At 71.6% G+C, this 56,198-nt stretch carries 55 protein-coding genes and 1 riboswitch (2 of these 56 cut by a window edge); of the genes, 41 read left to right on the top strand and 14 right to left on the bottom strand.

Annotated features, from left to right (window positions below):
• Both BZB76_RS34795 and BZB76_RS15570 read left to right on the top strand, forming a co-directional pair.
• On the top strand, positions 1–220 hold the final stretch of the coding sequence (locus tag BZB76_RS34795; protein WP_170180642.1) for a DsbA family protein. Its footprint begins 680 nt before the window's first position; 220 of the gene's 900 nt are visible here — the last part of the coding sequence; its start codon lies off the left edge, out of view; the stop codon is at positions 218–220.
• A 98-nt stretch (positions 221–318) separates the two neighbouring features.
• A complete protein-coding gene (locus BZB76_RS15570) occupies positions 319–525 on the top strand; it encodes a hypothetical protein (protein WP_121435080.1) in 207 nt (68 codons plus the stop codon).
• Positions 526–622: 97 nt separating this feature from the next.
• Here BZB76_RS15570 and BZB76_RS15565 read toward each other — a convergent pair whose 3' ends face one another.
• Positions 623–1,624, bottom strand: coding sequence for an aldo/keto reductase family protein (locus tag BZB76_RS15565; RefSeq protein WP_121435079.1), 1,002 nt, complete (start codon positions 1,622–1,624; stop codon positions 623–625).
• Between the two features lie 64 nt (positions 1,625–1,688).
• Positions 1,689–2,264 (bottom strand): DUF3043 domain-containing protein, encoded by a 576-nt coding sequence (locus BZB76_RS15560; protein WP_121435078.1) that lies wholly within the window; start codon positions 2,262–2,264, stop codon positions 1,689–1,691.
• A gap of 132 nt (positions 2,265–2,396) precedes the next feature.
• Between BZB76_RS15560 and BZB76_RS15555 the strand changes: the two genes are divergently transcribed.
• The 4 genes from BZB76_RS15555 (at position 2,397) to pspAB (ending at position 5,048) form a co-directional block, all read left to right on the top strand.
• Entirely contained in the window at positions 2,397–3,200 is an 804-nt protein-coding gene (locus BZB76_RS15555) for a PspA/IM30 family protein (protein WP_211343020.1), read from the top strand.
• Positions 3,197–3,475 carry a PspA-associated protein PspAA gene (pspAA, locus tag BZB76_RS15550; RefSeq protein ID WP_121435077.1) on the top strand — a complete coding sequence of 93 codons (279 nt, stop codon included), beginning with the start codon at positions 3,197–3,199 and terminating at the stop codon, positions 3,473–3,475. The genes BZB76_RS15555 and pspAA overlap by 4 nt, the downstream gene beginning before the upstream one ends.
• Before the next feature lie 86 nt (positions 3,476–3,561).
• On the top strand, positions 3,562–4,479 hold the full coding sequence (gene htpX, locus BZB76_RS15545; RefSeq protein WP_121435076.1) for a zinc metalloprotease HtpX: 918 nt from the start codon (positions 3,562–3,564) through the stop codon (positions 4,477–4,479).
• A gap of 2 nt (positions 4,480–4,481) precedes the next feature.
• Positions 4,482–5,048, top strand: a complete 567-nt coding sequence (gene pspAB, locus BZB76_RS15540) for a PspA-associated protein PspAB (RefSeq protein ID WP_121435075.1) — start codon at positions 4,482–4,484, stop codon at positions 5,046–5,048.
• A gap of 372 nt (positions 5,049–5,420) precedes the next feature.
• On the opposite strand, the gene nadA is transcribed toward pspAB, so the two are convergent.
• Entirely contained in the window at positions 5,421–6,575 is a 1,155-nt protein-coding gene (gene nadA / locus BZB76_RS15535) for a quinolinate synthase NadA (protein ID WP_121435074.1), read from the bottom strand.
• 222 nt (positions 6,576–6,797) lie between these two features.
• Here nadA and BZB76_RS15530 point away from each other — a divergent pair, with 222 nt between their 5' ends.
• Both BZB76_RS15530 and BZB76_RS15525 read left to right on the top strand, forming a co-directional pair.
• Positions 6,798–7,160 carry a HesB/IscA family protein gene (locus tag BZB76_RS15530; protein ID WP_075019814.1) on the top strand — a complete coding sequence of 121 codons (363 nt, stop codon included), beginning with the start codon at positions 6,798–6,800 and terminating at the stop codon, positions 7,158–7,160.
• A gap of 136 nt (positions 7,161–7,296) precedes the next feature.
• Positions 7,297–8,283, top strand: a complete 987-nt coding sequence (locus BZB76_RS15525) for a carbohydrate kinase family protein (RefSeq protein ID WP_121435073.1) — start codon at positions 7,297–7,299, stop codon at positions 8,281–8,283.
• 44 nt (positions 8,284–8,327) lie between these two features.
• Here BZB76_RS15525 and BZB76_RS15520 read toward each other — a convergent pair whose 3' ends face one another.
• Both BZB76_RS15520 and BZB76_RS15515 read right to left on the bottom strand, forming a co-directional pair.
• A complete protein-coding gene (locus tag BZB76_RS15520) occupies positions 8,328–8,642 on the bottom strand; it encodes a sulfurtransferase TusA family protein (protein WP_121435072.1) in 315 nt (104 codons plus the stop codon).
• A complete protein-coding gene (locus BZB76_RS15515; protein WP_121435071.1) occupies positions 8,639–9,817 on the bottom strand; it encodes a cysteine desulfurase family protein in 1,179 nt (392 codons plus the stop codon). Before BZB76_RS15515 ends, BZB76_RS15520 begins: the two co-directional genes overlap by 4 nt.
• Before the next feature lie 164 nt (positions 9,818–9,981).
• Between BZB76_RS15515 and ctaC the strand changes: the two genes are divergently transcribed.
• The 4 genes from ctaC to BZB76_RS15495 all read left to right on the top strand — a co-directional run bounded on the left by ctaC (position 9,982) and on the right by BZB76_RS15495 (position 14,267).
• Positions 9,982–10,773, top strand: a complete 792-nt coding sequence (gene ctaC / locus BZB76_RS15510) for an aa3-type cytochrome oxidase subunit II (RefSeq protein WP_117399301.1) — start codon at positions 9,982–9,984, stop codon at positions 10,771–10,773.
• 74 nt (positions 10,774–10,847) lie between these two features.
• Positions 10,848–12,437: an aa3-type cytochrome oxidase subunit I gene (gene ctaD, locus BZB76_RS15505; RefSeq protein WP_211343051.1), complete on the top strand. Its 1,590-nt coding sequence runs from the start codon at positions 10,848–10,850 to the stop codon at positions 12,435–12,437.
• A 3-nt stretch (positions 12,438–12,440) separates the two neighbouring features.
• Complete coding sequence (locus BZB76_RS15500) at positions 12,441–12,851, top strand: cytochrome c oxidase subunit 4 (protein WP_121435069.1); 411 nt, start codon at positions 12,441–12,443, stop codon at positions 12,849–12,851.
• Positions 12,852–12,986: 135 nt separating this feature from the next.
• The gene (locus BZB76_RS15495) at positions 12,987–14,267 is read left to right on the top strand and encodes a L,D-transpeptidase (protein WP_121435068.1); all 1,281 of its coding nucleotides are present in this window, start codon (positions 12,987–12,989) and stop codon (positions 14,265–14,267) included.
• A gap of 23 nt (positions 14,268–14,290) precedes the next feature.
• Here BZB76_RS15495 and BZB76_RS15490 read toward each other — a convergent pair whose 3' ends face one another.
• The 4 genes from BZB76_RS15490 to BZB76_RS15475 form a co-directional block, all read right to left on the bottom strand.
• Positions 14,291–15,652 carry a M48 family metallopeptidase gene (locus tag BZB76_RS15490; protein ID WP_246006966.1) on the bottom strand — a complete coding sequence of 454 codons (1,362 nt, stop codon included), beginning with the start codon at positions 15,650–15,652 and terminating at the stop codon, positions 14,291–14,293.
• A gap of 156 nt (positions 15,653–15,808) precedes the next feature.
• Complete coding sequence (locus tag BZB76_RS15485; protein WP_121435066.1) at positions 15,809–17,077, bottom strand: hypothetical protein; 1,269 nt, start codon at positions 17,075–17,077, stop codon at positions 15,809–15,811.
• Positions 17,078–17,193: 116 nt separating this feature from the next.
• Positions 17,194–17,391: riboswitch (cyclic di-AMP (ydaO/yuaA leader) on the bottom strand.
• A gap of 343 nt (positions 17,392–17,734) precedes the next feature.
• Positions 17,735–18,691, bottom strand: a complete 957-nt coding sequence (locus BZB76_RS15480) for a C40 family peptidase (protein WP_246006965.1) — start codon at positions 18,689–18,691, stop codon at positions 17,735–17,737.
• Positions 18,692–18,981: 290 nt separating this feature from the next.
• Positions 18,982–20,436: an NYN domain-containing protein gene (locus tag BZB76_RS15475; protein ID WP_246006964.1), complete on the bottom strand. Its 1,455-nt coding sequence runs from the start codon at positions 20,434–20,436 to the stop codon at positions 18,982–18,984.
• Positions 20,437–20,583: 147 nt separating this feature from the next.
• On the opposite strand from BZB76_RS15475, the gene BZB76_RS15470 reads away from it, so the two are divergent.
• The 3 genes from BZB76_RS15470 to BZB76_RS15460 are packed head-to-tail and all read left to right on the top strand — an operon-like array spanning position 20,584 to position 23,514.
• Entirely contained in the window at positions 20,584–22,419 is a 1,836-nt protein-coding gene (locus BZB76_RS15470; RefSeq protein WP_121435064.1) for a DEDD exonuclease domain-containing protein, read from the top strand.
• Positions 22,420–22,423: 4 nt separating this feature from the next.
• The gene (locus tag BZB76_RS15465) at positions 22,424–23,173 is read left to right on the top strand and encodes a rhomboid family intramembrane serine protease (RefSeq protein ID WP_121435063.1); all 750 of its coding nucleotides are present in this window, start codon (positions 22,424–22,426) and stop codon (positions 23,171–23,173) included.
• Positions 23,174–23,226: 53 nt separating this feature from the next.
• Positions 23,227–23,514, top strand: a complete 288-nt coding sequence (locus tag BZB76_RS15460) for an Lrp/AsnC family transcriptional regulator (protein WP_121435062.1) — start codon at positions 23,227–23,229, stop codon at positions 23,512–23,514.
• Between the two features lie 192 nt (positions 23,515–23,706).
• On the opposite strand, the gene trpD is transcribed toward BZB76_RS15460, so the two are convergent.
• Positions 23,707–24,750, bottom strand: coding sequence for an anthranilate phosphoribosyltransferase (trpD, locus tag BZB76_RS15455; protein ID WP_121435061.1), 1,044 nt, complete (start codon positions 24,748–24,750; stop codon positions 23,707–23,709).
• 32 nt (positions 24,751–24,782) lie between these two features.
• Positions 24,783–25,205 (bottom strand): response regulator transcription factor, encoded by a 423-nt coding sequence (locus BZB76_RS15450; protein ID WP_121435060.1) that lies wholly within the window; start codon positions 25,203–25,205, stop codon positions 24,783–24,785.
• 63 nt (positions 25,206–25,268) lie between these two features.
• Here BZB76_RS15450 and ctaE point away from each other — a divergent pair, with 63 nt between their 5' ends.
• From ctaE to BZB76_RS15390, 12 genes are all read left to right on the top strand, one after another.
• Entirely contained in the window at positions 25,269–25,955 is a 687-nt protein-coding gene (gene ctaE / locus BZB76_RS15445; RefSeq protein ID WP_475647899.1) for an aa3-type cytochrome oxidase subunit III, read from the top strand.
• A 54-nt stretch (positions 25,956–26,009) separates the two neighbouring features.
• Positions 26,010–26,921, top strand: a complete 912-nt coding sequence (gene qcrC, locus BZB76_RS15440) for a cytochrome bc1 complex diheme cytochrome c subunit (protein ID WP_121435059.1) — start codon at positions 26,010–26,012, stop codon at positions 26,919–26,921.
• On the top strand, positions 26,918–28,048 hold the full coding sequence (gene qcrA, locus BZB76_RS15435) for a cytochrome bc1 complex Rieske iron-sulfur subunit (protein WP_121435058.1): 1,131 nt from the start codon (positions 26,918–26,920) through the stop codon (positions 28,046–28,048). Before qcrC ends, qcrA begins: the two co-directional genes overlap by 4 nt.
• On the top strand, positions 28,045–29,670 hold the full coding sequence (qcrB, locus tag BZB76_RS15430) for a cytochrome bc1 complex cytochrome b subunit (RefSeq protein WP_121435057.1): 1,626 nt from the start codon (positions 28,045–28,047) through the stop codon (positions 29,668–29,670). The genes qcrA and qcrB overlap by 4 nt, the downstream gene beginning before the upstream one ends.
• A 70-nt stretch (positions 29,671–29,740) precedes the next feature.
• A complete protein-coding gene (locus tag BZB76_RS15425) occupies positions 29,741–30,865 on the top strand; it encodes a glycosyltransferase family 4 protein (protein ID WP_121435056.1) in 1,125 nt (374 codons plus the stop codon).
• A gap of 133 nt (positions 30,866–30,998) precedes the next feature.
• Positions 30,999–32,540 (top strand): penicillin-binding transpeptidase domain-containing protein, encoded by a 1,542-nt coding sequence (locus BZB76_RS15420; protein ID WP_147449439.1) that lies wholly within the window; start codon positions 30,999–31,001, stop codon positions 32,538–32,540.
• Between the two features lie 789 nt (positions 32,541–33,329).
• Positions 33,330–34,829, top strand: coding sequence for a hypothetical protein (locus tag BZB76_RS15415; RefSeq protein ID WP_121435054.1), 1,500 nt, complete (start codon positions 33,330–33,332; stop codon positions 34,827–34,829).
• Complete coding sequence (locus BZB76_RS15410; protein ID WP_147449438.1) at positions 34,826–35,623, top strand: ferric reductase-like transmembrane domain-containing protein; 798 nt, start codon at positions 34,826–34,828, stop codon at positions 35,621–35,623. The genes BZB76_RS15415 and BZB76_RS15410 overlap by 4 nt, the downstream gene beginning before the upstream one ends.
• Complete coding sequence (locus tag BZB76_RS15405; RefSeq protein ID WP_121435052.1) at positions 35,620–37,131, top strand: NADH-quinone oxidoreductase subunit NuoF family protein; 1,512 nt, start codon at positions 35,620–35,622, stop codon at positions 37,129–37,131. The genes BZB76_RS15410 and BZB76_RS15405 overlap by 4 nt, the downstream gene beginning before the upstream one ends.
• A gap of 128 nt (positions 37,132–37,259) precedes the next feature.
• Positions 37,260–37,892 (top strand): DUF4142 domain-containing protein, encoded by a 633-nt coding sequence (locus BZB76_RS15400; protein WP_246006963.1) that lies wholly within the window; start codon positions 37,260–37,262, stop codon positions 37,890–37,892.
• Between the two features lie 45 nt (positions 37,893–37,937).
• Positions 37,938–39,191, top strand: a complete 1,254-nt coding sequence (locus BZB76_RS15395) for a DUF1996 domain-containing protein (protein WP_121435051.1) — start codon at positions 37,938–37,940, stop codon at positions 39,189–39,191.
• 233 nt (positions 39,192–39,424) lie between these two features.
• Positions 39,425–40,105, top strand: a complete 681-nt coding sequence (locus BZB76_RS15390) for an SDR family oxidoreductase (protein WP_121435050.1) — start codon at positions 39,425–39,427, stop codon at positions 40,103–40,105.
• A gap of 15 nt (positions 40,106–40,120) precedes the next feature.
• Here BZB76_RS15390 and BZB76_RS15385 read toward each other — a convergent pair whose 3' ends face one another.
• Positions 40,121–41,929, bottom strand: coding sequence for an AMP-dependent synthetase/ligase (locus BZB76_RS15385; protein WP_121435049.1), 1,809 nt, complete (start codon positions 41,927–41,929; stop codon positions 40,121–40,123).
• A 247-nt stretch (positions 41,930–42,176) separates the two neighbouring features.
• On the opposite strand from BZB76_RS15385, the gene BZB76_RS15380 reads away from it, so the two are divergent.
• The 6 genes from BZB76_RS15380 (at position 42,177) to BZB76_RS15355 (ending at position 46,558) form a co-directional block, all read left to right on the top strand.
• On the top strand, positions 42,177–42,872 hold the full coding sequence (locus tag BZB76_RS15380; protein ID WP_121435048.1) for a copper homeostasis protein CutC: 696 nt from the start codon (positions 42,177–42,179) through the stop codon (positions 42,870–42,872).
• 87 nt (positions 42,873–42,959) lie between these two features.
• Complete coding sequence (locus tag BZB76_RS15375) at positions 42,960–43,727, top strand: metallophosphoesterase family protein (protein WP_121435047.1); 768 nt, start codon at positions 42,960–42,962, stop codon at positions 43,725–43,727.
• A gap of 59 nt (positions 43,728–43,786) precedes the next feature.
• Complete coding sequence (locus BZB76_RS15370) at positions 43,787–44,221, top strand: SRPBCC family protein (protein ID WP_121435046.1); 435 nt, start codon at positions 43,787–43,789, stop codon at positions 44,219–44,221.
• Positions 44,222–44,275: 54 nt separating this feature from the next.
• The gene (locus BZB76_RS15365) at positions 44,276–44,824 is read left to right on the top strand and encodes a hypothetical protein (protein ID WP_121435045.1); all 549 of its coding nucleotides are present in this window, start codon (positions 44,276–44,278) and stop codon (positions 44,822–44,824) included.
• A 46-nt stretch (positions 44,825–44,870) separates the two neighbouring features.
• On the top strand, positions 44,871–45,839 hold the full coding sequence (locus tag BZB76_RS15360) for an ROK family glucokinase (RefSeq protein ID WP_121435044.1): 969 nt from the start codon (positions 44,871–44,873) through the stop codon (positions 45,837–45,839).
• A gap of 2 nt (positions 45,840–45,841) precedes the next feature.
• Positions 45,842–46,558, top strand: a complete 717-nt coding sequence (locus BZB76_RS15355) for an endonuclease/exonuclease/phosphatase family protein (RefSeq protein ID WP_121435043.1) — start codon at positions 45,842–45,844, stop codon at positions 46,556–46,558.
• Here the strand turns inward: BZB76_RS15355 and BZB76_RS15350 are convergent.
• Positions 46,555–47,475 carry a hypothetical protein gene (locus tag BZB76_RS15350; protein WP_121435042.1) on the bottom strand — a complete coding sequence of 307 codons (921 nt, stop codon included), beginning with the start codon at positions 47,473–47,475 and terminating at the stop codon, positions 46,555–46,557. The two genes, BZB76_RS15355 and BZB76_RS15350, sit on opposite strands and share 4 nt — an antisense overlap.
• A gap of 237 nt (positions 47,476–47,712) precedes the next feature.
• Between BZB76_RS15350 and BZB76_RS15345 the strand changes: the two genes are divergently transcribed.
• The 8 genes from BZB76_RS15345 (at position 47,713) to thiI (ending at position 55,180) form a co-directional block, all read left to right on the top strand.
• Positions 47,713–48,447 carry a lysophospholipid acyltransferase family protein gene (locus BZB76_RS15345; protein WP_121435497.1) on the top strand — a complete coding sequence of 245 codons (735 nt, stop codon included), beginning with the start codon at positions 47,713–47,715 and terminating at the stop codon, positions 48,445–48,447.
• 7 nt (positions 48,448–48,454) lie between these two features.
• The gene (macS, locus tag BZB76_RS15340; protein WP_246006962.1) at positions 48,455–49,588 is read left to right on the top strand and encodes a MacS family sensor histidine kinase; all 1,134 of its coding nucleotides are present in this window, start codon (positions 48,455–48,457) and stop codon (positions 49,586–49,588) included.
• A gap of 50 nt (positions 49,589–49,638) precedes the next feature.
• Positions 49,639–50,334, top strand: coding sequence for a response regulator (locus BZB76_RS15335; protein ID WP_121435041.1), 696 nt, complete (start codon positions 49,639–49,641; stop codon positions 50,332–50,334).
• 46 nt (positions 50,335–50,380) lie between these two features.
• Positions 50,381–51,379: a TIGR04222 domain-containing membrane protein gene (locus tag BZB76_RS15330; RefSeq protein WP_121435040.1), complete on the top strand. Its 999-nt coding sequence runs from the start codon at positions 50,381–50,383 to the stop codon at positions 51,377–51,379.
• Entirely contained in the window at positions 51,369–52,199 is an 831-nt protein-coding gene (locus BZB76_RS15325) for an MbnB/TglH/ChrH family RiPP precursor modification enzyme (protein WP_121435039.1), read from the top strand. The genes BZB76_RS15330 and BZB76_RS15325 overlap by 11 nt, the downstream gene beginning before the upstream one ends.
• Entirely contained in the window at positions 52,196–52,681 is a 486-nt protein-coding gene (locus BZB76_RS15320; protein WP_121435038.1) for an SCO6045 C-terminal-like domain-containing protein, read from the top strand. The genes BZB76_RS15325 and BZB76_RS15320 overlap by 4 nt, the downstream gene beginning before the upstream one ends.
• Before the next feature lie 102 nt (positions 52,682–52,783).
• Positions 52,784–53,809 (top strand): 6-phosphofructokinase, encoded by a 1,026-nt coding sequence (locus tag BZB76_RS15315; RefSeq protein ID WP_121435037.1) that lies wholly within the window; start codon positions 52,784–52,786, stop codon positions 53,807–53,809.
• Positions 53,810–53,932: 123 nt separating this feature from the next.
• Positions 53,933–55,180 (top strand): tRNA uracil 4-sulfurtransferase ThiI, encoded by a 1,248-nt coding sequence (gene thiI / locus BZB76_RS15310; protein ID WP_121435036.1) that lies wholly within the window; start codon positions 53,933–53,935, stop codon positions 55,178–55,180.
• 716 nt (positions 55,181–55,896) lie between these two features.
• On the opposite strand, the gene BZB76_RS15305 is transcribed toward thiI, so the two are convergent.
• A protein-coding gene (locus BZB76_RS15305; RefSeq protein WP_121435035.1) for a DUF5954 family protein crosses the window boundary here: on the bottom strand, positions 55,897–56,198 show its 3' end. 586 nt of this gene lie beyond the right edge of the window; only the last 302 of its 888 coding nucleotides appear in the window; its start codon lies beyond the right edge, outside the window; its stop codon occupies positions 55,897–55,899.

The raw sequence follows: 56,198 nt of genomic DNA, 5'->3' as shown, positions 1-56,198 counted from the left end.
GGCCGACCTTCTCTCCTACGCCGCACCGCTCGGGCTCACCGACGACGGTTTCAGGAAGTGCGTCGAGTCACAGCGCTACGCCGCAAGTGTGAAGACCGTCAGCCAGGGCTACATATCGTCCGGTGTCCAAGGCACGCCCAGTGTGTGGGTGAACGGCCGCCCGCTCAGCGTGTCCGACATGGAGAACCCGGAGGCCATGCGCCGGGCGATCGGCGCATGACGCCGGGTTGACCATGGATGGGGACCGATGGACGGCGATGGAGACGACGTCCCACGGCCAAGGGACTAGTCTCACCGCGACGAGGGAGGTCGAGCGCGATGGCGTGGAGCTGGCGCCTGGAGAAGGCGGACGGGCGCACGGTGGGCATGTCCGAGGAGACCTTTCCCAGCCAGGCGGACGCGGAGAGCTGGCTGGGCGAGAACTGGCGTGGGCTGCGCACCGACGCGGTCGACGCCGTGACGCTCCTTGACGGCGAGACGGTCGTGTACGAGATGAGCCTGCACGAACCGAGCGAATCCGGCTGACCGGGCGGGCGGGAAGGCACCCGCGAACGCCGGGACGAGTACCGCCGGGAGGGGCGCCTGCGGCTGAGGCGCCCCTCGTCGAGCCCGTCGGCGCCGGTCAGGGACGGTGGGGCGGGCTCACCGTCAACGCGGGATCACGGATGACGACCGGGCCGAGAACGTCGTCGATCCGCTTCAGCACGTCGGCGTCCAGCTTCACCCCGGCGGCCTTGGCGTTGTCGGCGACCTGCTCCGGACGGGACGCGCCCACGATCGCCGCCGACACGTTCGGGTTCTGCAACGTCCAGGCGATCGCGAGCTGCGCCATCGACAGGCCGAGATCGTCCGCGATCGGCTTCAGTTCCTGCACGCGGGTCAGCAGGTCGTCGTCCATGTAACGGCTGATCATGTCGGCGCCGCCCTTGTCGTCGGTGGCGCGCGACCCCTCCGGCAGGGGCTGCCCCGGCCGGTACTTGCCGGTCAGCACGCCCTGCGCGATCGGCGACCAGACGATCTGGCCGACGCCCTCGCTCTCGCACAGCGGGACGATCTCCTCCTCGATGACCCGCCACAGCATGGAGTACTGCGGCTGGTTGGAGACGATCCGGTCCAGGCCCATCTCGTCGGCGATCTTCAGGGCGCGTTCGATCTCCTCGGCCCGCCACTCCGAAACGCCCACGTACAGGACCTTGCCCTGCCGGACGAGGTCGTCGAACGCCCGCAGCGTCTCCTCCAGCGGCGTCTCGTGGTCGAACCGGTGGGCCTGGTACAGGTCCACGTAGTCGGTGCCCAGACGGCGGAGGGAACCGTTGATCGACTCGACGATGTGCTTGCGGGACAACCCCCGGTCGTTCATGCCGGGCCCGGTGGGCCAGAAGACCTTCGTGAAGATCTCCAGCCCCTCGCGGCGCTGCCCCTTGAGCGCGCGTCCGAGGACCTCCTCCGCGCGCGTGTGCGCGTAGACGTCCGCGGTGTCGAAGGTGGTGATGCCCTGGTCCAGGGCGGCGTGCACACAGGCGTGCGCGGCGTCCTCCTCGACGCTCCAGGCATGGGTGAGCCAGTTGCCGTACGCGATCTCGCTGATCTTCAGACCGCTCCGGCCAAGGTTTCGGAACTCCATGCCCCGACCCTAGTGGTGTGTCGTTCGAGGCCTTACGAGCGGACCGGCCCGGCGAGGCCGCCGGTCAGACCTTCTCCTTCTCGCCGATCCGCACCTGCGGGTTCGGGACGCGGAGCCGGCGGATCTGCATGGCGCGCATCGCCGCGTACAGCCCGACGCCCTTGGCGTCCTCGTCCGGGTAACGCTCCGCGGCCAGCCTCTTGACCCCGCGGCTGAGCATCAGACCCTCGCCGAACACCACCAGAAGCAGCAGAGGCGGCGCGAACAGCACCAGCAGCCGGGCCACCGGGATGGGGAACATGCTCAGCAGCACGACCGCGAACATGGCGTACATCAGGTACGAGCCGACGGTGCGGCGCGCATCCACATAGTCGCGGGCGAGTCGCCTGACCGGGCCCTTGTCGCGCTTGAGCAGGTGCCTCTCGTCGCCCTTCGCCATGCCCTCGCGGGCCTTGGCGCGCTCGGCCGCCTGCCGCTCCCTGACCTTCCGGTAGGCCTCCTTACGGTTGGCCGGCGCGGTGATCGGCTGACGGCGCCGCTTCTCGGCCTCCCTGCGCTTGGGCGTGGGACGACCCTTGCCTCCCGGCTTTACTACCTGAGGAGGATTCGGCGGGGCCTCTTGGGTACGACGCTTGAACACGGGATCAGACTACCGGCTGCGAACATCGTGGCTGCCTCGCGCGTTAACGCGTAGGGTGATAAGAACCCCAGCAGTGGTCATTGAGCCCAGTTCACGACTGAGGCGACAGCACGAAGGGACCGGCGCCGCGCGATGAGCGTGATGAAGCGAATGTCGATGATCTTCAAGTCCAAGGCGAACAGGGCCCTGGACCGCATGGAGGATCCCCGCGAGACCCTCGATTACTCCTACCAGCGCCAGCTGGAGATGCTGCAGAAGGTCCGTCGGGGGGTCGCCGACGTCGCCACCTCGCGCAAGCGTCTCGAGCTGCAGATCAACCAGCTCGAGCAGCAGCAGACCAAGCTGACCGACCAGGGGAAGAAGGCCCTGCAGGTCGGCCGGGAGGACCTCGCCCGCGAGGCGCTGACCCGCCGCGCCGGGCTGGAGAGCCAGCTGAACGACCTGCGCGGCCAGTACCAGCAGTTGCAGGGCGAGGAGGAGAAGCTCACGCTCGCCTCCCAGCGCCTGCAGGCCAAGGTCGACTCCTTCCGCACCCGCAAGGAGACGATCAAGGCGACCTACACCGCCGCCGAGGCGCAGACCAAGATCAACGAGGCGTTCTCCGGCATCTCCGAGGAGATGGGCGACGTCGGCCTCGCGATCCAGCGCGCCGAGGAGAAGACCGACACCATGAAGGCCCGCGCCGGAGCGATCGACGAGCTGCTGGCCTCCGGCGCCCTGGAGGACTTCTCCGGCCCGAAGGACGACATCCAGGCCGAACTCGACCGGATGGGCTCGGGCCCCGGCGTCGACCTCGAGCTGGAACGTCTCAAGGCCGAGCTCGGTCAGGGCCCCGCGCCCAAGGAGCTGAACCAGGGCTCGCCGACCGCGCAGCCGCAGCAGCAGGACACCCCCCAGCAGGCGCAGTGGCCGCAGAACCCCGGGGGTGCCCAGTGATCGTCCGCCTGATGGGCGAAGGCCAGCTGGACGTGGCCGACGAGGATCTGTCGTCTTTGAACACGCTCGACGACGAGTTGGAGTCGGCGATCGAGTCGGGTGACGAGACGGCGTTCCGCTCCGCGCTCCACGCGCTGCTGGAGAACGTCCGCAAGGTGGGCAGGCCGCTGCCGCCGGACAGCCTCGCGCCGTCCGAACTGATCCTCCCCCCGGCCGACGCGCACATCGACGAGGTGCGCTCCATGCTCGGTGACGAAGGACTGATTCCCGACTGAGCCGAACCGGACGGTCAGGCACAAAAGCCGGGTCCCGGGCGTTAACCCAAGTGAACACCGCAACGGGAAGCACAGGGGGTGCCCGCATGGCCAGAACGCGCTACGCCTCCGACCGGGGCCTGACCTCACGGATGCTCGTGACGATGTTCCTGCTGGGGCTGGTCTACGTCGTCGCCGTCGGAGCCTTCTTCGTGTTCCTGCCCGAGTGGGCGTTCGTCGCGCTGACCGTGGCCGCCCTGTTCCTGCTCGCCCAGTACTTCTTCTCCGACAAGATGACGCTGTTCGCGATGCACGGCCGGGTCGTCACCCCGGACGAGGCACCCGAACTCCACGGTGTCATCGACCGGATCTGCGCCCTGTCGGACGCCCCGAAACCCCGGGTCGCGATCGCCGACACCGACGTGCCGAACGCGTTCGCCACGGGACGCAACCAGAAGAAGGCCGTCGTCTGCGTCACCACCGGCCTGCTGCGCCGCCTCGACCCCGTCGAACTGGAAGGCGTGCTCGCGCACGAGATGGCGCACGTCGCGCACAAGGACGTCGCGGTCATGACGATCGCCTCGTTCCTCGGCATCTGCGCCGGCCTCATCACCCGGTTCGGCCTCCACGTCGGCCTGTGGGGCGGATTCGGCCGCCGTGACAACGACCAGAACACCGGCCTGATCCTGCTGGCCGTGGTCGCCGCCAGCGCCCTCGCCTACGCCGTCAGCTTCATGCTCACCCGCGCGCTGTCGCGCTACCGCGAACTGTCCGCCGACCGCGCCGCCGCGCTGCTCACCGGCCGTCCCTCGGCCTTGGCCAGCGCGCTGACCAAGGTCAACGGGGAGATCGCCCGGATCCCGACGAAGGACCTACGGGCCGCCCAGGCGTTCAACGCGTTCTTCTTCACCCCCGCGTTCGGCAGGGGCTTCAGCGTCTCCTCGCTGTTCTCCACGCACCCGACCCTGGACAAGCGCCTCGCCCAGCTCTCCAAGATCTCCGCGCAACTCAGCCGGGGAGCCTGACCATGGGATTCCTCGACACCCTGCTCGGCCGCTCCAAACCCGCCAAACCCGACCTCGACCGCCTCTTCGGCCTGTCCACGGCCGCCATCACGCTGGAGGCGGCCGCGGGCTTCGTCCCCACCGGCCTCGGCTCGGTGTGCTTCCGCGCCGCGGAGGGCGGCGCGTTCGCCCGACTGCAACGCGACATCCAGGACCTCCTCGACGCCGACGAGGGCCCCAAGGTCGAGATCACCGAGGACGCCTACGGCTACACCTGGCTCCTCGCCACCCACCGCCCCGACGAACTCCCCGACCTCGTCACCGACCTGCACGCCGTCAACGCCACCCTGGAATCCAACGGCTTCGGCCCGCACCTGCTGTGCTCCCTGGTCGGCTTCCGCGGCCCCGACGGCCAACGCCTCGCACTCGTCTACCTCTACAAACGAGGCACCTTCTACCCCTTCGCCCCCCTCCCAGGCGACAAACGCGACAACGCCCTGGAACTCCAAATCCGCGGCGCCATAGGCGCCGACCTCCCCTTCGAGGAAGACCTGGGCCGCTGGTTCCCCGTCTGGGGAGCTGTATTTTAGGTATTTCTCTCCTCCTTCGGCCCTGGCGGGCCTCCATCGTCGAGAAACACGTGCGATCGCTGGCATCGCTTCGGCTCGCCTGGCGGCTCGCTGCGCGATCAGGTTCTCGCAGGCTCGAACCTGCCTTCGGACGCGATCGCAAGTGTTGAGGTCGTCGCGGGGTTGCGGAGGCGGGCTGAGGTCGTCTCGTCCGGATGGTCGGGGTGTTGCGTTGCAGTGCACTCCTGTTTCGGGCGCTGCGCGCCCTTCATCGTCGTGAACTGCGGGCGGTCGCGTTCGGATGGTTGCGGTGTTTATGGGCAGAGCACCCTCCCACGGCCCTGGCGGGCCTCCAGGGTCGTGGACCGCGGTGTGATGGTTGCGGGTGGTTGGTCAGGGGAGGGCGAGCATTTGGTTCAGGGCCTTTTTGGCGTAGTGGGTGGTTTCCTCGTCGACCGTGATGACGTTCTCGACTCTGCCGGCCGCCAGGGACTCCAGGGAGAGGACCAGGTGAGGGAGGTCGATGCGGTTCATGGTCGAGCAGTAGCAGACGGTCTTGTCGAGGAACATGATGTTCTTGTCGGGGTGGGTGTTCGCGAGGCGGCGGACGAGGTTGAGTTCGGTGCCGACGGCCCAGGAGGAGCCGGGCTCCGCGGCGGCGATGGTCTTGATGATGTACTCGGTGGAGCCGATCTGGTCGGCGGCGGTGACGACCTCGTGCCGGCATTCGGGGTGGACGAGGACGTTCACGCCGGGGACGCGGGCGCGGACGTCGTCCACCGACTCCTTCGTGAAGCGGCCGTGCACGGAGCAGTGGCCGCGCCAGAGGATCATCTTGGCGTCGCGGAGCTGGGCCGGGGTGAGGCCGCCCTCGCGGCGGTGCGGGCTGTAGACGACGCAGTCGTCCAGCGAGAAGCCCATCTCCAGGACGGCGGTGTTGCGGCCGAGGTGCTGGTCGGGCAGGAACAGGACCTTCTTGCCCTTGGAGTAGGCCCAGTCAAGGGCGCGCCTGGCGTTGGAGGAGGTGCACACGACGCCGCCGTGGCGGCCGACGAAGCCCTTGATGTCGGCGGAGGAGTTCATGTAGGTGACGGGGACGACGTCGTCCGCGACGCCCGCGTCCTCCAGGACGTCCCAGCATTCCTCGACCTGGTCGAACGTCGCCATGTCGGCCATCGAGCAGCCCGCGCCGAGGTCGGGGAGGATCACCCGCTGGTGGTCGGCGGTCAGGATGTCGGCGGACTCCGCCATGAAGTGGACGCCGCAGAACACGACGTACGGCGCCTCCGGGCGGGCCGCCGCCTGCTGGGCCAGCTTGAACGAGTCGCCGGTCACGTCGGCGAACTGGATGACCTCGTCCCGCTGGTAGTGGTGGCCGAGCACGAACACCTCGTCGCCGAGCGCGGCCTTCGCGGCGCGGGCGCGTTCGACGAGGGCGGGGTCGGAGGCCGGCGGCAGTTCCCCGGGACAGTCCACTCCCCGCTCGCTGGCGGGGTCGGCGCCGTCGCCGAGCAGGAGCAACGGAAGGTCGCGCAGTGGGGTCGTCACGGCGTCTCTCCTTTCGCGACGGGACTTATCGTCGCTTTGACGACTAATGATTGCACATCCGGACGCGGGGGAGGATGTGACGTAGACCGCACGGCGCCGAGACGTTAGACATGGGCCATGGGCGGAATGGGCCCGTGGCGAGGTACGTTGTCCTACGGGAAGAGGCGTACAAGCGACAGTCCGCCGCCGCGCGCGGCGCAGCGAGACCCGGGAGCTGAACACATGACGGTTTCAGGCGAGACCACGCAGGAGACCACGCAGCAGGGCGTCATTCTCACCGACGCCGCCGCCGAGAAGGCCAGGGGCCTGCTCGAGCAGGAGGGCCGCGACGACCTTGCGCTGCGTGTCGCCGTGCAGCCGGGCGGCTGCTCCGGCCTGATCTACCAGCTGTTCTTCGACGAGCGGGAGATGGACGGAGACCAGATCCAGGACTTCGGCGGTCTGGCCGTGCGCGTCGACCGGATGAGCGCGCCGTACCTCACGGGCGCCACCATCGACTTCGTCGACTCGATCGAGAAGCAGGGCTTCACGATCGACAACCCGAACGCGTCGGGTTCCTGCGCCTGCGGCGACTCCTTCAACTGACGAGATCCCGGGGGCGGCCGGTCAGGTGTCCCGGTCGCCCCTTGTCGGGCGCCGATCTAGGGTGCGATGGGTAAGTACTCTTTCCGGGTTCGACACAGCCGGCGAAAAGCCGGACGACCACGAGGAGAGCGACGCCGTGCGCATCGCCGTGACCGGTTCCATCGCGACCGACCATCTGATGACCTTTCCAGGGAGATTCACCGACCAGTTCCTTCCCGACCAGCTCGATCGGGTGTCGCTGTCCTTCCTGGTGGATGAACTGGACATCCGGCGCGGCGGGATCGGCGCCAACATCTGCTTCGGCATGGGCAGCCTCGGCAACTCCTCGATCCTCGTCGGCGCCGTCGGCGACGACTTCGCGGACTACCGCTCCTGGCTCGAACGGCACTCGGTCGACACCGCGTCCGTGCACGTGTCCGAGGTGCACCGCACCGCCCGGTTCCTGTGCACCACCGACCAGGACCAGAACCAGATCGCCACGTTCTACGCCGGGGCGATGAGCGAGGCGCGCTCCATCGAGCTCCAGCCGGTCGCCGACCGCGTCGGCGGCCTCGACCTGGTCGTCATCAGCCCGAACGACCCCGAGGCGATGCTGCGGCACACCGACGAGTGCCGCACCCGCGGCATCCGGTTCGTCGCCGACCCGTCCCAGCAGCTCGCCCGCATGGACGGCGCCGACGTCCGCCGCCTCATCGACGGCGCCGAGTACCTGTTCAGCAACGAGTACGAGAAGGCCCTCGCCGAGGAGAAGACCGGCTGGTCCAACGAGGAGATCCTGTCCCGCGTCGGCACCCGGATCACCACCCTCGGCGCCAAGGGCGTGGTGATCGACCGCAAGGACGGGGAGGGCGTCCACGTCCCCGCCCTTCCCGTCGAGAAGGTCGTCGACCCGACCGGGGTCGGTGACGCGTTCCGCGCGGGATTCCTGTCGGGGCTTTCCTGGAACCTGCCCGTCGAACGCGCCGCGCAGGTCGGCCACACCATCGCCGCGCACGCGCTCGAATCCGCGGGCCCGCAGGAGTACACCCTGTCCCGCCAGGCGTTCCTCGACCGTTTCACCGGCGCCTACGGCGAGGCTGCCGCTGCCGAGATCGCCGACCATCTCAACTGCCCCAACCCGTGACGGACGTGGGGCCGCGTCACGGCGCGGCCCCCACGCCGGGTGGGTCAGTACGTTCTGCGGATGTGGAAGCCCCAGCCGCCCTGCTGGAGGGTCTCCTCCCAGACGAAGTCCTGCGACTTCATCCGGCACCAGGCGGGGACGTCGGTGCGCGCGGCGGCGTCGTCGGCGAGGACCGCGACGATCTGCCCGACCGGCACCTCCCGGATCCGCTCGGCCAGCATGATGATCGGGATGGGGCATTTGCGGCCGAGCGCGTCGATGACCAGGACCGGTGGCGGGACCGCCGGCGCGGCGGTCGCGTCGGGAGCCGCAGCGGCGTCCGGAGACGTCCCACCCTTGGCGCGGCCTCGGAACCTCATGGGCGCGACCGCCTCCCTGTATCGACGTCGTTCAGCGTCGTCCGGCGCAGCCGGTCGACCGCGTCGGGCAACACGGCCAGGAACCGGTCGACGTCCGCCGAAACGACGCCACGCGGCAGCGATACCCGCACGTTCCCGTGGGTAATCACTCCCATCGCCTCCAGCACATGACTCGGACGCAGCGTATCCGCCGTGCACGAACTTCCGGACGAAACCGCGAAACCCAGCCGGTCGAGTTCGGTCAGCAACGCCTCGCCCTCCACGTACAGGCACGAGAACGTCACCAGGTGCGGAAGCCGCCGAACCGGGTCGCCGACGACCTGCACGTCGGGGACGGTCCGCGGCACCTCCGTCCGGATCCGGTCCACCAGCGCCGACACGCGTTCAGCGTCCGTCGCCATGTCGGCGCGGTAGGCCTCCAGCGCCGCGGCCGCCGCGACGATCCCCGGGACGTTCTCGAACCCGGGGACGCGGCGCCGCTCCCGCTCGTCGTCCGGCAGCGGGGAACGCCACCGGGTGCCCTTACGGACGGCGAACACCCCCACGCCCGGGGGCCCGCCCCACTTGTGCGCGCTCCCGGCGAGGAACGACCAGCCGCCGGGGACGTCCACCCGGCCGAGGGACTGCGCGGCGTCCACGAACAGCGGCACGCCCGCGGCGCGACACGCCGACGCGGCCTCGGCGACGGGCTGGACGGTGCCGACCTCGTGGTTGGCGGACTGCAGGCACGCGAGGGCCGTGTCCGGGCGCAACGCGGCGGCGAACTCGGCGGGGTCGACGCGGCCCGAACGGTCGACGCCGACGACGGTCACCTCACCGCCGTCGCGTTCGTGGTCCTCCGCCGCGTGCAGGACGCTGGAGTGCTCCACCGCGCTCACCACCAGGTGGCGCCCGACCCTGCGGCGAGCCCGGAGCCCCCCGAGGACCGCCAGGTGCACCGCCTGCGTGCCCGACGACGTGAACGACACCTCGTCGGGCCGGGCGTCGAGGACGGCCGCGACGCGGGCGCGGGCCCGGTCGAGCAGGACGCGGGCGCCACGGGCCGTTCCGTACAGCCGGGCGGGGTCGGCCCAGCCGGAGTCGAGGGCCTCCAGCAGCGCGGCGCGGGCCGCCGGATGCGGCGGCTCGGTGGACGCGGCGTCGAGGTAGACGCCGGGCGCGCTGGTTTCGGCCACGCGGAAACACTAACCGGGCACCCGATCAGGGGTTCGCGCGACCCTCGCGCTAGGGTGTCCAGCACACGTGTGACAACTGATCTCTCCGCCCGGGTGACCCGGGCTTTCATCCGTGGGGAAGGCATTCCGTGAGTCCGACCCGCTCTAGAGAGCGGCGTACGCCTGTGCGCAGTCGCCGCGCATTGAAGAGCGCCGGTGCGCTGGCGCTGCTGGCGCTGACCACCAGCGCGTGCAGCGGCAGCCGCCTGGGCATGCCCGAGCCGATCAGCGAGCAGGGCGAGCGCATGCTCCACCTGTGGCAGGGCTCCTGGATCGCGGCGTTCGCCGTCGGCGGTGTCGTCTGGGGCCTGATCATCTGGGCGGTGCTGTTCCACCGCAAGCGCTCCGACGATCTGCCGCCGCAGGTCCGCTACAACATGCCGATCGAGATCCTGTACACGGCGGTCCCGTTCGTCATCATCGCGGTCCTGTTCTACTTCACCGCCCGGGACGAGAACTACGTCGAGTCGACCAGCGCCAAACCCTCGGTCGTCGTCGACGTGATCGGGTTCCAGTGGAGCTGGCAGTTCGACTACAAGGAGAAGGACGCGTCCGGCAAGGAGCAGACCGTCGCCTCCGTCGTCGGCCAGCCCGTCAACCCGAACGGGCCCGCGCCGGGCAAGCCGGTGATGACGATCCCCGCGGGTGAGACCGTCCGGGTGCGGCTGCACGCCAACGACGTCATCCACTCCTTCTGGGTGCCCGCCCTGATCTACAAGAAGGACGTCATGCCGGGCTACACCAACGAGTTCGAGTTCACGGCGAAGAAGCTCGGCACCTACGAGGGCCGGTGCGCGGAACTCTGCGGCGTCGACCACAGCCGGATGCTGTTCCAGCTCAAGGTCGTGACGCCCGAGGCGTACGACAAGTTCATCGCCGACTCGAAGGCCGCGCTGGCCGCGGGAGGTGCCCGGTGACCGCGACGAGTCACGCCCCGAGTGCGCCGCCCGCCGCGCCGCGCACGACGAAGGGACGCATCATCGCGTCCTGGATGTCGTCCACCGACCACAAGGTGATCGGCTACCTGTACCTGATCACCTCGTTCTTCATGTTCCTGATCGGCGGCGTCCTGGCGCTGGTGATGCGCGCCGAGCTGTTCGAGCCGGGCCGGCAGATCGTCAGCAACGAGCAGTTCAACCAGCTGTTCACCATGCACGGCACGATCATGCTGCTGATGTTCGCGACGCCGCTGTTCGCGGGGTTCACCAACGTCATCATGCCGCTGCAGATCGGCGCGCCCGACGTGGCGTTCCCGCGCCTGAACATGCTGGCGTACTGGCTGTTCCTGTTCGGCAGCATCATCGTCATCGCGGGCTTCCTCACCCCGGGCGGCGCGGCCAGCTTCGGCTGGTTCGCCTACACGCCGCTGTCGGACGCGGTGCGCTCGCCCGGCGTCGGCGGCGACATGTGGGTGATGGGCCTCGCGATGTCGGGCTTCGGCACCATCATGGGCGCGGTCAACTTCATCACCACGATCCTGTGCATGCGGGCGCCGGGCATGACGATGTTCCGGATGCCGATCTTCACCTGGAACGTCCTGCTGACGTCCATCCTGGTGCTGATCGCGTTCCCGGTCCTCGCCGCGGCGCTGCTGGCGCTGGAGGCCGACCGCAAGCTCGGCGCGCACATCTTCGACGCCTCGCACGGCGGCGCGCTCCTCTGGCAGCACCTCTTCTGGTTCTTCGGGCATCCCGAGGTGTACATCATCGCGTTGCCGTTCTTCGGCATCGTGACGGAGATCCTGCCGGTGTTCAGCCGCAAGCCCGTCTTCGGCTACATCGGCCTGGTGTTCGCGACCATCAGCATCACGGGCCTGTCCATCACCGTGTGGGCGCACCACATGTTCGTCACCGGCCAGGTGCTGCTGCCGTTCTTCTCGTTCATGTCGTTCCTCATCGCGGTGCCCACGGGGGTGAAGTTCTTCAACTGGGTGGGAACCATCTGGCGAGGACAACTCACGTTCGAGTCACCGATGTTGTGGGCGATCGGTTTCCTGGTGACGTTCCTGTTCGGTGGACTCACCGGCGTCATCCTGGCGTCGCCGCCGATGGACTTCCAGCTGTCCGACTCCTACTTCGTGGTGGCGCACTTCCACTACGTCGTGTTCGGCACCGTGGTGTTCGCGATGTTCGCCGGGTTCTACTTCTGGTGGCCGAAGTGGACCGGGAAGATGCTGAACGACACGCTCGGCAAGGTCCATTTCTGGCTGCTGTTCATCGGCTTCCACGGCACGTTCCTCGTCCAGCACTGGCTGGGCGCCGCGGGCATGCCGCGCCGGTACGCCGACTACGCCGACGAGTTCCACGGGCTGAACGAGATCTCCAGCATCTTCTCGTTCGTCCTGGGCGCGTCCCTGCTGCCGTTCTTCTACAACGTGTACATCACGTGGAAGCGGGGCAAGCGCGTCGAGGTGGACGACCCGTGGGGCTACGGCGCATCCCTGGAGTGGGCGACGTCGTGCCCGCCACCGCGGCACAACTTCAACTCGATTCCGAGGATCCGTTCCGAGCGGCCGGCGTTCGACCTGCACCACCCGCATGTGGGGGCGAAGGGCGAACTGGCCGGGACGAAGGGAGAGTAGGCGATGCGCGTCCAGGCGTTCATGTTCTACGGTTCGGCGCTGTTCTTCCTCGCGACCGACATCGTGTACTGGCTCTGGTCCAAGGACTGGACGGGCACGACGGCACTCGGTCTGGCCGTCGGTCTCGCCGGGCTCGTCGGGTTCTACGTCCATTTCACGGTCCGGCGCCTGGAGGCCGCGAACGGCGGCCCCCTGTACGAGGACGACCCCGAGGGGGAGATCGCGGACGCGGCCGGTGAGCTGGGCTTCTTCAGCCCGCACAGCTGGTGGCCGCTGTACCTCGGGCTGTCGGCCGCGGCGGTGGCGCTCGGCATCGTGTTCGGCTGGTGGCTGGTCATTCTCGGTGCCGCCGCGGCCCTGCTTTCGACCATTGGTCTGGTCTTCGAGTACTACCGGGGTCATTTCGCCCATTGACCGGTAAAAGAACCCCATCAAGGGCCGGTGTCCGATTTTTTCGGGTACCGGCCCTTTCGCATAACTGGGCGCCGTTCCAGCGATGGGGCTGGGGGGACGCGGACCGATCGCCCAGTTGGACGACCGGGGGACCACATGCGGGTGGGGGGCTCAGGACCGGGTGACCGGAGACGACGGACCGCGGCGCTGATCGTCGGCGCCGGAATGGTGGCGGGCGCCGGGGCGTGCTCGGGGGATCGTGAACCGGACGGCGCGGACGCCGTGCGGCTGACGGTGTCGCCGGTGGGCGGCGGGGGCGCGTTCAGACCGGACGTCCCCATCGCCGTCCAGGCCGACCGCGGCACCATCGAGAACGTGACGGTGTCGGCCGCGGGCGGGGCGGTCGACGGCGAACTCAACGCCGACCGGACACGGTGGCGGTCACGGTGGACGCTCACTCCGGGCCAGACGTACACGGTCGGCGCGACGGCGGTCGGTATGGACGGCAAGACCCGGACGGTCAGCAGCCGCTTCACCACCGCCCAGGTCACGAAGACCAACAAGATGACGGTTGAGGCGCCGTACAGCAAGGAGACCGTCGGTGTCGGCATGCCCATCATCATGCGGTTCGACCAGCCCGTGCAGGACAGGCGGGCGGTCGAGCAGGCGCTGGAGGTGCGCTCCGACAAGACCGTCGAAGGGGCCTGGCACTGGTTCGACGACAAGGAGGTCGTGTTCCGGACCAGGAACTACTGGCCCGCCCACACCAAGGTGACGTTCCGGGCGCACCTCGCCGGTGTGCGCACCGGCGGGGACGTGTACGGCGGCAGGAACTACGCCCTCGCCTTCAAGATCGGCGACTCGCACATCTCCACCGCGGGTGAGGACACCCACAAGATGGTGGTGCGGGTCAACGGCAAGAAGGTCCGGACCATCCCGACCAGCATGGGCAAGGGCGGGGTCCGGAAGTTCACCACGACCAACGGCGTCCACCTGACGATGGAGAAGGAGGACCCGACGGTCATGACGTCGGACTGGATGGGGGTCAGCCCCGGCAGTCCCGGCGGCTACAGCCTCACCGTGTACAAGTCGGTGCGGATCTCCGAGAGCGGCGAGTACGTCCACAGCGCGCCGTGGTCGGTCGGCAGCCAGGGCAGGCGGAACGTCAGCCACGGCTGCATCAACATCAGCCCGTCCAACGCGAAGTGGTTCTACGGCCTGGCCCAGCGCGGTGACGTGGTGACGGTGATCGGCTCGAACCGGGAACTCGAACCGGACAACGGCTGGGGCTACTGGCAGCTGAAGTGGAACGACTGGGTCAAGGGCAGCGCGCTGAAACGGTCGGTGACGACCGCCCCGCACGAGGACGCGGCGACGCTGTCCGCGCAGCGGCAGGGCGCCCAGCGACCGGCCGAGGATCGCGCGGAAGGCAACTGACCGTCCGGTGGACGTCGCGGCGGTCAGCGCAGCGGCGGCGGCTGCGGCACGCGGTGCATCCGGGCCCACGTCCGGGCCATGGCGATCCGGTCGGGGCCCGACGGGTGCGTCAGCCACATCACGTACTCCAGCGCGTCGGGACGCAGGTCGGAGATGTTGCGCACCGACAGCTCGTGCTGCATCGACACGAACGTCGCGGGGTCGCGGGTGAGGTTCAGGGCGTGCGCGTCGGCGCGGGCCTCGATGCGGCGGCTGACGAGGTTCTGGACGGGCGCGCCGATCTGCGTCCCCGCCGCCACCAACGCGAGGACGAGCGCGATGGACCGGGGATCCGCGGCGCCGCCCCCGCGGTCGTCCGGGGCGCCTCCCGGCGGGCCGGTGGGAGCGACCCCGGCGCGGCGCAGGAGCCGTGGAGAGGTCATCAGGAGGTACAGCAGGCACATGGCCCCGGCGATGCCGAGCGCGCCCACCAGCGTCCCGTACAGGACGTCGTCGCGCTTGGCGTGGCCGAGTTCGTGGGCGACGATCGACTCGACGCGGGCGGGCGGCGACTCCAGCAACGTGTCGTACAGGACGATCCGCCGCGTGGAACCGAACCCGGACACGTAGGCGTTCAGTGAGGTCGTCCTGCGGGACGCGTCCGCGACGAGCACGTCCTCGACCGGGACGCCGTCCCGCCGGGCCATGTCGAGCAGGTCGCTGCGCAGTTGCCCCTGCGGCAGCGAGTGGAACTTGTTGAACACCGGCTCGACGGCGATCGGGTAGACGAACGACACCAGCACGACGAGGAGGAAACCGCCCGCGGCGGCGCCCGTCCACCAGTAGCGCGGGAAGCGGCGCGCCACCCAGTACAGGAGCAGCAGCGCGATCGTGGAGATGATCCACGTGACGCCGAGGGACTTGACCTGGTCCAGGAGCCACGCAGGCCACGTCTGCGTCGACAGCCCGTACCGGCGCAGCACCGACTCCCGCCAGGCGTCGAACGGCAGTCCCGCGACGCGCAGCAGCACCGCCAGCGCGGCGGACGCGACGACGACCCGCAGGAGGCGATGGCCGGTACGGGAGGTGACCCGGCCGATGAACCGCGCGCCGAGCGGAGTCAGCCCCAGCACGAGGACCAACGCCAGACCGACGACGAGGCCCGAGTAGGCGGGCGGGTTGATGGCCGAGTCGAACGCCCGGGACCGGGCGATCTCGGCGGGGGAGAAGTCGAGCGCCGGGTCGGGTCGCACGCGCCCACCGGGGACATGGCCGGGCAGCGGGTTCCACGGCGTCGTCAGGGCGAGGACGGCCGCGACGGCCGCGAACAACGCCCCGGCGGCGACGGCGGCCGCCGTACGCGGCCTCCGCATCCCGCCCGCGCCGTCCGCCCCACCCTCACTCATGTCCATTGTGAGGGGCCGACCTCCCACGCCCCCGACTCGCTGCGCCCACTCGTGTGCGGTGTGGGGGGCGACCCCCCACGCCCCTCGACTTGCTGCGCTCAGTCGTGTGCTTTGTGGGGGGCCGACCCCCCACGCCCCTCGACTCGCTGCGCTCACTCATGCGAGCTCCTTCTTCACGTAGTCGCGCCACAACGAGGTGAACCCCGCCCGGGTGAGGCCCAGAACGTCGCGCAGCGCGGTCTCCTCCGGGACGCGCCCGGCGGTCCGGTAGAGCCGCACGAGCGTCGCCTCACCGTACCGGGCCGCGATCATCCGGCAGGCGAGCCAGGCCTCCTGGTACGTCTGGGACAGGCGTGGGGAGCCGCCGGAGAACGCCGAGGGGGCGGGCAGCGCGGCCGGGATCCGGCCCGCCGCCACCTCGCGGCGCAGCTCCCCGGCCGCCGCCCGGACGCCGACCTTCGCGCCCCGGTAGCCGACATAGTCGGCGAAGCCCTCGATGAGCCACAGCGGCGTCGTGCGGTCGCGCGCGCCGCCGGTGGCGACATGGGTCAGCTCGTGGGTGAGCACCACGTCGCGGCCGAGGTCGTTGAGCCGGCCGAAGGTGCCGGGGGCGATGATGACGCGGTCCTCGCCCCACCGCTCGCCCGGCCGGCCGTTTCCGGCGGACGGCACGACGGTCGCCAGCGCGGCGATCTCACTGAGGCGCTGTCCGGGGCCGGCGAGCGCGGCCGCGAGCGAGGCGTCGGCGGGCACGAGCGCGACGGCCCGCCGCGCCCAGCCCTTCCCGACGACCCCGCTGACGACGGGGACGGCCGCGTCGAGGCGGTCCGCGATCTCGTCGAGGCCGGTGGCGTCCCCGACGGCGAGGCATGCGCGGCCCTGGACCACCGTCAGCGGCCCGCCGTCCCAGATCTCCGCGTCGTCGTCGAACCCGTGCGGGGAGCCGTCGCCGACGATCGTCCAGGCGCCGGAGCGCGGGGCCAGGGTCAGATAGCGGGTGCGGGCCACGTCGCCCCGGTCGAAGCCGCGCAACCTGTAGCGCATCTCGACGCGGACGACCGCGACGCTCCTGTCGCCTTCCACGCGCTGGACGGTGACGGCGTGTTCTCTCCAGCCGTCCAGCGGAAGTCTGCGGAGGTTGCCGTAGAGGCGGGCCTGGGCGTCCCGGAACGCGGCGGGCGCGGAGCCGACCGTCGCGAGGAACGCCGTGCGGTCTCCGTTGACGACGGCGCGCGCCCGGTCGGCGAGGACGGCGGCGGCGTCGTCCGGGCGGAACGCGTCGGCGTGCTCGCCCTTCTGCGCCCGGGGCTTCACGCCGTCGCCGGGACGTGTCCCGACGAGCACGGCGCCGCCCGCGAGCAGCGCCGCGGCTCCGCCCGCGCCGAGCGCGAGTGCCCGGCGTCGTGTGACCGGGCCGTCCACCATGCGCGCGATCCTATTCAGCCGGCGACCGGCGGGACGTCACACACCGGCGTGACGTGGGAAAAGAACGGGCGTGGTCGCGTCTGCGACCACGCCCAGGTAACGCGGTGGATTCACTCCTGTTCTCCCTGGACGCCTACCGGGTTAGCTGACGGGTTCGGGCGAGGAAGTGGCCCTACGACGGGCGCTCACCGGTCGTTCGGGAGAGACACGTCGATTCACCCCGGGCGCCGGACGTCGTCCAGGAACGGTCCCTGGACTTCCGGCGGTTCTGGGTCCCCGGTTCCGCGCTTCGGCGGATTCGGCGCTGGCTGATGTTGTGTGCGGACGGCTTCCCGTCACCGGGGCCGTCCGGAGCCTCACCCGGGAAACCGCCGTGGCAGCGCTCTCAGCGCCATGCCCGCTGGGGCGTGCGCACGGTGGCCGGGTCGGCCGGGGGGAGGCGGCACGTGGCTCGGGCCGCCGTTCACGCGACGAACGTATGCGTCGCGTGGGGTCGCGGCGCCTGGTGGGCGTCGCGTGGTCACGGCGTCTGGCGGGCGTCGTGAGGTGAACAAGGTACCAAAGCCCCAAGAGATGGCAAACCCCTACAAAACCAACAACGGACCAGGTCAGAGAGCCTGGTCCGTTGTCGAAGGCGTTCGCCCGGCCGGGAAGGCGTCAGGGACGCCCGGCGCCGTAGTAGTTGTTCAGGTAGTAGCCCGAGGTGATGCTCACGACCTCCACCGTCTTGCCGGTACGCGGGGCATGGATCATCTGACCGCCGCCGATGTACAGGCCCACATGGCCGAGGCTGCTGAAGAACACCAGGTCACCGGGTTGCAGGTCGCTCTTGTCGACCCGCTTGGTGGCGGCGTACTGGCTGTGGGTGGTGCGCGTGATGTTGACGCCCGCCGCCGCCCACGCCTTCATCGTCAGGCCGGAGCAGTCGTAGGTGTTGGGCCCCTCGGTGCCGTAGCCGTACGGCTTGCCCTTCTGCGCGAAGGCGAAGTCGAGCGCGACACGGGCCGGGCCGCTGGCCGGGCCGTTGTAGCTGCCGCCGGTCGCGCCGCCGCGTCCACCGGTGGAGGACGAACCGCCGCCGAGCCGCCTGACCAGCGCCTCCTGCTTCTTGACTTCCTTGTCGAGCTGCTGCTTCTGCTTCTTGAGCTCGTCGGTCTTGGCCTTCACCTCTTCGTAGGCGGCCTTGGCGACGGCCTGCTCACGGCGCAGTCGCTGCGCGGTTGCGAGGAACTGGGTGAGCTGGGAGCTGCGCTCCTTCGACAGATGCGAGAACACCGCGGCCTGGTCGAGGACCGACTGCGGGTCCTTGCTGCCGACGAAGCCGGTCACGTCCGTCGACTCGCCGTTCTTGTAGGCGTCGGCGGCCATCTGGGCGATCCTGGTGCGCTGCTGCTCGAAGGTCGCCTCTTCGTTCTTGCTCGACTTCGTCGCCGCGTCGAGCTTCCTCTTGGCGATCTTGAGCTTCTCGCGGTTCTGGTTGTACTGCTCGACCTTCTGGTCCATCTCCTCGTTGAGCTTGTCGAGCTTCTTCTCGGCCTGCGCCCTGCTCGGCTTGGGCTCGGCCTGAGCCGCCAGGGGGGAGGCGAGGGAGAGCGCCACCGTCAGGGAGGTCACGGCCGCCAGGCGACGGGAGACGCCTCTGCTCGCCGAGCCGCCTCTCCGGTCGCGCCACTGCGCTGGTGCCCCGATGAGATCTTTGGCCACGGTCGGTCTCGCCCCTCTCGTCCACGACGTCAGCGGACGACACTAGCGAGGGTCAACACCCGTCACAACCGATTCGTCGCTCTTTGATCGACATAAACGGTCGATGTCCACTTACCGTAAGATCAAGATCACCGAGCGCGTGACCTGCCTTAACGGTGCGTTAGCGCCGACTTAACACCCTTGCCGTTCGTCCGCTCGCGCTAGGACCTGCCGAGCCGTCGCAGCAGCAGGGTCGACGGGCACGGCCGGGCGCTGGCGCGGCGTGCCGCGTCCGCGACCTCCCGGTCGGACGACACCACCACCACGGCGCGGCCCGGCGGCTCGGCCCGCACCAGGTCGCCGATCAGCTCGTCCGCGGTCTGGCCGGGGCGGCTGAACAGCACCCGGACGCCGCGCGGCGCCGCGATCGCCACCGGCGCGTCCAGCTCCGCGCCGTCGAACACGCACGTCACCTCGGCGCGCGTCTGCGCGGCGAGCCCACCGAGCCCCGACAGCAGCCGGCTGCGCTGGTCGGCCAGCGGCAGGTCGCCGTACCCGGTCTTGGTGACGTTGTAGCCGTCCACGATGAGATGGACGCGCGGCAATGTCAACAGCCGGTCGAGCAGCTGCGGATCGCTGTCGGACAGCGCCCGGCCCGGCAGCGCCCGGTGCGCCAGCCGGTCCGGCTCCAGGGCGCCGACCGCGTCCGCGGGACGCTCGATGGTGGACGGCAACGCCAGCTCGCGGCGGACGCCCTGCGCCGCGTCCACGAGCGTGTCGAGCAGCATCCGCAGCCGGACGTCCTCGACATTGCGTCCCTCGCGCGCGGCCCGCTTGGCGGCCTCGGCGGCGGCCTCGGCCTGGCCGGCGCGGGCGCGCAGCCTGCGCAGCTCCTTCTCGGCCGCGGCCGTCGACTCGCGCGCGGCGGCGAGCGTGCGCTCGGCCTCGGCCTCGACCGCGCCGGCGCGCTCCTCGGCGGCCCGGTACCGCACCCGCGCCTCGTGCAGCTTGCGGCGCAGGTCCGACACCTCCGCCTTGCTGTCGCGCAGCTCGGCGCGCAGCCGCTCCACCTCGGTGGCGCGGGCGGTGCGGGCGGCGGCCAGCTCCTCCTTCAGCGCGGCGACGCGGCGTTCGGCGGCCTCCTCCTCGGAGGCGGTGGCGGAGCGTTCCAGTTCGGCTCGCGCGGCCTCGACGAGCCGGGTCCAGCCGGTGGGACGCAGCAGGTAGGCCAGCACCGCCACCCGCACCGGGTCGGCGGCCGGCGGCACGCGCCCGCCCTCGACGGATTCCACCAGGTCGGCCTGCTTCTCCCGGAGCGGCTCGGCGACCCGCCGCCGGAAGCCGGAGTCCTTCTCCAGCGCCGCCGCGATGTGCTGCCCGGCGAGCTTGGCGCGCTTGCGCCGCTCGAACCGCGCGAACCGGCGCAGCGGCGCGGGCACGTCGTCGACCGGCAGGCCCCCGATCATCTCGGCGGCGACCTCCACGACCGCCTGGCGCACGGCCTCCGGCAACGGTCGGCTCAGGGTTTCCGCGGGTTCCTGCTCCGCGGGCGCCCTCGTCGCGGGTCCTGTCTCCGCGGGTTCCTCGGTGCCGGGGGTCGCTTCGGGGCCGCTGTCGATGATCCCGCTCCTTCCGGGCTTCGCCGCCGGTGGGCTGTGTCTTTCCGAGCCGTTCACGCCTTGACCAGGGCGAACGTGCGATCGGACGGATGGTGCCCGGCCTCCCCTTACCGTTCCCGCGGCCCCCTTTTCACGGGACGTGCCGGCGCCCTCCAACCCTAGCGGGCCGGGCTTCTGTCGGTGGGGTCCTCTACGGTCCAGCTCATGACGGCTGCGCACGGTGTCCAGGGGGCCGGTGTTCAGGGGGCCGGTGTTCAGGGAACCCTGGACGACCTCGGCACGCCACTGTCCGAGGTGACCTTCGTGGTGGTCGACCTGGAGACCACGGGCGGCTCGGCCGCCGACTCCGCCATCACCGAGATCGGCGCGGTGAAGGTCCGCGGCGGGGAGGAGCTCGGCGAGCTCGGCACGCTGGTCGACCCCGGCGGGCCCGTCCCGCCGTTCATCACCGCCCTGACCGGCATCACCACGGCGATGGTGACGGCGGCGCCGAAGATCGAGTCGGTGCTGCCCGCGTTCCTGGAGTTCGCCCGCGGCTGCGTGCTCGTCGCGCACAACGCCTCGTTCGACATCGGGTTCCTCAAGGCCGCGTGCGCCGCGCACGGCTACGCCTGGCCCGCGTTCCCGGTCGTCGACACCGTCGACCTGGCGCGGCGCGTCCTGTCCAAGGACGAGGTCCCCAACTGCAAGCTCGGCACGCTCGCCCGCTTCTTCCGCACGACCAACGAGCCAACGCACCGCGCCCTCGCCGACGCCCGCGCCACCGTCGAGGTGCTGCACGGCCTGATCGAACGGCTCGGCTCGTTCGGCGTCACCTCGCTGGAGGAGATGCGCGGCTTCGCCAAGGCCCCGACGCCCGAGCAGCGCCGCAAACGCCACCTCGCCGACGACGTCCCGAGCGCGCCCGGCGTCTACCTCTTCGAGGACGGCTCCGGCGAGGTCCTGTACGTCGGCAAGAGCGGCGACCTGCGCACGCGTGTCCGCAGCTACTTCACCGGCTCGGAGACCCGGTGGCGCGTCCGGGAGATGGTCGGGCTGGCCGAGAGCATCCGGACGATCGTGTGCGCCACCGGGCTCGAGGCCGAGGTCCGCGAGCTGCGCCTCATCGCCGAGCACAAACCGCGCTACAACCGCAGGTCCAAGTTCCCCGAACGCGCGATCTGGCTGAAGCTGACCGTGGAGCCGTTCCCGCGGCTGTCGATCGTCCGGGAGTGCCGCGCCGACGGCGCCCGCTACCTCGGGCCGATCTCGTCGCGGCGGCAGGCCGAGGAGGCCCGTGCGGCGCTGCACGAGGCCGTTCCGCTGCGGCAGTGCACCCAGCGGTTGACCCCGCGGCTGATCGAACGCGGCCGGGCGCGCGTGTGCGCGCTCGCCGAGATCGGACGCTGCGGCGCGCCCTGCGACGGCCGCGAGTCCGCCGACGCCTACGACGTCCATGTCGACACCGCCCGTTCGATCATGGAGGGGGACGTGCGTCCGGTCGTGGCCGCCGCGCGGGTCCGGATCGACCGGCTCGCGTCCGAGCTGCGCTACGAGGAGGCCGCCGCGCAGCGCGACCGGCTGGCGGCGTTCGTCCGCGCCGCCGCGCGCGGGCAGCGCCTCGCCTCGCTGGCCGGGCTGCCGGAAATGGTCGCGGCCCGCCCCGCCTTCGACGGTGGCTGGGAGCTGTCGGTGGTGCGCTACGGGCGGCTCGCCGCCGCGGGGACCGTGCCGTCCGGCGCCCACCCCCGTCCCTACGTCGACGCGCTCGTCGCGACCGCCGAGACGGTCTTCCCGCCGTCGGGTGAGGCGCCCGGCGGCGTCGCGCTCGGCGCGCCGCCCTCCGCGGGCGCCACCGCGGAGGAGATGGAGTGCGTCCTGCGCTGGCTCGACCTGCCCGGGGTCCGCCTCGTCGAGGTGGACGGCGCCTGGACGTGCCCCGCGCACGGCGCCGAGGGCCTGCGGGAGTGGATCGACCGTGCCTACGAGACGGCCTACGGGCCGGCGGACGAGTCGGCGCGCGGGCCGTCCCGTCGGCGGAGCGGCCGCCCACTAAGGTGACGGGGTGGCCCTGCCCCTCTACGACAGCCAGCCGGCCCGGCGCGTCCCATGGGTCACCTACCTGCTGGTCGCCGCCAACGTGGTGGTGTTCCTGCTCACGCCGATGTCGAACTTCGCCACCTGGTACGGGGAGGACCGGGTCCGCGAGTGCCGGGCCGCGCACTTCGCCTACGAGTACGGCGCCGTCCCGAAGGAACTGACGACCGGCGACCAGCGGCCACTCCCGTCCGACATCGCCGACGACTGCGGGCCCGCGACCTTCGACAAGGCGCCGTGGACGTCCGCGTTCACCTCGATGTTCCTGCATTCCGGCGCGCTGCACCTGCTGGGGAACCTGGTCGCGCTGTTCGTCGTCGGCATGGGCGTCGAGGACCGGCTCGGACGGTGGCGCTACCTGCTCGCCTACCTGCTGTTCGGGCTCGTCGCCGTCTACGGGTTCGCCTGGACGTCGCCCGACTCGACCGTCCCGCTCGTCGGGGCGTCCGGCGCCATCGCCGGGGTGATGGGCGCGTACGTGATCCTCAACCCGCGCGGCCGGATCGTCAGCTACGTCCCGCCGATCATCGTGGTCCGGCTTCCGGTGTGGGTGGTGCTCGGGTACTGGTTCGTCCTGCAGTGGTTGTCGCTCGGCGACGACGAGAGCAACGTCGCCTACACCGCGCACATCTACGGGTTCGTCGCCGGGGTGGTCTTCGCCCTGCTCGCACGCCGCGCGGGCCCCGCCCGGCGCCTGGCCGCCCTGAGCCGCGGGTGATCCACGACCTCCCGATAGGGTCGGACCGTCCGTGATCTCAGGGGAGGGTGGAAATGGTCACTGCGATCGTGTTCGTCAAGGCCGACGTGGCGCGCATCCACGAGGTGGCCGAGACGATCGCGGCGCTGGAGGGCGTCAGCGAGGTCTACTCCATCACCGGCGACCACGACCTCATGGCGATGGTCCGGGTACGGCGGCACGAGGAACTGAACGACGTCATCCCGGGTCGTGTCAACAAGGTCCCCGGCGTCGTCGGCACCGAGACGCACATCGCGTTCCGCACCTACTCCCAGCACGACCTGGAGCAGGCCTTCGCCCTAGGTCTCCCAGACGCCGACTGACGAACCGACCTCAGCCCGTCACCGCAACCCCGCAACAACCCCGAGGTCTGCGATCGCGTCCGAAGGCAGGTTTCGAGCTTGCGAGAACCTGATCGCGCGGCGAGCCGCAAGGCGAGTCGGAGTCGATGCCGGCGATCGCACCGCGGTTCACGACGATGGAGGCCCACCAGGGCCGAAGGAGGAGTGCGCTGCTTAGAAACTCTGCGACGTCTCGATCCACCGGTCGAGCAGGGCGGTCGCCTCACCGGAGTCGACGGCCGCCGCGGCGCGGTCGTAACCGCCACGCAGCGTCGCGGTGAGCGCGTCCGGGGCGGGCGCGCCCTCGTAGGCGGTGATCAGCGCGGCGGCGTTCAACAGCACCATGTCGCGGACCGGGCCGGGCCGACCGGCGAACGTCTCGCGCGCCACCCGGCCGTTGAACTCGGCGTCGGCGCCGCGCAGGTCGTCCGGCCGCGCCGGCGGGATGCCGAGGTCGGACGGGTCGAACGTGGTCTCCGTCGCCGTCCCGTCGCGGACGACCCACACCGTCGAGGTGCCCGTCGTGGTGAGTTCGTCGAGGCCGTCGTCGCCGCGGAACACCAGGGACGAGCAGCCGCGCGCCGCGAACACGCCCGCGACGACGCCCGCCATCCGCGGGTGGAACACCCCGACCGCCTGGAACTTGGGGCGCGCCGGGTTGGTCAGCGGGCCGAGGAAGTTGAAGACCGTGGGCGTGCCGAGTTCGCCGCGGGTCCGCGCGGCGTGCTTGAGCGCCGGGTGGTAGAGCGGCGCGAAGCAGAAGGTGATGCCGATCTCCTCGGCGATCCGCGCGGTGGCCTCGGGCGGCAGGTCGATGGCGACGCCGAGATGCTCCAGCAGGTCGGCGGCGCCACAGGACGACGACGCGGCCCGGTTGCCGTGCTTGACGACCCGGACGCCCGCCGCCGCGGCGACGACCGCGGCCATCGTGGACACGTTGACGGTGTGCGCCCGGTCGCCGCCCGTCCCGACGAGGTCGGCGATGGGGCCGGGGACGTGGATGGGCGTGGCGTTGTCCATCATGCCCTCGGCGAGACCGGTGACCTCCTCGACCGTCTCGCCCTTGGCGCGCAGCGCGACCGCGAAACCCGCGATCTGCACGTCGGTGGCCTCCCCGGCCATGATGCTGTTCATCGCCCAGGAGGTCTCCTCGCTGGTCAGCGAGTCGCCCGCGAGCAGGGCGTTGAGCAGTGCGGGCCAGGTGGTGCGCGCGTCCATGTCCACTACCGAAGGTCGGGGGCCGGGTCGGGTTACAGGGCCGGGAGGCGGTTCTCGAGGCGGTGGCGCATCAGACCGGCGACCGCGTTCGCGACGGCCATCGGGTCGAGCGGCAGGCTCACCACGGCCTCGGCGCGCGACCAGGTCGCGAGCCAGCCGTCGTCGCGGCGGCCGATGACGGCCAGGACCGGCGGGCAGTCGTAGACCTCGTCCTTGGCCTGGCGGCACACGCCGAGTCCGCCCGCGGGCTGCGCCTCGCCGTCCACCACCAGCACGTCGATGTCGCCCTCGTCGAGCCGGGCCACGACGGCGGGCTGGGTCGCGATCTCCACGAACTCGACCTTCGGGAGGTCGGCGGCCGGACGGCGCCCGACCGCCATCCGGATCTGGGCGCGGGTGTTCGCGTCGTCGCTGTAGACGAGGACCTTCATCGGTCGCTCCGGGACGGTGCTCATGGACGTGAAGAGTACCCGGTCGGGGCCGGGCGGGACACGCGCGGGAACCCTTGGAGGGGGGTCATGCGTCACTCACTGGATAGGGGCGCAATAATGCTGCCCGTGACAGCATCCGCGATTGAAACAACACCTCACGCACGGGCGAACCGTCCCAATCTGGTCAGCGTGGGGACGATCGTCTGGCTGTCGTCCGAGCTGATGTTCTTCGCGGCTCTGTTCGCGATGTTCTTCACGATCCGCTCCGTGACGATCGGCCAGTCCGGTGAAGAGGCGTGGCCGGGCGCCCCGCTGGACCTGCCGCTGTCGTCGGTCAACACGACCATCCTGGTGCTGTCCTCGGTGACCTGCCAGATGGGCGTGTTCAAGGCGGAGGCGGGCAAGGTCGGCCGCGACGGCGGCCTATTGAACTTCCGGAGTTGGGGCCTGCGCGAGTGGTATGTCCTGTCGTTCCTGATGGGCGCCTACTTCGTCGCCGGCCAGGCCTACGAGTACTACAACCTGGTCACAAAGGACGGGCTGACCTTCTCGTCCTCGGCCTACGGTTCGATCTTCTACCTGGCGACCGGTTTCCACGGCCTGCACGTCGTCGGCGGCCTCATCGCCTTCCTGTTCATCCTCGGGCGCACCTACGCCGCCAAGCGGTGGACACACGAGCAGGCGACGAGCGCGATCGTCGTGTCCTACTACTGGCACTTCGTCGACGTCGTGTGGATCGGCCTGTTCTCGGCCGTCTACCTGCTCGACCTGTGACCGCCGCAAGACGACCCTGACCGACCACCAGACATGACCCGAACGGGGAAATCCGTGAAAAGGATCACCGCATGGCGACGGCGCCCCTGGGCGGGCTACGCCGTCGTGCTGGCGGCCCTGGCGGCGATCGGCGTGATCTACGCCGGGTTCTCGCCGCAGACTGACCGCGCCGAGGCGACGAACAACGCCCAGGCCGCGCAGGACCTGAAGAACGGCCAGCAACTGTTCAACAAGAACTGCGCGAGCTGTCACGGCCAGAACGCCGAGGGCACCAAGGACGCAGACGGCAAGCCGATCGCGCCGAGCCTCATCGGCGTCGGCGCCGCGTCCGTCGACTTCCAGGTCAGCACGGGCCGGATGCCCGCGGCCAACCCCGGCGCGCAGATTCCGCGCAAGGAGCCGATCCCTCCGTTCGACACCTCGATCAAGACCGACTACGAGGAGCACGAGGAGCGGGAGGCGGCCGAGAAGCAGAAGGCCCAGGCGGAGAAGAACCTGCGCGACCTGAACGCCTTCATCCAGTCGCTGGGCGGCGGCCCCGAGGTCCCGCCCGCCTCTGCCGTCGACCCGGCGAAGGGCGACGTCGCGCTCGGCGGCAAGCTGTTCCGCACCAACTGCGCCCAGTGCCACAACTTCACCGGCCAGGGCGGGGCGCTGACCGGCGGCAAGTACGCGCCGCCGCTGTCCGGCGACGACGTCACGCCCACCCAGATGTACGAGGCGATGCTGACCGGCCCGCAGGCCATGCCGGTGTTCAACGACACCACCCTCACGCCGAAGGAGAAGCAGGCGATCATCGCCTACCTGGTGCAGACGAGGGAGGAGCCGAACCCGGGTGGTAACGGTCTCGGCCGCATCGGCCCGGTGAGCGAGGGTCTGGTCGGGTGGCTGATCGGAATCGGCCTGCTCGTGCTGGCGGCCATGTGGATCACCGCGAAGAAGCCGAAGAAGCTGAAGAAGTCATGAGCGACGACAACAAGGACACCGCGGGCGACCAGGAACCCCGCGAGGAGGGCGCGCGCGAGGGCGGAGCCCGGCGCGAGCGGATCGTCGGCACGCCGTCTCCGGCGAAGGAGAAGGCGCTGCTCGCCGAGGACGACATCTCGGCGCCCGCCGGTGTGGGCGAGCAGCTCGACGAGGCGTCGATGAAGCGGGCGGAGCGGGTCGTCGCGACCCTGTTCCTGGTCGCGTTCGCGTCCAGCGTGACGTTCATCGCCTACTTCATCGGGTGGAGCGGCCGCGACGGCGGCATGCACGGCGTGCTGCGCGCCCGCGAGTCCAACTTCTGGCTCGGCGGGACGATGGCGCTGTCGTTCCTGGCGCTGGCCGCGGGCGTGACGATCTGGGTACGCCGGTTGATGACCAGCAAGCCGATCATCCAGGAGCGGCACGAGCTGGTGTCCGACGAGGAGTCCAGGGCCGCGTTCGCCCGCGACTTCATGGAGGGCGCCGAGGACAGCGGCATCACCAAGCGGCCGCTGCTGCGCCGCACGCTGCTGCTGGCCGCCGCGCCGCTCGGCCTGGCGCCGCTGGTGCTGCTGCGCGACCTCGGCCCGCTGCCGGAGAAGCGGCTCCGCCACACCTACTGGGGCGAGGCCGTGCGCCGGGCCCAGCAGGAGGGCAAGAAGGGCGTCCGCCTGGTCGTGGACGGCACCCACCGGCCGCTGAAGGTCAGCGACTTCGCCACCCCCGGCAGCATGATCACCGTGCTGCCGGAGGGCGTCGAGGAGCATGTGCCCGAGGACGAGGTGCTCACGCAGAACGCCAAGGCGGTCACCATCCTGATCAACGTCCCGGCGGACCAGTTCAAGCCCGCGAAGGGACGCGAGAACTGGCACGTCAACGGGATCGTGGCGTACTCCAAGGTGTGCACGCACGTCGGCTGCCCGGCCGCGCTGTACGAGCAGACGACGCACCACATCCTGTGCCCGTGCCACCAGTCCACCTTCGACGCCACCGACGCCGCGAAGGTGATCTTCGGTCCGGCGGCGCGGCCGCTGCCGCAGCTTCCGCTGTCGGTGGAGGACGGGTACATCATCGCGACCAGCGATTATCACGAGCCGGTCGGACCGAGCTTCTGGGAGCGCGGATGAGCGACACGACCGCACCGAAGGCGATCGAGGGCACCCTCGGCTTCATCGACGAGCGGCTCGGTTCCACGACCTTCTTCCGGCGCAACGTCAAGAAGGTCTTTCCGGACCACTGGTCGTTCATGCTGGGCGAGATCGCCCTGTACTCCTTCGTCATCCTGCTGCTGACCGGGACGTTCCTGACGCTCTGGTTCCAGCCGAGCATGAAGGAGGTCGTGTACGACGGCTCGTACACGAAGCTGCAGGGCGTGAAGATGTCCGAGGCCTACGCCTCGACGCTGCACATCAGCTTCGACGTGCGCGGTGGTCTGCTGATGCGGCAGATCCACCACTGGGCCGCGATCCTGTTCATGGCGTCGATCCTGGCGCACATGCTGCGCGTGTTCTTCACCGGCGCGTACCGCAAGCCGCGCGAGCTGAACTGGCTCATCGGCATCAACATGTTCATGATCGGCATGCTGGAGGGCCTGTTCGGCTACTCGCTGCCCGACGACCTGCTGTCCGGCACCGGGCTGCGGATCACCCAGGGCGTCCTGGAGTCGATCCCGCTGGTCGGCACCTACGGCTACATGTTCCTGTTCGGCGGTGAGTTCCCCGGCCAGGACATCATTCCGCGCCTCTACGTGCTGCACATCCTGCTGATACCGGGACTGATCCTCGGGTTGGTCACCGCCCACATGATGATCATGTGGCATCAGAAGCACACGGCGATGCCGGTCAAGAACCAGACCGAGAAGCAGGTGTACGGCTACCCGTTCTACCCGGTGTTCATGGCCAAGACGGGCGCGTACTTCCTGTTCACCTTCGGCGTCACGGCGCTGCTCGGGGCGTTCGCGCAGATCAACCCGATCTGGTTGTTCGGACCGTACGATCCCGGCGCGATCTCGTCCGGTTCCCAACCCGACTGGTACATGGGCGTCCTGGAAGGCGCCCTGCGCATCATGCCGGGCTGGGAGATCAGCGCGTGGGGCCACACGGTCAGCTTCAACGTGCTGATACCGGCGACGCTTCCGCTCGGCATCGTCTTCGGCGGCGCGATGGCGTGGCCGTTCGTCGAGGCATGGATCACCGGCGACAAACGCCAGCACCATGTCAACACCCGGCCCCGCAACGCCCCGGTCCGCACCGCGACCGGTATCGCCGCCGTGACGTTCTACGGGCTGCTGTGGCTCGCCGGCGCGAACGACGTCCTCGCCGAGCGGTTCCACGTTTCCCTGTTCGCCACGACCTGGTTCTTCCGTGTGACGGTCATCCTGGGCCCGATCGTGGCGTTCATCATCACCAAGCGGATCTGCCTGGGCCTCCAGCGCCGGGACGCCGACGTCATCGGCCACGGCGTGGAGAGCGGCGTCATCATGATGTCGCCGGAGGGCAAGTTCTCCGAGCGGCACGAGGCGCCGCGCGAGGACGAGAAGATCGTCCTGCTGTCGAAGGAGAACGCCCGGCCGGAGGCGCCCGCGCGGGACGCCAGGGGCGTTCCCGCCCCCGGTGCCAAGGGCCCGATCGGGCATCTGCGCTCGCGGCTGAGCCGCGCGTGGACCTTCGACGACATTCCCGTCGAGGAGCACGGGCACGGCGAGCACGAGGCGATCGAGAGCGGATCGGACTCCCAGGTCAGGCACTGACCCGGAGACCCTCGGGGCCCGGCGCCGTCACGGCGGCACCGGGCCCTTTCCCATGCACGCTGGAAGAACGATGAAGACCCTGTTCGTCACCAACGACTTCCCGCCGCGTCCGGGCGGCATCCAGGCGTTCGTGCACGGTCTCGCGGCGCGGCGCCCGCCCGGCGCGGTGGTCGTGTACGCACCGGCGTGGAAGGGCGCGGCGGAGTTCGACGCGGAGCAGCCCTTCCCGGTCGTCCGGCACCCGGGTCCGCTGATGCTGCCCGAGCCGACCGTGCTGCGGCGGGCCGGGGACGTCCTGCGCGCGGAGGGCTGCGACACGGTGGTGTTCGGGGCGGCGGCGCCGCTCGGTCTGCTTGCCCCGGCGCTGCGGCGGCGCGGCGCCGCGCGGCTCGTCGGGATCACACACGGCCACGAGGCGGGCTGGGCGTCCCTGCCGGTCGCGCGGAACCTCCTTGGCCGCATCGGTGACTCGGTGGACGCGCTGACCTACCTCGGCGAGTACACCCGGTCCCGCATGGCGGGCGCGCTGTCCCCGGAGGCCGCGGCGCGCATGGCCCGCCTGGCGCCCGGCGTGGACGACACGGTGTTCCGTCCCGGCGCGGGCGGTGCCGAGATCAGGGCCCGGCACGGCCTGTCGGACCGTCCGGTGGTGGTGTGCGTGTCCCGCCTGGTGCCGCGCAAGGGCCAGGACGCCCTGCTCCACGCGTGGCCGCACGTGCTGCGCGCGGTCCCGGACGCGGCGCTCCTCCTCGTCGGCGGCGGCCCCTACCTTCCCACCCTGCGGCGCCTCGCCGTCTCCCTCGGCGTGGACGGGTCGGTCGTGTTCACCGGGGGCGTGCCGTGGGACGAGCTGCCCGCCCACTACGACGCGGGCGACGTGTTCGCGATGCCGTGCCGCACCCGTCGCCGTGGTCTGGACGTGGAGGGGCTCGGGATCGTCTACCTGGAGGCGTCGGCCACCGGCCTTCCCGTCGTGGCGGGGGACTCCGGCGGCGCGCCCGACGCCGTCCTGGAGGGGGAGACCGGTCTCGTCGTGCCGGGACGTTCCGTTCTCCGCGTCGCCGAGGCCGTCACCGCACTGCTCTCCGACCCGGAGCGGTCCCGCCGAATGGGTGAGAAGGGTCGATCCTGGATCGAAAGCGAATGGCGTTGGGAAACCCAGAGTGCCCGATTGGACACGCTTCTCACTCCATGAAACACGGGCCGTAAGGTTCCGAAGGAGATGGGGCGCCGCAAATAGTTGTGATTGCCGCGTTCCATTTCATGTACGAATATCCGGACCCTGAGATGATCATCTTCGATGTCAGCCGGTGCGTGGAGGTGGACGGGTGCGGTATCGAGGCGTGGTGGCGCTGGCCGGGGTGTTAGCCGTGGTGCTGGTGGGAGGTCTCGTGGTGGGCTGGATGCTGCGCCCCGACCGGGACCCCGACACCGCCGAGCGGGTAACGGCCGGATACTTCGCGGCGTGGCGGAATGGGGACCTGGAGAAAATGCGCGAGTTCGTCGCCGATCCGCCCGCGAGCTTCGCCGCGCAGCACAAGGCGCTGTCGGACGGTCTAGCGGTCACCAGCATCGAGTTGAAGCCGGGCCCCGTCGTCCGGTCCGGTACGGACGCCGCGCGCGTCGCTTTCCAGGTGACTCGCAATCTCGCCGGGCACGGGGACTGGTCGTTCGCCTCGGAACTGCGGCTCGGGCGACGCGAGGGGCGGTGGCGTGTCCTGTGGTCGCCCGCGACGCTGTATCCGGGGCTGAGAGGCGGCGGCCAGTGGGCGATGCGTCAGGTGAACGTCCCGGCCCTGTCCCTGACCGCACGGGACGGGCGGCCGTTGCCGGACGACGGGCCGCTCGCGCCCTATGTCGCCGGGATCGCGTCCCAGCTCGAGGAGGTCGAGGAGCAGACCGCCTGGGCGGTCGAGCTCCGTGACGGCGGCGGGCGGCCGCAGCGGGTCAAGCTGTTCGGCGTCGAGAAGGGCAGGGAGATCGAGACGACGCTGGACCGGCGGATACAGCAGGCGGCGGAGAAGGCGCTGGAGTCCGCCCCGGAGCGGGCCGCGATCGTGGCGCTCCGGCCGAAGAGCGGTGCGGTCCTCGCCATGGCCGACAGGCTCGGCGGGCTCGGCGCCGTCATCGGTCGCTACCCGCCCGGCTCGACGTTCAAGGTGGTGACCGCGGGCGCGCTGGTCGCGGACGGGTCCGGTGCCGGAACCGGGGTCGACTGCCCGGCCTCGGTGGTCACGGCACAACGCACCATCCGCAACGACGGGGATCACGCGCTCGGCCGGACGACGCTGCGGGACGCGTTCGCCGCGTCCTGCAACACGACGTTCGCGCGGCTCGCGGTCGAACGGCTCGGCGTGGCCAAGATGGTGGCGAGCGCACGCCGCTTCGGCTTCGGCATGCCGATCACCCCGGGCGTGAACGCCGTGGAGGGGAGTTACCCCGAGCCGCACAACGGCGCCGAACTGGCGGAGTCGGCGATCGGGCAGGGGCAGGTCGAGGCGAGCCCGCTACTGATGGCGTCGGTGGCGGCGGCCGTGGCGGACGGGTCCTGGCGGTCGCCCCGGCTGGTGTCGCCGAAGCTGATCCGCGAGGGCGGGGGAGTGACACCGGAGCCTCGCGCGATACTGGGGGCGGCGGCGCTGCGCACGATGATGACGGCGGTCGTCACCGGCGGCACCGCCGCCGGGGCCGGGCTCCCGGACGGCACGGCGGGCAAAACCGGCACGGCCGAGTTGGGCGACGGGCGGTCGCACGCCTGGTTCATCGGCTACCGCGACGACATCGCGTTCTCGGTCTTCGTCGAGGCGGGCGGCTCGGGCCCGAAGGTCGCGGTGCCGTTGGCCGCCCGTTTCCTGCGGGGACTGCGCTGAACGCCTCCCGCGCAGACGCGTTGAACATGTCACGGAGTTCGCGCGTATTGCAGGGGAGAACGGATCGACCGCGAGATCGGGATGGCACGTTTTTTCGGCACCAACGCGCGTCTGAGTGACCCACGGGGCGTATGCTCCCGGGAGTGATCGAGCGGATTCGCACCGGAATCCGTTCGGGGAACGCGGTTGGAGCGAGCGGGCTCCCGTACCGCGGTTCCCGATGTCTCAGCGGGACCGCCGCCGGGCGAGCAGCCTGACGGCACGGAGCCACCGGCGTTCGCCGAGCCCTCCGTCTCCTCCACAGGAGAGGGCATGGCGCGACGCGATATGGGGCATGCGTCCCGGAACGATACGCATGCCGAATGGTGGGCAGAGCCGCCCGCGCGCCCCTCGTCGAGACCCGAGCCCCGGCAGGGGCCCAGGTCCGAGGAGCCGCAGTGGCCCGAGGGGTCCTGGTGGTCACAACAGCCGGACTGGTCCGAGCGCGGACGACGGTCGTCCCGCCGCGGACCGAGCCGGCGCGCGACGAAACGGCGCGAGAAGGCCGAGGCGGAACGGTCCCGCGGAAGTGCGGAGCGGCCGCGACCCCGTCCAGGGCGGGACGACGGTTCGCGGCGCGACGACGGGCGGGACGACGGGTGGGCCGACGGGCGGGAAGACGCGCGCACGGACCGGTTCGGCGCGCGTAACCGGCCCCCCGAGCCCCGGACACCGCCGCCTGACCCGCGTGGCCGACCCCCACGGGAACGTGCCGACCGGTTCGACGCCCGGACCGAACGGCTCGGCGCCATGCCCGAGCGGAACGACGCGCGGATGGGCGGACCCGCACCTCGCCGGGACCGTTCCCGCGAGACCCGGCCGCGCGGGGCCGCGCCGCGCGAGACCGCGCCGCGCGAGACCCCGGCACGCGGGACCTGGGCCCGGGGCGCCGAACGGCCACGTCCCCGGCGACGCCCGGAGCGTCGGGCACGGCGCGGCGTCCCGCCGAGGCCGGGCCCGAAGGCGAGACCGCGGCGCGGCCGGGGCCCGAGCGACCGGCTCGGCATCGGCGCGATCGTGCTGTCCACCGCCGTCGGCCTCTCCCTGCTCGGCATCGCCGAACGGGCGTTGCTGGAAGGCGGGCCCATCGGCGGGCCGTCGAGCCCCATCGGCTCCGAGCGCGCGCTCACGCCGCCGAGGTCCGGCGGCGGCTCCGACGATCCCGCCCGGCGGGATCCCCGGCCCGGCCAGAGCGGCGCGCCGGGCCCGCGCAGCGGCCCGGACCTGCGGCTCCTGACCACGCGCGTCCGGAAACTGACGCTGGAGCAGCGCGGTGTCGCCGCCCGCCGTGCCTACGGCGCCGCCTCGAACGCGGCGCCGATCGTGGGCACCACCCGGACCAGCGCGGACAAGACCTGGGTGTTCGGCACCACCGCGATCCCCGTCCCCGCCGCGAGCGCCGCGAACCCCGAGGTCGCGTTCTACGCGGCGCGCTGGACCGGCCGGGAATGGCAGGTCGCGCTGTCCGGCGGACGCCTGTTCGACGACCTGCTCGGCGCCGTCTCCACCGACGTCATGCCGGTCGCGGAGGCCAGGGCCCTGCGCCGGTACGCGACGGTCACGGCCGCGCAGGCCGCCGCGCTCGTCACGGGGGCGCGCGGCGGAGCCGGGTTGATGCTGCCGTGGAAGGTCGGTGAGGCGTGGTCGATGACGACCTCGGACGGGTCGCGGCCCCCGCGCCCGCTGGCGTCGCTGGCGTTCTCGGGCGGCGACGGGCGCGTCCTCGCGTCCGGCGAGGGCCACCTCTACCGCTTCTGCGCCGACCCGGCGGGTCACGCGATGCTCATGGTGATCCATCCGAGCGGTGTCGCGACCACCTACCACCATGTCGGGGACGTGCCGGCGGAGCCGCGCGACGGTGCCGTCGTCGAACAGGGCGACCCGCTCGGCCGCACCGGCACCGTCCGGCCGTGCGGCGGTGCCGCCGCGCCCCGCGCCGAGGTCGCGTTCGGGGTCCGGCGCGGCGGCGGAACGGTCCCGCTCGACGGCGCGCGGATCGGCGGCTGGACGTTCCGCGAGGACGCCGAGCCACCGCGCGGGTTCGCCGAACGCGGCGTCCTCCAGGTGCTCCCCGGGGGGCTGCTGGCCAACCTCGGCCCGGTCCCCCCGGCGGACGAGTCCCCGACCTCCCCGGCCACTCCGTCCTCCCCGCCGTCCCCGCCGCCCTCCGACGTCCCACCGGAGGACGGCGCGGGACCGGTCGCCGCTCCGGCGACGGCCGCAACTCCAGAAGAGGAGTCCGATCGGTGAGAATTCGCAACAGTGATGATCCCGCTGTGCCCGGCTGGGTGCTGCGCGTGGTGCTCGTCGGCGCGGTGCTCGTCCTCGTCGGCGCGGCGACCCCGCAGGGCGCCGTCGCGGTCGCGAACGTGCAGTACTTCCTCAACTTCTACGCCGGGGTCTTCGCGCTGCTCGCCTACACCACCGCGGTGATGAGCGGGCTGCTCGCGACCGAACGGCTGATCCTGCACATCCGGCACCGGGTGCTCGCGCAGGCCCTGCACCGCGCCGCCGCCGTCGTGGCGACCGCGATGCTCGTCGCGCACGTCTCGGTGAAGGTGATGGCGGGGCTGGCGCTGCCCACCCAGATCGTCGTCCCGTCCGTCGGACCGGTCGGGCTCGGCACCGTCGCCGCCGACCTGATGATCATCATCGTGGTCACCGGGGTGCTGCGGGCCCGGTTCGCGTTCCGCGGCAACGCGTGGGTGTGGCGGTCGATGCACGTCCTCGCCTATGTCTCCTGGCCGACGGCGATCGTGCACGGGCTGGTCGCCGGGAGGTCCGCCGCGCCGTGGGTGGTGCTGTCCTACGTGCTGAGCGTGGTGTTCGTCGTGCTCGCGCTGATCACCCGGATCATCGTCGTGATCAAACCGCGGGAGCTGTCCCGGCTCGGCGACGAGACCGACGCGTTCTCCCGGCCGGACGGCGCCGGACGGCGCCGCGACCGGCGCGCCATGGCGGCCTGGGAGCACGAGGAGGCCCGTGCCGCCGCCGCGGCCCGCGGCGGTACCGGCGACGTCCGCGATACCGAGGTCCTGCGATGACCTCGACCGTCACCGTCTCCGGCATCGACGGTCCCCGGCTGACGCTGGGGTTCGACCGGTTCGACCGGCTGGACCTCGACCGGCACCTCGCCGTCCACGGAAAGCTCCGCGCGCCGACGCTGGAAGACCTGGTCCGGGCATGTGAACAGGTCGACCTTCGGGGGCGTGGCGGCGCGGGCTTCCCGTTCGCCCGCAAGCTCACGGCGGTGGCGGCGCGGGTGCGGTACCCGACCGCGGACCCGGCGCCGCTGCCCGGCGAGCGGCGCGACGGCCGCGGCTCCTGCGAGGACGTCGTCGTGGTGGTGAACGGCGCCGAGGGCGAACCCGGCAGCGCCAAGGACAAGGTGCTGCTGACCCGGGCGCCGCACCTGGTCCTCGACGGCGCGCAGCTCGCCGCGTCCGCGCTCGGCACCCAGCGGGTCGTCGTCGCCGTCGAGGACGACGAGGCGGCCCGGTCGGTCCGCGCCGCGATCGGCGAGCGGCGGATGCCCGCGCGGATCGTCCGGCTGACGGAGCGGTTCATCTCCGGCGAGAGCGGCGCGGTCATCCGCGCGATCAACGGGGAGACGCCGATCCCGCCGGGCGTCAAGGTACGCGCGGCCGAGTCCGGCGTGGACGGCTACCCGACGCTGCTGTCCAACACCGAGACGTTCGCGCAGCTCGCCGTGCTCGTCTCCCTCGGCCCCGACCTGTACGCCTCGGCCGGCACGCCGGACGAGCCGGGCACCACGCTGCTCACCGTCGGCGGCACCCAGGTCGTGGAGGCGCCGCTCGGCACGCCGCTCCAGGCCGTCCTCGACCGGTGCCAGGTGCCGCCGTCCCCGGGCGTGCTCGTCGGCGGCTACCACGGGATGTGGCTCGACCCGGCGGCGGTGTCCAGGGCCGTGCTGTCACGCGCCGGGATGCGCCGGGTCGGCGGGACGGTCGGCGCCGGGATCATCCTGCCGCTCACCCAGGGCACCTGCCCGCTCGGCGAGGTCGCCAGGATCGCCGCGTACCTGGCCGCGCAGTCCGCCGGGCAGTGCGGGCCGTGCCGGCTCGGGCTGCCCGACGTCGTCCGGTCCCTGAACGCGCTCACCGAGGGGGCCGGGACGGTCGAGGACGTCCGCCGCGCCGCGTCCGTCGGCCGTGGCCGTGGCGCCTGCACCCACCCGGACGGGACCGCCAAGTTCGTCGTGTCGGCGATGGAGGCGTTCGGCGCGGACATCGACGCGCACCGGTGGGGCGGCGGCTGCGGCCTCGCGACCTACGGGGTGCTGCCGTTGCCGGTGCCGGACGGCTCGGAGGGGCGGGTCGCGATCGACTGGAGCCGCTGCGACGGGCACGGCCTGTGCGCCTACCTCGTCCCCGAGCTGATCCAACTCGACCGCCACGGGTTCCCGGTCGTGCTCGGCACCGACATCCCGTCCTGGATGGAGAAGGACGTGCAGAAGGCGGTCGCGATGTGCCCGGCGCTCGCGCTGCGCGTCGTCGGCGGCGTCCCCGGCGCCCCCGCACGCCGTTCCTGACAATTTCCGGCACAAAAGAATCGGAAAAAGAACCTACGTCGTTGAACCCCGGAGCCGGCCCGGTGCGTATCTCCCACCGAACCCGTGCCGGGTCCGTCGAGAGATCCTCGAAAGGAGGAAGAAGTTCCTTGAGGAAATCCTACGGATATGCCGAACCGCGCCGACGTCGGCGCCTCGGTTCGGGTCGCGTCCTGTTGATTCTGGCGGCCGTGGCCGCGGTGGGGGCCGCGTTCGCGGTCGTCATGAATCCGGTCGGCGTTCCGGCCGGCGGGGCGGCGAACCTCGGCGGCACCGTCAACACCCGCTGGGGACGGTTGAGCGCCGCGGACAGGAAACTGCTCGTCGCGGTCCGGCAGGCCGGGCTGTGGGAGATTCCCGCGGGTCAGCAGGCGCAGCAGCGGGCCGCCAAGCCACGGGTCCGTGAGGTCGGCGAGATCATCATGCGGCAGCATGTGCAGCTGGACGCCGACGCCCGCGCCACGGCGCAGCGACTCGGCGTGCTCCTTCCCACCGAGCCCAACGGCAGCCAGAAAAGCTGGCTGAGAGAGATGTCGGGCAAATACGGGACCGAGTACGACAAGACGTTCGTCCTGCGGCTGCGCGCCGCGCACGGAAGTGTCTTCGCCGTCATCGCCAAGGTGCGCGCGCAGACCGAGAACACCGAGATCCGTGCGTTCGCCGAACGATCGATGAAATTCGTCAACACGCACATGTCGCTGTTGGAGAGCACCGGCCTGGTGCCCAGGCGCGCCCTCCGGTGACATGCGTTCCCCCGCAATATCCCCCGTACTAGGGAGTACCTTTTCATGGGACGAAAGAAGAAAGCCTTCGCCGTGATGATTCCGGCGCTCGCCCTCGCCTCCTCGGTCTGCCAGGCCGCGACCGGTGTCGCGGCCGCGGACGTCGGCGGCGCCCAGCAGCTCGCGGCCGACCCGACCGCCGACCCGACCGCCGACCCGACCGCGGACCCGACCCGTGACCCGACCGGGGAGCCGGGCGGCGACCCGGGCGGCGATCCGACGGGGGCGCCGACCGGCGATCCGACCGCCGAACCGACAGGTGAGGGCGATGTGCCCGGTGACGGCGACCGCAGGCGCGGGAACGGAACCGCCGACCCGCGCCCTCCCGGCGGTCAGAACGGGGGGCAGAACGGGGGCCAGAACGGTGACGGGGTGGCGCAGGGCCCGAGACGCGACCAGTTCGTCAGCATCCGCAGCGCCCCGCGCGTGCAACAGCCCCGGCAGAGCCGCCGCGGCTCACGCGGTGTCTTCTCGGTCAACTGCGGGACGAACGGAGGCCAGGCGCACAGCAACCCCGACAACGTCGTCGCGGCGCCGGGCGTCGTGAACGGCGCGCACCACATCCACGACTACGTCGGCAACCTCGACACCGATGCGTTCTCCACCGACGAGACCCTCGCCGCCGCCGGAACCACCTGCACGAACGGCGACAAGTCCACCTATTTCTGGCCGGTGCTGCGGCTGCGTTCCGGCCAGGACGGTTCCGACCGCGCCGAGCAGAGCCGCCGGGACGGCAACGTCGGCAGCATCGTCGAACCCTCCCGGGTGCGCCTGCAGTTCCTCGGCAACCCGAACGGCAGGGTGACCGCGATGCCGCGGTTCATCCGGATGGCGACCGGCGACGCCAAGTCGGCGACGAACGGCGGGGCCAACGCCAACGCGCAGTGGACGTGCACCGGCTTCGAGAACCGGGCGTTCACCGACAAGTACCCGCTTTGCCCGCGCGGCAGCGACGTGGTCCGCGTGCTGAACTTCCCGAGCTGCTGGGACGGCCGCAACACCGACAGCGCCAACCACCGCGACCACATCCGGTTCCCCGACGAGCGGACCGGCCGGTGTCCGAGCGGTACCCGGGCCGTGCCGCAGCTGCGGATGACGCTGGTCTACGACGTGCCCGCCAGGGCGCTGGCGTTCGCGCTCGACTCGTTCCCGGAGCAGGGGCACGACCCGGTGACCGACCACGGCGACTTCATCAACGTGATGAGCGACCGGCTGATGCGGCAGGCGGTCACCGCCATCAACTCCGGTCGCCGCCGCTGATCGGACGCCGTTTCTGATCGGATGCCGCTTCTGATCGGACACGCTCCTGATCGAACACGCTTCTGATCGAACACGCTTCTAACCGGACACCGTGTCCGGGAGGACCGGACCGCCCAGGGTGACCCCGAACGCGCGGCCGGTGAGGAGACGACGTGCCCGCCACGGCCTGTCGACGGCGCGCCTCACCGGCCGCGTCCGCCCGTCCCCGGACGTCCCGCCTCTACGATCACGGTATGGACATCGTGATCGCGGGCGGGCACGGGAAGATCGCGTTGCGGCTGGCGCGGTCGCTGGCCGCGCGGGGTGACACCGTGCGCGGCCTCATCCGCAACCCCGACCACGCCGCGGACGTGCGGGCCGCGGGCGCCGACCCGGTCGTGTGCGACCTGGAGTCCGCGGGCGTCGGCGAGGTCGCCGGGCATCTGACCGGGGCCGACGCCGTCGTGTTCGCGGCCGGAGCCGGGGCGGGCAGCGGCGCCGCGCGCAAGGACACCGTCGACCGCGCCGCCTCGGTGCTGACGGCGGACGCGGCGGAGCGCGCGGGCGTGCGCGACTTCGTCCAGATCTCCGCGATGGGCGCGGGCGAGACTCCCGCGCCGGGCCGCGGCGAGGTCTGGGCGGCCTACCTCAGGGCCAAGGGCGAGGCGGAGGACGACCTGCGCCGCCGCGACGACCTCCACTGGCTGATCCTGCGGCCGGGCCGTCTCACCGACGACCCGCCCACCGGCCTGGTGACCCTCGCCGACCCGCCCATCGGGCACGACGTGGTGACCCGTGACGATGTGGCGGCGGTCATCGTGGCGTTGCTCGACGCGTCCGACGTCCGCCACCGCACGCTCGACCTGCTCAACGGCCCGACCCGCGTCGAAGACGCCGTCGCGGCGTTGCGTCCGGCCCTCGGCGGCGGCCGTTAGGCGGAGCGGAGAGGGTCAGGTGTAGATGGCGTCGATCTCGGCGGCGAAGTCCGTCAGGACGACGTTGCGCTTGACCTTGAGGCTGGGCGTCAGATGACCGGTCTCCTCGGTGAAGTCGACCCCGAGGATGACATGCTTCTTGATCGCCTCGGCGCGGCTGACGGACGTGTTGGCCTCCTCGACCGCGGCGTCGATCTCGGCGACAAGGTCGGGGTCGCGGCGTACCTCGTCCAGCGTCATCTCCGCCGGCTTGTCGTGCTGTTCCTTCCACGGGCCGAGCGCCTCCTCGTCCAGCGTGACGAGCGCGGAGATGAACTTGCGGCCGTCGCCGACGACCAGGCACTGGCTGATCAGCGGGTGGGCGCGGAGCCTGTCCTCCAGCGGGGCGGGCGCGACGTTCTTCCCCGCCGCGGTGACGAGGATTTCTTTCTTCCGTCCGGTGATGCGCAGGAAACCCTCGTCGTCGAGGGAGCCGAGGTCGCCGGTGTGGAACCAGCCGTCCTCCAGGACCTCCTTGCTGGAGGCCTCGTTGTTCCAGTAGCCGCGCATGACGTTGACGCCGCGGACGAGGATCTCTCCGTCTTCGGCGATGCGGACGTCCACGCCCGGAAGGGGTCGGCCCACGGTGCCGATCTTGATTTCGGTGGGACGGTTGACACTGGCGGGCGCGGTCGTCTCGGTGAGGCCGTAACCCTCCAGGATCGTGATGCCGACGCCACGGAAGAAGTGGCCGAGCCGCTCACCGAGCGCGGCGCCGCCGGAGATCGCGTACGCGATCTGCCCGCCGGTCGCGGCGCGCAGCTTCTTGTACACGAGCACGTCGAACAGCTTGTGCTTCAGCTTCACCGCCAGGCCGGGCCCGCCGGTGTCCAGGGCGCGGCTGTAGGCGACGGCGGTCTCCGCCGCCGCCTTGAAGACCTTGCCCTTGCCCGCGGCGGTGGCCTTCTGCTCGGCACCGTTGTAGACCTTCTCGAAGACGCGGGGGACGGCGAGCAGGAACGTCGGCCGGAAGGTGGCGAGGTCGGGCAGCAGGTTCGGGACGTTGCTGTGCCCGAGGACGAGGCCGCCCTCGATGGCGGCGACCTGGACGAACCGGGCGAACACGTGCGCCAGCGGCAGGAACAGCAGCGTCGAGCTGCCGTCGGTGGCGACCTCGGAGATCGCGCCCTGGACCCCGTTGCGGGCGGTCGCCACCAGGTTCCCATGGGTGATCTCGCAGCCCTTGGGGCGTCCGGTGGTGCCGGAGGTGTAGATGAGCGTGGCGACGTCCGCGGCGTTCCGGGAGCGGCGCCGCTTCTCGATCACGTCGTCGTCGACGTCGGCGCCGAGCTCGACGACCTTGTCCACGCCGTCCACCCCGGTGGCGTCGATGCCCCACACCTGGTCGAGGCCCGGGAGCCGGTCGCGGAGCCCCTCGATGGCCGCGACATGAGCGTCCGTCTCGGCGAACACGGCCTTCGCGCCGGAGTCGCTCATGATCCACTCGATCTGCTCGGCGGAGGACGTCTCGTAGATCGGGACGGAGATCGCGCCCGCCGTCCAGATCGCGTAGTCGAGGATCGTCCACTCGTAGCGGGTCTGGGACAGCAGCGCGACCCGGTCGCCGGGCTCGATCCCGGCGGCGACGAGGCCCTTGGCGACCCGGGCGATCTCGGCGGCGAACTCGGCCGCGGTCACGGCGCTCCAGGTGGGCGCGTCGGCGGGGCCGCTCTTGCGCCGTGTCACGATCGTGCCGGGCTCCTCGGCGGCCCGGGTGAACGGAGTGTCGGTCAGGGTGGCGGAGTCGGAGACCTCCACCATCGCGGGGACGCTGAACTCACGCACGGCCTGCTCCTGTGGTCGATCCGTCGAGGTCGGCGGGGAAGTCCGATGGTGGCTTCTCCGATCACGCATGATACCCGTGAGTAGGGGAAATGCCTTGTAGGCCGGGCATGTCGCACGGGCTTCGCGACCGGTCTGTCCGGCGGGTTAACGGCACGGCAAAGACCGCACGCCGCGAGCCGTGGGCGCCCCCCGGTCGCCTACTCTTGAGCCGGTCGCATCGGAACGCGGTCCCCAGGGGGAGATCACCATGTCGCTGCTCGAAGTGATCGCGCTGACCGCCGATGACGCGCGGGCGGCGCAGGACGGCGGCGCCGACCGGCTCGAGGTCGTCGCCGACATGGCCGCCGACGGTCTCACCCCCGATCCCGACGTCGTCGCGGCCGTGCGGAAGGCGACGACCCTGCCGATCCGGGTGATGCTGCGGGCCAACGCCGGGTTCGGGACGTCCGGCGGGGAACTCGACCGGCTGCGCGGCGCCGCCGCCGACCTCGCCGACGCGGGCGCGGACGGGTTCGTCTTCGGGTTCCTCGACGCCTCCGGCCATGTCGACACCGGCGCCACCGGGAAGCTCGCCGCCGACGCGGCCCCGCTGCCCTGGACGTTCCACCGCGCGCTCGACAACTCCGACGACCCCGGCCACGCGTGGGAGGTCGTCCGTGGGCTGGGCGGCGGGCTCGACACCGTGCTCACCGCCGGGTCGGCGCGGGGCGTGGACGCCGGGGTGGACGTGCTCGTCCGGCGTGCCGCCGAGAGCCCCGAGGCCGCGAAGATGATCATGGCCGGGGGTGGGCTGCGGCGCAAGCACGTCGCGGTGCTCGCCGCGGCGGGGATCACCGCGTTCCATGTGGGCACCGCCGTCCGACCGGACGGCGCCTGGGACGCGCCGGTCGACCCGACGCTGGTGCGGGAGTGGCGTTCCCTGGTGTCGGCCGCCGCGGGCTGAACACGCCCGTCCCGTCCCCTGAGCCGCTCGTCGCACCCATGGGCCCCGTTCGTTCTCGCGGGCGATGCGCCCCATTAGAGTCGGTTCATGAGGATCCATGTGGTGAGCGACGTCCATGGCCGGGCGGACGCGCTGCCGGGCGCGGCGGACGGCGCGGACGCGCTCGTCTGCCTCGGCGACCTGATCCTTTTCGTCGACTACGACGACCACGAGCGGGGGATCTTCCCCGAGTTCTTCGGCCGGGACAACGCCGAACGCCTCATCGCGCTGCGCACCGCCCGGCGCTTCGACGAGGCGCGCGAGTTCTCCCGTGGCCTGTGGTCGTCCCTCGACGGTGAGGCGTGGCCGCACATCGAACGCGCCGTCGACCGGCAGTACGCCGAACTGTTCGCGGCCATGCCGACGCCCGCCTACCTCACGTACGGGAACGTCGACGTCCCGCGCATGTGGGGCCCGCATCTGCGCGAGGGGCACCATGTCCTGGACGGCGAGACCACCGAGATCGGCGGCCTGCGGTTCGGGTTCGTCGGCGGCGGCCTGCGCACCGAGTACCGCACCCCCTACGAGGTGGACGATGACGTGTACGCCGCCAAGGTCGCCGCGCTCGGCGAGGTGGACGTGCTGTGCTCCCACATCCCGCCCGCCGTCCCGGAACTGCTGTACGACACGGTGGCGCGCCGGTTCGAGCGGGGCAGCGAGGCGATCCTCGACGCGATCCACCGGACGCAACCGATGTACGTGCTGTTCGGGCACGTCCACCAGCCGCTCGCGGGCCGCACCCGCATCGGCCGCACCGAATGCGTGAACGTGGGTCATTTCCGTGCCCGCGGCGTGCCGTACGTGCTGACGGTGTGAAAGATACTTCTCTAGGACCGGGCCCGAGCGGGGCCCTCACGAGCCGGAGGGAGGCGCAGATGGCGGACCGTACGCGTTCCTCCATCACGGTCGAGGCCGGAAAGGCCGAGATCATGGCGGTGATCGCCGACCTGGAGGCGTATCCGGAGTGGGCGAACGGCATCCGCGGCTGCACCGTCCAGGAGACCGGCGCGGACGGCCGGGCGTCCCGGGCCAAGGTGACGTTCGACGGCGGCCCGGTCAGCGACACCGTGGGCCTCGCCTACACCTGGGAGGACGACGACCGGGTGACGTGGGAGCTGGTCGAGGCGGGCTCCGTCGTCACCGGGCTGCACGGCTCCTACACCCTGGACGTCCGGGGCTCCTCCACCGAGGTGGTCTACGAACTCGCCGTGGACGTCCGGATCCCGCTGCCCGGCCTGGTGAAGCGACAGGCCGAGAAGCGGATCGTCGGCTCCGCGCTCAAAGGTCTCAAGCGCCATGTGGAGAGCTGACCACCCCCACGGGAGCGATACCGTTCACGCCGACGACGGATGGAAGATGGAGTCATGAGCGACCAGCCGGGAGACGTCCTGGACGAGGCGGCCAAGCTCGTCGACACGCTGATCAGGCGTGTCGGCGAGGTCACGGGCGGCGGCCGGGACCGCCGCACCGACCGGCACACCGACCGGGAGGGCGCCGCGGGCGACGGCGACGTGTGGAGCCGCGTGACGGCGGAACAGCCGACCGACGCGACGGGCGCCTCCGACACGGCGAGCACCCCCGACGCGGCGAGCGCCTCCGGCACGGCGAGCACCTCCGGACCGGAGGGCGCGCCCGTGTGCCGTGGCTGCCCCATCTGCCGGGCGAAGGCGATCAGGCGGGAGACGGGCGGCGACCTCGGCCGGCACCTGCACGACGCCGGGCGCTCGCTGCTCGCCGCCGCGCTGGACGTCGTCGCCGCGTTCGACCGGACCGCGACCGGCCGGACGGGACGGGACCGTCCCCCGGAGGCGTCGGCACGCCCGTCGGCGGGTAGGTCCGAGCGGTCGGACCGCCGCGAGAAGGGCGAGCCGTGGTCCGCCGCCACCGGCGGCGACCCCACTGACATCGGGTAGTGCGGCACCGGGCCCCAGCCGGCCGCGCGAAGAGGAGGAAGCGTACATGGCCCTGACCATCGGCGTGGATGTGGGCGGCACCAAGGTCGCCGCCGGGGTCGTCGACGACCGGGGGACCATTCTGGAGAAGGTCCGTCGGCCCACTCCCTCGACCAACCCCAAGGAGACCGCCGAGACCATCGCCGAGGTCGTCGACCTGCTGAAGGGCAAGTTCGAAGAGGTGTCGGCGGTCGGCCTCGGCACCGCCGGGTTCGTCGACGAGGACCGCTCCAACGTGCTGTTCGCCCCCAACCTGGCGTGGCGCGAAGAGCCGATCAAGGAGAAGGTCGAGAGCCTGGTCGGACTGCCGGTCGTCGTGGAGAACGACGGCAACGCCACGGCCTGGGGCGAGGCGAGGTTCGGCGCGGGACGCGGCGAGAACTTCCTCGTGCTGGTCGCCCTCGGCACCGGCATCGGCGGCGGCATCATCATCAACGGCGAGCTGTACCGGGGCCGGTTCGGCATCGGCGCCGAGATGGGCCACTTCCGGGTCGTCCCGGACGGCCGCCGCTGCGGCTGCGGCAACCGCGGTTGTTGGGAGCAGTACGCCAGCGGCAACGCCCTGGTCCACGAGGCCCGCGACCTGGCCCGTGTGGCGCCCGCGATGGCCGGACGGCTCCTGGAGCTCGGCGACGGGCGCCCGGAGGGCATCAGCGGCCCCGAGGTGTCGCAGGCGGCCCGCGAGGGCGACAAGGCGGCCCTGGAATGCTTCCGGACCATCGCGCACTGGGCGGGCCAGGGGCTCGCCGACCTCAGCGCGATCCTCGACCCGGGCGCGTTCATCATCGGCGGCGGCCTCTCCGACGCGGGCGACCTGCTCCTCGACCCGATCCGCGCCGCGTTCGAGGACGCCCTGACGGGCCGCGGCCACCGCCCGCTGCCCGACATCCGCATCGCCGAACTGGGCTCGGCGGCCGGGATCGTCGGCGCGGCCGACCTGGCCCGCGTCCGCCCCCTCCAGGACGTCGTCGTCTAGCCGTGCCGTCCGTCCGCGTGCTGAGCTACAACATCCGGTCGCTGCGCGACGACCCCGCCGCCGTGGCCCGGGTGGTCCGCGCCCTCGACCCGGACGTCGCGTGCCTGCAGGAGGTTCCGCGGTTCTGGACATGGCGGCTGCAACGCCGCCGCCTCGCCCGCGCGTGCGGGCTGGACATCGCGGCGGGACGGCGGGCCTGCGGGCTCGCCGTCCTCACCGCGCCGCGCGTGCGCCGGCTGGCGCGGGCGTTCCAGCTGCTCACCCCCGAGCCCGAGCTGCACCGCCGCGCCGTGGCGAGCGCGGTGCTGGAGGTCGGCGGGGCCCGCCTCGTCGCGGCGTCCACCCATCTGGACCTGCGGGACGGGCCACGGCTCCGGCACGTCCGGGAGATCCTCGACCACCTCGACCGGGTCCGCGACCGGCACCGGGCGCCGGTCGTCCTCGCGGGCGACATCAACGAGGAACCCGGCGGCGCGTCCTGGGACGTGCTCACCGGCCGTTTCCGGGACGCGTACGCGGTCGCGCCGAGCGGCGACGCGTCGACCTTCTCGGCCCGCGACCCGCGCAGGCGCATCGACGCCGTCTTCGCCGACCCTGCGGTGGGCGTCACCGCGTGCGGGGTGCCGACCGGGGACGACGCCCTCACCGCCGACTACCCGAAGGCCACCGACCACCGTCCGCTGCTCGCCGTCCTGGACGTGCCCGCGACGAAGATCTAGACGACGGCTCCGTCGTCGGGGTCGCGCGGCTCGTCGCCCATGCGCAGGACGAGGGTGACGAAGCCGCCGATGAAGGCGGCGACGGCGAGGAAGGCCGCCCAGCCGGGCACCTCCCAGTCGAGCACGACGGTGATCAGCAGGTAGATCGGCCCGCCGACGAGCGCGATCCAGGCGCCCTTGGTGAGCGGGTCGGCGCTGGGCAGCGGCGGGGGAGGGGGCGGGACGTAGTGGCCCTCGTCGTCGGGATCCGGCGGGAACTCGGCGGTGTCGGCGGGCTTGATGACGCGGGCGCGGGGGAGTCGGCCGGTGCGGTCGTCCCCCTCCTCCGGCGGGTCGGCGGGCTCGGAGACGTTCTCCTCGTCCGGCCAGGGGGTCTCGTCGCCGTCGGGCGTGGAGTCGAACCCCGCGACGATCTCGGCCCAGATCGCGTCCTCGTCGCGTTCGGCGGCGCCGCCGTCACCGTCCTTGACGGGTTTGGCGTCCTTGACGGGCTTGGTGGGCGCCTCCGCCTCTGCGGTCCCGCGGGACTCGGCGGCGTGCATCTCCCCGCCGTGCGCCTCCCCGTGCACCTCGCCGTGCGCCTCGGCGACGTCGGCGTCGGAGCGGTCGGACTCGGAGCCGCGGGCGGACGCGTCGCGCAGCCGGGCGAGATGGGCGCGCAGGATGCCCTCCGCCGTGGGCTTCATGTCGACGTCGACGTACAGCCGGTCGAGGACGTCACCGGCGATGCCGCCGGGCGGCTCGGGCCGCTCCGGCACCGGTGGGTCGGCCGGTTCGCCCAGCTCGGTGGGCGAGGTCGCGTAGGCCGCCACCCCGGCCTCGCCGAGCGCCGTCAGCAGCGCGTCGGCGAGATGGGGCGCGAGGTCGACCAGAGGGGCGTAGGTGTTCGCTGACAGTCCATTGCCACGGCGATTCACGGGGCCGGCTCCTTCGATGACTCCGGCGTGACCGACCGCACCGGCATGACGGCCTCCGCTCCCTCATCGACATGTGAAACGTGTGTCCCACGGTATTCGCTGCGCCGCCCGGGACAAGACCCCGGGCGTACCCGATTCAGAATTACGCCTCAGAGCCTACGTTCATTCCGCGGCACCCGGCGACGGCCCGTCCGGCCGGTAGAGCGGGGGCGGCCGCGGGGTGGGAAGATGTCCCGCATGCTCTGGTTCTGGATCCTGCTCAGGGTCGTCCTCTCGCCCATCCTGTACCTCGGCTGGTGGCCGCGGAACCGGGGGATGAAGAACGTCCCGAAGCGAGGTCCGGCGCTGCTGGTGAGCAACCACCTGTCGTTCGCCGACCACTTCTTCGGGCCGCTGCCGCTGCTGCGCCCGATCTACTTCATCGGCAAGGGCGAGTACTTCACCGGCAAGGGGATCAAGGGGCTGATCAGCAAGGGCTTCTTCACCGGCGTCGGCGTGGTGCCGGTGGACCGGACGGGCGGCCCGGCGGGCGAGGCGGCGCTGCGCACGGGGCTGCGGATCCTCGCGGAGGGCAAGCTGCTCGGCATCTACCCCGAGGGCACCCGCGCGCCCGACCACCGGCTGTACCGCGGCAAGACGGGCGTGGCGCGGCTGGCGCTCAAGTCCCGGGTCCCGGTGATCCCGATGGCGATGATCAACACGTTCGAGCTGATGCCGCCGGGCAAGCCGCTGCCGCGGCTCGGGGTGCGGCCCGGCGTGCGCTTCGGCGAGCCGCTGGACTTCTCCCGCTTCTACGGCCGCGAGGACGACCGGGAGGTCCTGCGGGAGGTCACCGACGAGATCATGGCGGCGATCCGGGAGCTGTCGGGCCAGGAGTACGTCGACCGTTACGCCGCCGAGGTGAAGGCGGAGCTGGCCGGGAAGCCGGTGCGGCCGGTCGAGGACGACGGAGGGTTGACCGACGCTGGCTGATCGCGGTGTGCGGGCGGGCCCGGGGCTGGAGTCCGCGCTGTGGCGGGCGCTGGCGGTCTACCGCGTTCTGACCTTGGGGTATGCCGCCGTCCTGATCGTCATGAACGTCGACGGCTACGCCCGTCCCGCCGGCGGTTGGGCCGTCCTCGCCGGCATGGCCGCCTGGACGGCGTTCACGGTGCCCGCCTTCACGGGGGCGCGGCGGCGAAGATGGCCACTGCTGGTCGCCGATCTCGTCGTCGCGTCCGGGTGCCTGCTCGCGACGGCGTGGGTGGAGACGCCGGAGAACCTCGCGGACGGCCGTCCGACGCTGCCGGTGTCGTGGGTGGCGGCGGCGGTCATGTCCTGGGCGGTGGCGGGCGGGCGGCGGCTCGGCGTCGCCGCCGCGCTCGTGCTGTCGGCCGCCCACCTGCTGGTCCACGCGCTCGCCGGGACGGTCGGCGAGATCGGCCTGGCGACGTTCAACGGCATCGTGCTGCTGCTCCTCGCGGGCCTCGTCGGCGGGCACGTCGTCCGGCTGGCGCTGGACGCGGAGGCGCGGCTGGCGCGGGCCGTGGAGCTGGAGTCGGCCACCCGGGAACGGGAGCGGCTCGCCCGCCGCATCCACGACTCGGTGCTCCAGGTGCTGGCGATGGTCCGTCGCCGCGGCGACGAACTCGGCGGCGCGGCCGCGGACCTCGGACGGCTCGCGGGCGAGCAGGAGGCGGCGCTGCGGGCCCTCATCGCCACCGGGCCCGACTCCGCCGCCGCGGACGAGGTCGATCTCCGTGTGCCGCTGAACCGGCACGCGTCCCCGTCGGTCACGGTCTCGACGCCCGCGACCGGGGTGCCGCTGCCCGGCCGTGTCGCCCGGGAGATCGACGCGGCGGTGACGGCGGCGCTGGACAACGTCCGGCGCCACTGCGGCGACGGCGTCCGCGCGTGGATCCTCCTGGAGGACGGCGACGGAGAGGTCACGGTCAGCGTCCGCGACGACGGCCCCGGCATCCCCGCCGGGCGCCTGGCGGAGGCGGCGGCGGACGGCCGGCTCGGCGTCGCGCAGTCCATCCAGGGCCGCGTCCGCGACCTCGGCGGCACGGTCGCGATCTCCACCGCCGACGGCGCGGGCACCGAGATCGAGATGACCGTCCCCCGACCCTGACCGCGCCGCGTCCTAGGGTGTGACCCGTGAGCGACGTTCCCCTCAAAGTCATGGTCGTGGACGACCATCCGATGTGGCGCGACGCGGTCGCCCGGGACCTCGCCGAGGCCGGTCACGAGGTGGTCGCGACCGTGGGCGAGGGCCGCGCCGCCGTCCGTGTCGCCGCCGCGACACGTCCCCAGGTCGCCGTCGTCGACCTTCAGCTTCCCGACATCAGCGGCGTCGAGGTGACCCGCCGGCTGGTCGCCGCCGACCCGCCCGCCCGCGTCCTGGTGCTGTCGGCGAGCGGCGAGCAGCAGGACGTCCTGGACGCCGTCAAGGCGGGCGCCACCGGGTACCTGCTCAAGTCCGCGGCGCGGGAGGAGTTCCTGGACGCGGTCCGCCGCACCGGCGCGGGCGACGCCGTGTTCACGCCCGGCCTCGCCGGACTCGTCCTCGGCGAGTACCGCAGGCTCGCCACCGGGAAGGGCGCCGGAGACGGCGAAGGCGCCCGCGCGGACGACGACGCCCCGCGCCTGACCGGACGCGAGACGGAGGTCCTGCGGCTCGTCGCCAAGGGCCTGACGTACAAGCAGATCGCGGAACGGCTCGTCCTGTCCCACCGGACGGTGCAGAACCACGTGCAGAACACGCTGCGCAAACTCCAGCTCCACAACCGCGTCGAACTCGTCCGTTACGCCATCGAGCGGGGCCTCGACGAGGAGAACATCCGTGGCGGAAACCGTGACGGGGGACACGGCGTCTGATCGCCGAGCGCCCGATCATCGAAGGCGTATCAGACGGGAGAACACCATGGCCGACGCCTTATTGGGACTCGCACTCTTCGCGGGCCATGTCGCCGCAGGGATCGTCCTGCTCAGGTTCCTGCGGAACGCGTGGGCGGACGTGACCAACGGCCACGCCCCGACCCATGACCTGCATCCGTACGAGGTCGCCTATCTGCACGGCGACCGGCGGCACGCGGTCGCCACGGCGATCGCGGCGCTGCGGCTCGACGGCTTCGTCGACGCCCACGCCGACGGCCGGTTGACGGCGACCAAGCCGTCCACCGCCGACCAGCGCGCCGCGGGCGCGCCGCTGGACGCGGCGATCTATATGGCGCTCTTTGGCGGCCTGGCCTGGACGGTCCACCAACTGAACAACGAGAAGGGCGTCAGGGACGCGCTCGACCGGCTCCACGACGGGCTCGTCGCGGAGGGCGCGCTGATCGGTCCGAACTACTGGCGCGCCTGGCGGACCTCCTGGTTGCTCCGCCTGGCGTGGACGGCGCTCGGCCTCCTGCTCTACTTCGCCGACTTCTTCCAAGGCTTCCCGGAGTTCCTGCTTCCGTTGGCGGCCATGCTCGCCGTCAACGTGATCGGGAAGCGCCTGCTCCGTGCCCGCTGGCCCTTGACGGTGGAGGGCGAACGCTTCGTCGAGCGGAGCAGGACCTCGAACGCCCACCTCAATCCGGCGCACAAGCCCTCGTACGCCGATCTCGACCCGCAGTCGGCGCTGCTGGGCATCGCGGTGTTCGGACCGGTGGCGTTGATGGCGTACGACCCCGTGTTCGTCCAGACCATCGGGCTCGGCCGCTACGTCGGGACGACCAGGTTCCCCACCCCCATGCCCGTCGGCACGTCCTGTGCGAGCGTCTACGTGGTGTGCTCGACCGTTTCCTGCGGGGCCGGCGGTTCCTCGTGCGGGAGCAGCAGCAGCTCGTGTGGGGGCGGCAGCTCGTGCGGGAGCAGCAGCGGCAGCTCGTGCGGGAGCAGCAGCGGCAGCTCGTGCGGAGGCGGCGGTGGTTTCTGACGTCACCGTTTTGGAACTCGGGGTCGGCGTCGGCTGGCGTCCCGAGATCGCGGGATTCGTCGAGGCGCTGCCCGGCCTGCGCTTCACCGAGGTGATCGCCGAGTCCGTCCATCCGGAGCGTCCCGCACCCGACCTGGCGGCCCTGCGCGACTGCGGCGTGACGATCGTCCCGCACGGCGTGAAGCTCTCCCTCGGCGGCGCCGAGCCGGTGGCCGCCGACCGGGTCGCGCACCTCGCCGCGTGCGCCGAGGCCCTGAAGGCGCCGCTGGTGAGCGAGCACGTCGCGTTCGTCCGGGCGGGCGGGATCGAGGCCGGTCACCTGCTGCCGGTCCCGCGGACACGGGCCTCGTTGGACGTCCTCACCGCCAACATCCGCCGGACCAGGGCGGAACTGCCCGTCCCGCTGGCCGTCGAGCCCATCGCCACGCTCTTCGACTGGCCGGACGCCGAGTACACCGAGGCCGACTTCCTTACCGAACTGCTGGACCGCACCGGCGCCCTCCTCCTGCTGGACGTCGCCAACGTGTACGCCAACGCGCGCAACCGCGGCGAGGACCCCCTCGCCCTCCTCGACCGCCTGCCGCTCGACCGTGTCGCGTACTGCCACGTCGCCGGCGGTTCCGAGGCGGGCGGGCGGTACCACGACACGCATGCCGCCGCCGTCCCGTCCGAGGTCCTGGACCTGGTCGCCGAGCTGTGCGCCAGGCACCGGCCGCCGGGGTTCCTCCTGGAACGCGACGGCCACTACCCGCCCGTCGACGAGCTGCGGGCCGAGCTGGACGCCATCGCCGCCGCCTCCGGATTCCCGGCGGTCACATGAGCGAACTTTTCGACACCGAACTGGCGGCCGCGCAGGGGGCCCTCGTCCGGGCCCTGGCCGCGGGTGGACCCCTGCCCGAGGGGTTCGACGCCGACGCGGTCCGGGCGACCGCGCGCGGCATCCTCGCCAAACGGGCCGGTGAGGTCGCCCGCGCCTGGCCGCTGCTCGCCGGCTCGTACGGCGCGTCCTGGACGGCGACGTTCGCCGGCTGGGCGGCCGAACGTCCGACCCGGGGATCCTTCCGGGACGGCTGGGACCTCGCGCGGGCCCGGCGCGCCGAACTCACCGCCGAGGCGGCACGGGAACTGGCGCTCGTCGAGGCCCGCTGGTCCTACGACGGCGCGTCGCCGCCCCGGCCGCGCCGGGCGGCCGTTAGGCGGGTGCCGGGCGGGGTGGCGCTGGTCGTCCGCGGACGGATCCGCGTGATCGGTGGGGACCCCGCGCGACGACCCCACGGCAACGGCTATGGTCTAGACCAATGAGGGCGCGCCGGGTCCCCGGCGAATGCCCCGTGCCGTCCTGCCCGGACGGCTAGTCTGAGGTGTGAAGACCGAGGGAGGAGCCCGGTGGCAGAAGGAGAAGGCATGCGCGTCGGAGTGCTGACCGGAGGCGGTGACTGCCCCGGCCTGAACGCGGTCATCCGCGCGGTCGTGCGCAAGGGCGTCCAGGTCTTCGGCTACGAGTTCGTGGGCTTCCGCGCCGGGTGGCGCGGTCCCCTCGAAGGCGACACCGTGGCCCTCGACGTCCAGGCCGTGCGCGGGATCCTGCCGCGCGGCGGAACGATCCTCGGTTCGTCCCGGACGAACCCGATCAAGGTCGAGGGCGGGGTCGAGCGGATCAAGGACAATCTCGCCGGCCTCGGCGTGGACGCGCTGATCGCCATCGGCGGCGAGGACACCCTCGGCGTCGCCCGGGAGCTGTACGCCCAGGGCGTCAAGGTCGTCGGCGTGCCGAAGACGATCGACAACGACCTCAACGCCACCGACTACACCTTCGGCTTCGACACCGCGGTGAACATCGGCATGGAGGCCGTCGACCGGCTGCACACCACCGCCGAGAGCCACCACCGCGCCCTGATCTGCGAGGTCATGGGGCGGCACGCGGGCTGGATCGCGCTGCACGTCGGCATGGCCGCGGGCGCCAACGTCATCCTCATCCCCGAGCGGCCCTTCGACATCGAGAAGGTCTGCCAGTACGTCGAGAGCCGGTTCAAGACCCGCTACGCGCCGATCATCGTGGTGTCCGAGGGCGCCCACCCCATCGACGGGCAGATGCGCTTGCAGACCGGCGAGCGGGACGCGTTCGGGCACGTCCGGCTCGGCGGCATCGGCCAGCTCCTGGCCGACGAGATCGAGAAGCGCACCGGCAAGGAGGCCCGCGCCACCGTGCTCGGGCACATCCAGCGCGGCGGCACGCCCACCGCGTTCGACCGCGTCCTCGCCACCCGCTTCGGCCTCCAGGCCATCGACGCCGTCAAGGACGGCGACTACGGCAAGATGGTCGCGCTCAAGGGCACCGACATCATCCGGGTCGGTCTCGACGAGGCCACCAAGGAGCTGAAGACCGTCCCGCTGGAGCGTTACTCCGAGGCCGAGGTCTTCTTCGGCTGAGCGGGCGTCTCCGACCGACCGGCCCTCCGGGCGGGAACACGCTGACCGAGTCGCGGTGTTGCTCAGTCTGAGCCACACTGGAGTTCCACCCCTCGGACCTTGTTCCCGCCAGGAGGACCACGCATGACCACGCTCGACACCGCGGCGGCGGACGTCCGCGAACAGTCGCCCGTCGCGGGCGAGCCGTGTGTGCTGCTCAAACTCGGCGAGGTCGTCCTCAAGGGCAAGAACCGCGAGCAGTTCGAACGCCGCCTCGCCGACAACGTGCGCGCCGCCGTCCGGCCCATCGCCCGGGTCGACGTGATCCGGCGGCACGGCGTGTTCATCGTCCGCAAACACGACGCCGACCTCGTCACCATGGACCGGGTCGCGCAGCGGATCACCGACGTCATGGGCATCGTGTGGGCGCACCGGGCCTGGCGCGTCGGCAAGGACCTCGCCAGCGTCGAACAGGCCGCGCTCGAACTCATGGACGGCCGCACCGGCGCGTTCGCCGTCCGGTCCCGCCGCCGCGACAAGCGGTTCCCGATGACCTCCACCGAACTCGACCGGCACATCGGCACCCTCCTCACCGCCAGGTACGGGCAGCCCGTCCGGCTCAAGGACCCCGAGCACACCCTGTCGATCGAGGTCGACCGCGACGAGGTGTTCGTCTACTCCGGTGGGCTGCCCGGCCAGGGCGGCCTGCCCGTCGGCATGAGCGGCCGCGCCCTCGTGCTGATGTCCGGCGGCATCGACTCGCCCGTCGCCGCGTACCGGATGATGCGCCGCGGCCTGCGCGTCGACTACCTGCACTTCTCCGGCATGCCCTTCACCGGCCCCGAGTCGATCTACAAGGCGTACGCGCTGGTCCGCGAGCTGGACAAGTTCCAGGGCGGCTCCCGGCTGTTCGTCGTCCCGTTCGGCAAGGCGCAGCAGCAGATCAAGTCGTCCGGCGCCGACCGGCTCGCCGTGGTCGCGCAGCGCCGGCTGATGCTGCGCACCGGCGAGCTGCTCGCCCGCCGCCTGCGCGGCGGCGCACTGATCACCGGCGACGCGCTCGGTCAGGTGTCGAGCCAGACGCTCGCCAACATCACCGCGCTGGACGACGCCGTCGAGCTGCCGATCCTGCGGCCCCTCGTCGGCATGGACAAGGTCGAGATCATGGACCAGGCCCGCCGGATCCGCACCCTGACGATCTCCGAGCTGCCGGACGAGGACTGTTGCACGGTCCTGGCGCCCCGCCGCGCCGAGACCAGGGCGAAGATCGACGACCTGCGCCAGATCGAGAAGCGCCTGGACGTCGGTGAACTGGCCGAACAACTCGTGGAATCCGTCCAGGAACACCGCCCCGCCTACGCCGACCCGGCCACGCCCCCAAACGCGCGCTGACGCCGCTCCGAAGCGACCTCACCCCCACACGCGAAGCGACACACGTTCGCCCACCCCCGCTCCCGCAGCAAGCCACAAGACGAGCGCAGTGGGCCGGTCCTCCCACAAACACAACAACCTCAACCCGCACGCAAACGCGTCACCCGCCCGGTGCAGCGCCGCCGAAGGCGAGCGAAACCTGCCGGATCGCGAACCGATGCGCGTTCGCCCAGTCCCGGTCGCGTAGCGGTCCGCTAGGCGAGCGCAGTGTTCCGGTCTTGGTATCAACACAGCGACCTCAGCCCCGCGCGCGAACGCGTGACCTGCCCGGTGCAGCGCCGCCGAAGGCGTGCGAAACCTGCCGGATCGCGAAGCGATGCGCGTTCGCCCAGGGACGGTCACGTAGCGAGCCGGGCCTGTAGTAACACAGCCCCGCGCGCGAACGCGTGACCCGCCTGGTGCAGCGCTGCCGAACGCGTGCGAAACCTGGCGAATCGCGAAGCGATGCGCGTTCGCCCAGGGACGGTCACGTAGCGAACCGTTAGGCGAGCGCAGTGGGGCGGTCCTGCAATAAGTACAGCGACCTCAGCCCCGCGCGCGAACGCGTGACCTGCCCGATGTAGCGATGCCGAAGGCGAGCGGAGTCGGGCAGATCGCGAAGCGATGCCGCGTTCGCCCCAGGAACGGTCACGTAGCGAGCCGCCAGGCGAGCGCAGTGGGCCGTGCCTGCAATAAACTCAGCGCGCGTCGAAGTCGGTCGGGCGCGGGGGTTCGGGGCCGTCCGGGCCCATCAGCGTGACGCGTTCGATGCGGACGATGCGGAACCGGCGGCCGGCGACGGCGATGCCGTTGCGGCGCGTCTCGTCCTCCATCAGCGCCGCGGCCTCCGCGAACTGGGCGACGTCCGTCGAGGCGGGGCTCTCCACGGCGGGGACCACGTGCCGGAAGTAGGTGACCAGGGAGTCGCGGGCCTGCTGCGGGGCGTCGTGCAGCCGCCCGACCGGACGCCAGCGGCGCTCGCCCCGTTCCGCGACGGTGA

The sequence above is a fragment of the Actinomadura pelletieri DSM 43383 genome (assembly GCF_003634705.1).
In the GTDB taxonomy this organism is placed as follows: domain Bacteria; phylum Actinomycetota; class Actinomycetes; order Streptosporangiales; family Streptosporangiaceae; genus Spirillospora; species Spirillospora pelletieri.
This window is presented reverse-complemented; position numbering and strand designations above follow the sequence as displayed.

What these genes read in the sequence shown, in the direction of transcription:
- BZB76_RS15490 (WP_246006966.1), bottom strand. Translation starts at nt 15,652, where the DNA reads ATGAGTGAGGGTGGGGCGGACGGCGCGGGCGGGATGCGGAGGCCGCGT.
- BZB76_RS15405 (WP_121435052.1), top strand. Translation starts at nt 35,620, where the DNA reads ATGACCTCGACCGTCACCGTCTCCGGCATCGACGGTCCCCGGCTGACG.
- trpD (WP_121435061.1), bottom strand. Translation starts at nt 24,750, where the DNA reads ATGGACGCGCGCACCACCTGGCCCGCACTGCTCAACGCCCTGCTCGCG.
- BZB76_RS15395 (WP_121435051.1), top strand. Translation starts at nt 37,938, where the DNA reads ATGGGACGAAAGAAGAAAGCCTTCGCCGTGATGATTCCGGCGCTCGCC.
- htpX (WP_121435076.1), top strand. Translation starts at nt 3,562, where the DNA reads ATGGCCAGAACGCGCTACGCCTCCGACCGGGGCCTGACCTCACGGATG.
- BZB76_RS15565 (WP_121435079.1), bottom strand. Translation starts at nt 1,624, where the DNA reads ATGGAGTTCCGAAACCTTGGCCGGAGCGGTCTGAAGATCAGCGAGATC.
- pspAB (WP_121435075.1), top strand. Translation starts at nt 4,482, where the DNA reads ATGGGATTCCTCGACACCCTGCTCGGCCGCTCCAAACCCGCCAAACCC.
- qcrA (WP_121435058.1), top strand. Translation starts at nt 26,918, where the DNA reads ATGAGCGACGACAACAAGGACACCGCGGGCGACCAGGAACCCCGCGAG.
- qcrB (WP_121435057.1), top strand. Translation starts at nt 28,045, where the DNA reads ATGAGCGACACGACCGCACCGAAGGCGATCGAGGGCACCCTCGGCTTC.
- BZB76_RS15370 (WP_121435046.1), top strand. Translation starts at nt 43,787, where the DNA reads ATGGCGGACCGTACGCGTTCCTCCATCACGGTCGAGGCCGGAAAGGCC.
- ctaE (WP_475647899.1), top strand. Translation starts at nt 25,269, where the DNA reads ATGCGTCACTCACTGGATAGGGGCGCAATAATGCTGCCCGTGACAGCA.
- BZB76_RS15345 (WP_121435497.1), top strand. Translation starts at nt 47,713, where the DNA reads ATGCTCTGGTTCTGGATCCTGCTCAGGGTCGTCCTCTCGCCCATCCTG.
- ctaD (WP_211343051.1), top strand. Translation starts at nt 10,848, where the DNA reads ATGTCGTCCACCGACCACAAGGTGATCGGCTACCTGTACCTGATCACC.
- BZB76_RS15380 (WP_121435048.1), top strand. Translation starts at nt 42,177, where the DNA reads ATGTCGCTGCTCGAAGTGATCGCGCTGACCGCCGATGACGCGCGGGCG.
- BZB76_RS15320 (WP_121435038.1), top strand. Translation starts at nt 52,196, where the DNA reads ATGAGCGAACTTTTCGACACCGAACTGGCGGCCGCGCAGGGGGCCCTC.
- thiI (WP_121435036.1), top strand. Translation starts at nt 53,933, where the DNA reads ATGACCACGCTCGACACCGCGGCGGCGGACGTCCGCGAACAGTCGCCC.
- BZB76_RS15330 (WP_121435040.1), top strand. Translation starts at nt 50,381, where the DNA reads ATGGCCGACGCCTTATTGGGACTCGCACTCTTCGCGGGCCATGTCGCC.
- BZB76_RS15555 (WP_211343020.1), top strand. Translation starts at nt 2,397, where the DNA reads ATGAGCGTGATGAAGCGAATGTCGATGATCTTCAAGTCCAAGGCGAAC.
- BZB76_RS15450 (WP_121435060.1), bottom strand. Translation starts at nt 25,205, where the DNA reads ATGAGCACCGTCCCGGAGCGACCGATGAAGGTCCTCGTCTACAGCGAC.
- BZB76_RS15500 (WP_121435069.1), top strand. Translation starts at nt 12,441, where the DNA reads ATGCGCGTCCAGGCGTTCATGTTCTACGGTTCGGCGCTGTTCTTCCTC.
- BZB76_RS15570 (WP_121435080.1), top strand. Translation starts at nt 319, where the DNA reads ATGGCGTGGAGCTGGCGCCTGGAGAAGGCGGACGGGCGCACGGTGGGC.
- BZB76_RS15335 (WP_121435041.1), top strand. Translation starts at nt 49,639, where the DNA reads ATGGTCGTGGACGACCATCCGATGTGGCGCGACGCGGTCGCCCGGGAC.
- BZB76_RS15390 (WP_121435050.1), top strand. Translation starts at nt 39,425, where the DNA reads ATGGACATCGTGATCGCGGGCGGGCACGGGAAGATCGCGTTGCGGCTG.
- BZB76_RS15520 (WP_121435072.1), bottom strand. Translation starts at nt 8,642, where the DNA reads ATGAGGTTCCGAGGCCGCGCCAAGGGTGGGACGTCTCCGGACGCCGCT.
- BZB76_RS15470 (WP_121435064.1), top strand. Translation starts at nt 20,584, where the DNA reads ATGACGGCTGCGCACGGTGTCCAGGGGGCCGGTGTTCAGGGGGCCGGT.
- BZB76_RS15365 (WP_121435045.1), top strand. Translation starts at nt 44,276, where the DNA reads ATGAGCGACCAGCCGGGAGACGTCCTGGACGAGGCGGCCAAGCTCGTC.
- BZB76_RS15375 (WP_121435047.1), top strand. Translation starts at nt 42,960, where the DNA reads ATGAGGATCCATGTGGTGAGCGACGTCCATGGCCGGGCGGACGCGCTG.
- BZB76_RS15495 (WP_121435068.1), top strand. Translation starts at nt 12,987, where the DNA reads ATGCGGGTGGGGGGCTCAGGACCGGGTGACCGGAGACGACGGACCGCG.
- BZB76_RS15360 (WP_121435044.1), top strand. Translation starts at nt 44,871, where the DNA reads ATGGCCCTGACCATCGGCGTGGATGTGGGCGGCACCAAGGTCGCCGCC.
- BZB76_RS15485 (WP_121435066.1), bottom strand. Translation starts at nt 17,077, where the DNA reads ATGGTGGACGGCCCGGTCACACGACGCCGGGCACTCGCGCTCGGCGCG.
- BZB76_RS15315 (WP_121435037.1), top strand. Translation starts at nt 52,784, where the DNA reads ATGCGCGTCGGAGTGCTGACCGGAGGCGGTGACTGCCCCGGCCTGAAC.
- BZB76_RS15530 (WP_075019814.1), top strand. Translation starts at nt 6,798, where the DNA reads ATGACGGTTTCAGGCGAGACCACGCAGGAGACCACGCAGCAGGGCGTC.
- BZB76_RS15415 (WP_121435054.1), top strand. Translation starts at nt 33,330, where the DNA reads ATGCCCGAGCGGAACGACGCGCGGATGGGCGGACCCGCACCTCGCCGG.
- BZB76_RS15460 (WP_121435062.1), top strand. Translation starts at nt 23,227, where the DNA reads ATGGTCACTGCGATCGTGTTCGTCAAGGCCGACGTGGCGCGCATCCAC.
- BZB76_RS15425 (WP_121435056.1), top strand. Translation starts at nt 29,741, where the DNA reads ATGAAGACCCTGTTCGTCACCAACGACTTCCCGCCGCGTCCGGGCGGC.